This window comes from Pseudoalteromonas sp. P1-11 (assembly GCF_001399995.1).
GTDB lineage: Bacteria > Pseudomonadota > Gammaproteobacteria > Enterobacterales > Alteromonadaceae > Pseudoalteromonas > Pseudoalteromonas atlantica.
The window spans coordinates 57,672-115,342 of record NZ_LJSP01000005.1 but is presented as its reverse complement, the minus strand read 5'-3'; the positions used below and the strand labels follow the sequence as shown (position 1 = coordinate 115,342).

49 protein-coding genes and 1 tRNA gene (2 of these 50 cut by a window edge) are annotated in these 57,671 nt (G+C 38.5%); 48 read left to right on the top strand and 2 right to left on the bottom strand.

Annotation, left to right across the window (positions count from 1 at the left end):
* The 18 genes from AN390_RS11010 to AN390_RS10925 all read left to right on the top strand — a co-directional run.
* A protein-coding gene (locus AN390_RS11010; protein ID WP_055254544.1) for a class I SAM-dependent DNA methyltransferase crosses the window boundary here: on the top strand, positions 1 to 461 show its 3' portion. The gene continues 1,156 nt to the left of window position 1, outside the view; only the last 461 of its 1,617 coding nucleotides appear in the window; its start codon lies off the left edge, out of view; the stop codon is at positions 459 to 461.
* The gene (locus tag AN390_RS19645) at positions 451 to 1,923 is read left to right on the top strand and encodes a restriction endonuclease subunit S (protein ID WP_095206761.1); all 1,473 of its coding nucleotides are present in this window, start codon (positions 451 to 453) and stop codon (positions 1,921 to 1,923) included. Before AN390_RS11010 ends, AN390_RS19645 begins: the two co-directional genes overlap by 11 nt.
* Positions 1,924 to 1,974: 51 nt before the next feature.
* Positions 1,975 to 5,295, top strand: a complete 3,321-nt coding sequence (locus AN390_RS11000; RefSeq protein ID WP_055254542.1) for a type I restriction endonuclease subunit R — start codon at positions 1,975 to 1,977, stop codon at positions 5,293 to 5,295.
* Positions 5,296 to 5,360: 65 nt separating this feature from the next.
* On the top strand, positions 5,361 to 6,953 hold the full coding sequence (locus AN390_RS10995; RefSeq protein WP_095206766.1) for an AAA family ATPase: 1,593 nt from the start codon (positions 5,361 to 5,363) through the stop codon (positions 6,951 to 6,953).
* Positions 6,950 to 7,993 (top strand): HNH endonuclease, encoded by a 1,044-nt coding sequence (locus AN390_RS10990; protein WP_055254540.1) that lies wholly within the window; start codon positions 6,950 to 6,952, stop codon positions 7,991 to 7,993. Before AN390_RS10995 ends, AN390_RS10990 begins: the two co-directional genes overlap by 4 nt.
* A 95-nt stretch (positions 7,994 to 8,088) precedes the next feature.
* Positions 8,089 to 9,318 (top strand): TniQ family protein, encoded by a 1,230-nt coding sequence (locus AN390_RS10985; RefSeq protein WP_055254538.1) that lies wholly within the window; start codon positions 8,089 to 8,091, stop codon positions 9,316 to 9,318.
* Between the two features lie 4 nt (positions 9,319 to 9,322).
* The gene (locus tag AN390_RS10980) at positions 9,323 to 11,437 is read left to right on the top strand and encodes a type I-F CRISPR-associated protein Csy2 (RefSeq protein ID WP_055254537.1); all 2,115 of its coding nucleotides are present in this window, start codon (positions 9,323 to 9,325) and stop codon (positions 11,435 to 11,437) included.
* Positions 11,424 to 12,476, top strand: coding sequence for a type I-F CRISPR-associated protein Csy3 (csy3, locus tag AN390_RS10975; RefSeq protein ID WP_055254535.1), 1,053 nt, complete (start codon positions 11,424 to 11,426; stop codon positions 12,474 to 12,476). The genes AN390_RS10980 and csy3 overlap by 14 nt, the downstream gene beginning before the upstream one ends.
* 2 nt (positions 12,477 to 12,478) lie before the next feature.
* Complete coding sequence (gene cas6f, locus AN390_RS10970; RefSeq protein WP_055254534.1) at positions 12,479 to 13,090, top strand: type I-F CRISPR-associated endoribonuclease Cas6/Csy4; 612 nt, start codon at positions 12,479 to 12,481, stop codon at positions 13,088 to 13,090.
* A gap of 635 nt (positions 13,091 to 13,725) precedes the next feature.
* The gene (gene trmJ, locus AN390_RS10965; protein ID WP_054982876.1) at positions 13,726 to 14,454 is read left to right on the top strand and encodes a tRNA (cytosine(32)/uridine(32)-2'-O)-methyltransferase TrmJ; all 729 of its coding nucleotides are present in this window, start codon (positions 13,726 to 13,728) and stop codon (positions 14,452 to 14,454) included.
* A gap of 220 nt (positions 14,455 to 14,674) precedes the next feature.
* The gene (gene iscR, locus AN390_RS10960) at positions 14,675 to 15,166 is read left to right on the top strand and encodes a Fe-S cluster assembly transcriptional regulator IscR (RefSeq protein ID WP_004585770.1); all 492 of its coding nucleotides are present in this window, start codon (positions 14,675 to 14,677) and stop codon (positions 15,164 to 15,166) included.
* A 25-nt stretch (positions 15,167 to 15,191) separates the two neighbouring features.
* Positions 15,192 to 16,409, top strand: a complete 1,218-nt coding sequence (locus AN390_RS10955; protein WP_004585771.1) for an IscS subfamily cysteine desulfurase — start codon at positions 15,192 to 15,194, stop codon at positions 16,407 to 16,409.
* Positions 16,410 to 16,451: 42 nt separating this feature from the next.
* Entirely contained in the window at positions 16,452 to 16,835 is a 384-nt protein-coding gene (gene iscU, locus AN390_RS10950; protein ID WP_004585772.1) for a Fe-S cluster assembly scaffold IscU, read from the top strand.
* Positions 16,836 to 16,844: 9 nt separating this feature from the next.
* Positions 16,845 to 17,168, top strand: a complete 324-nt coding sequence (iscA, locus tag AN390_RS10945; protein ID WP_004585773.1) for an iron-sulfur cluster assembly protein IscA — start codon at positions 16,845 to 16,847, stop codon at positions 17,166 to 17,168.
* A 96-nt stretch (positions 17,169 to 17,264) separates the two neighbouring features.
* Positions 17,265 to 17,792, top strand: coding sequence for a co-chaperone HscB (hscB, locus tag AN390_RS10940; RefSeq protein WP_004585774.1), 528 nt, complete (start codon positions 17,265 to 17,267; stop codon positions 17,790 to 17,792).
* 41 nt (positions 17,793 to 17,833) lie between these two features.
* Entirely contained in the window at positions 17,834 to 19,696 is a 1,863-nt protein-coding gene (gene hscA / locus AN390_RS10935) for a Fe-S protein assembly chaperone HscA (RefSeq protein WP_055254532.1), read from the top strand.
* Between the two features lie 10 nt (positions 19,697 to 19,706).
* Positions 19,707 to 20,045, top strand: coding sequence for an ISC system 2Fe-2S type ferredoxin (fdx, locus tag AN390_RS10930; RefSeq protein ID WP_004585776.1), 339 nt, complete (start codon positions 19,707 to 19,709; stop codon positions 20,043 to 20,045).
* A 228-nt stretch (positions 20,046 to 20,273) separates the two neighbouring features.
* Positions 20,274 to 21,701, top strand: a complete 1,428-nt coding sequence (locus tag AN390_RS10925; RefSeq protein WP_055254530.1) for an NAD-dependent succinate-semialdehyde dehydrogenase — start codon at positions 20,274 to 20,276, stop codon at positions 21,699 to 21,701.
* A 500-nt stretch (positions 21,702 to 22,201) separates the two neighbouring features.
* Here the strand turns inward: AN390_RS10925 and AN390_RS10920 are convergent.
* Positions 22,202 to 22,277 (bottom strand) — tRNA-His (locus AN390_RS10920).
* Positions 22,278 to 22,540: 263 nt separating this feature from the next.
* Between AN390_RS10920 and AN390_RS10915 the strand changes: the two genes are divergently transcribed.
* The 20 genes from AN390_RS10915 (at position 22,541) to AN390_RS10820 (ending at position 45,532) form a co-directional block, all read left to right on the top strand.
* Entirely contained in the window at positions 22,541 to 23,359 is an 819-nt protein-coding gene (locus AN390_RS10915) for a mechanosensitive ion channel family protein (RefSeq protein ID WP_024032471.1), read from the top strand.
* A gap of 190 nt (positions 23,360 to 23,549) precedes the next feature.
* Complete coding sequence (locus tag AN390_RS10910) at positions 23,550 to 24,332, top strand: YdiY family protein (RefSeq protein ID WP_055254527.1); 783 nt, start codon at positions 23,550 to 23,552, stop codon at positions 24,330 to 24,332.
* Between the two features lie 121 nt (positions 24,333 to 24,453).
* The gene (locus AN390_RS10905) at positions 24,454 to 27,057 is read left to right on the top strand and encodes an SLBB domain-containing protein (RefSeq protein WP_055254525.1); all 2,604 of its coding nucleotides are present in this window, start codon (positions 24,454 to 24,456) and stop codon (positions 27,055 to 27,057) included.
* 78 nt (positions 27,058 to 27,135) lie between these two features.
* Positions 27,136 to 28,077 carry a Wzz/FepE/Etk N-terminal domain-containing protein gene (locus tag AN390_RS10900; protein ID WP_055254524.1) on the top strand — a complete coding sequence of 314 codons (942 nt, stop codon included), beginning with the start codon at positions 27,136 to 27,138 and terminating at the stop codon, positions 28,075 to 28,077.
* A gap of 9 nt (positions 28,078 to 28,086) precedes the next feature.
* Entirely contained in the window at positions 28,087 to 29,259 is a 1,173-nt protein-coding gene (locus tag AN390_RS10895; RefSeq protein WP_055254522.1) for an O-antigen ligase, read from the top strand.
* Positions 29,260 to 29,433: 174 nt separating this feature from the next.
* On the top strand, positions 29,434 to 30,267 hold the full coding sequence (locus AN390_RS10890) for a hypothetical protein (RefSeq protein WP_055254520.1): 834 nt from the start codon (positions 29,434 to 29,436) through the stop codon (positions 30,265 to 30,267).
* On the top strand, positions 30,267 to 31,538 hold the full coding sequence (locus AN390_RS10885; RefSeq protein ID WP_055254518.1) for a flippase: 1,272 nt from the start codon (positions 30,267 to 30,269) through the stop codon (positions 31,536 to 31,538). Before AN390_RS10890 ends, AN390_RS10885 begins: the two co-directional genes overlap by 1 nt.
* Before the next feature lie 3 nt (positions 31,539 to 31,541).
* The gene (locus tag AN390_RS10880; RefSeq protein ID WP_055254516.1) at positions 31,542 to 32,456 is read left to right on the top strand and encodes a hypothetical protein; all 915 of its coding nucleotides are present in this window, start codon (positions 31,542 to 31,544) and stop codon (positions 32,454 to 32,456) included.
* The gene (locus AN390_RS10875; RefSeq protein WP_055254514.1) at positions 32,453 to 33,706 is read left to right on the top strand and encodes a glycosyltransferase; all 1,254 of its coding nucleotides are present in this window, start codon (positions 32,453 to 32,455) and stop codon (positions 33,704 to 33,706) included. The genes AN390_RS10880 and AN390_RS10875 overlap by 4 nt, the downstream gene beginning before the upstream one ends.
* Positions 33,707 to 33,729: 23 nt before the next feature.
* The gene (locus tag AN390_RS10870; RefSeq protein ID WP_055254512.1) at positions 33,730 to 34,455 is read left to right on the top strand and encodes a glycosyltransferase family 2 protein; all 726 of its coding nucleotides are present in this window, start codon (positions 33,730 to 33,732) and stop codon (positions 34,453 to 34,455) included.
* A 29-nt stretch (positions 34,456 to 34,484) separates the two neighbouring features.
* On the top strand, positions 34,485 to 35,567 hold the full coding sequence (locus AN390_RS10865) for a glycosyltransferase family 4 protein (protein WP_157686044.1): 1,083 nt from the start codon (positions 34,485 to 34,487) through the stop codon (positions 35,565 to 35,567).
* Positions 35,564 to 36,679 (top strand): GDP-mannose 4,6-dehydratase, encoded by a 1,116-nt coding sequence (gmd, locus tag AN390_RS10860; protein ID WP_055254509.1) that lies wholly within the window; start codon positions 35,564 to 35,566, stop codon positions 36,677 to 36,679. Before AN390_RS10865 ends, gmd begins: the two co-directional genes overlap by 4 nt.
* 66 nt (positions 36,680 to 36,745) lie before the next feature.
* Positions 36,746 to 37,711, top strand: a complete 966-nt coding sequence (locus tag AN390_RS10855; RefSeq protein ID WP_055254507.1) for a GDP-L-fucose synthase — start codon at positions 36,746 to 36,748, stop codon at positions 37,709 to 37,711.
* A 1-nt stretch (position 37,712) separates the two neighbouring features.
* Positions 37,713 to 38,189: a GDP-mannose mannosyl hydrolase gene (locus tag AN390_RS10850; protein WP_055254505.1), complete on the top strand. Its 477-nt coding sequence runs from the start codon at positions 37,713 to 37,715 to the stop codon at positions 38,187 to 38,189.
* Between the two features lies 1 nt (position 38,190).
* The gene (locus AN390_RS10845; RefSeq protein ID WP_055254503.1) at positions 38,191 to 39,597 is read left to right on the top strand and encodes a mannose-1-phosphate guanylyltransferase/mannose-6-phosphate isomerase; all 1,407 of its coding nucleotides are present in this window, start codon (positions 38,191 to 38,193) and stop codon (positions 39,595 to 39,597) included.
* 181 nt (positions 39,598 to 39,778) lie between these two features.
* On the top strand, positions 39,779 to 41,197 hold the full coding sequence (locus AN390_RS10840) for a phosphomannomutase (protein ID WP_055254501.1): 1,419 nt from the start codon (positions 39,779 to 39,781) through the stop codon (positions 41,195 to 41,197).
* Positions 41,197 to 41,958, top strand: a complete 762-nt coding sequence (locus AN390_RS10835; RefSeq protein WP_055254499.1) for a glycosyltransferase family 2 protein — start codon at positions 41,197 to 41,199, stop codon at positions 41,956 to 41,958. The genes AN390_RS10840 and AN390_RS10835 overlap by 1 nt, the downstream gene beginning before the upstream one ends.
* Entirely contained in the window at positions 41,951 to 42,874 is a 924-nt protein-coding gene (locus tag AN390_RS10830; protein ID WP_055254497.1) for an SDR family oxidoreductase, read from the top strand. The genes AN390_RS10835 and AN390_RS10830 overlap by 8 nt, the downstream gene beginning before the upstream one ends.
* A 12-nt stretch (positions 42,875 to 42,886) precedes the next feature.
* Complete coding sequence (locus AN390_RS10825) at positions 42,887 to 43,435, top strand: sugar transferase (protein ID WP_095206760.1); 549 nt, start codon at positions 42,887 to 42,889, stop codon at positions 43,433 to 43,435.
* 162 nt (positions 43,436 to 43,597) lie between these two features.
* Entirely contained in the window at positions 43,598 to 45,532 is a 1,935-nt protein-coding gene (locus tag AN390_RS10820) for a nucleoside-diphosphate sugar epimerase/dehydratase (protein WP_095206765.1), read from the top strand.
* Between the two features lie 216 nt (positions 45,533 to 45,748).
* Here AN390_RS10820 and AN390_RS10815 read toward each other — a convergent pair whose 3' ends face one another.
* Positions 45,749 to 47,128: an MBL fold metallo-hydrolase RNA specificity domain-containing protein gene (locus tag AN390_RS10815; RefSeq protein WP_055254491.1), complete on the bottom strand. Its 1,380-nt coding sequence runs from the start codon at positions 47,126 to 47,128 to the stop codon at positions 45,749 to 45,751.
* A gap of 447 nt (positions 47,129 to 47,575) precedes the next feature.
* Between AN390_RS10815 and rfaH the strand changes: the two genes are divergently transcribed.
* From rfaH to AN390_RS10765, 10 genes are all read left to right on the top strand, one after another.
* Positions 47,576 to 48,058, top strand: a complete 483-nt coding sequence (rfaH, locus tag AN390_RS10810; protein ID WP_055254489.1) for a transcription/translation regulatory transformer protein RfaH — start codon at positions 47,576 to 47,578, stop codon at positions 48,056 to 48,058.
* 568 nt (positions 48,059 to 48,626) lie between these two features.
* Positions 48,627 to 49,742: a polysaccharide export protein gene (locus tag AN390_RS10805; RefSeq protein ID WP_055254487.1), complete on the top strand. Its 1,116-nt coding sequence runs from the start codon at positions 48,627 to 48,629 to the stop codon at positions 49,740 to 49,742.
* Positions 49,743 to 49,752: 10 nt separating this feature from the next.
* Positions 49,753 to 50,187 carry a low molecular weight protein-tyrosine-phosphatase gene (locus AN390_RS10800; RefSeq protein ID WP_055254485.1) on the top strand — a complete coding sequence of 145 codons (435 nt, stop codon included), beginning with the start codon at positions 49,753 to 49,755 and terminating at the stop codon, positions 50,185 to 50,187.
* A 15-nt stretch (positions 50,188 to 50,202) separates the two neighbouring features.
* Positions 50,203 to 52,434: a polysaccharide biosynthesis tyrosine autokinase gene (locus AN390_RS10795; protein WP_055254483.1), complete on the top strand. Its 2,232-nt coding sequence runs from the start codon at positions 50,203 to 50,205 to the stop codon at positions 52,432 to 52,434.
* A gap of 112 nt (positions 52,435 to 52,546) precedes the next feature.
* Positions 52,547 to 53,473, top strand: coding sequence for a sulfate adenylyltransferase subunit CysD (cysD, locus tag AN390_RS10790; protein WP_268796016.1), 927 nt, complete (start codon positions 52,547 to 52,549; stop codon positions 53,471 to 53,473).
* 97 nt (positions 53,474 to 53,570) lie between these two features.
* The gene (locus AN390_RS10785; protein WP_055254481.1) at positions 53,571 to 53,918 is read left to right on the top strand and encodes a four helix bundle protein; all 348 of its coding nucleotides are present in this window, start codon (positions 53,571 to 53,573) and stop codon (positions 53,916 to 53,918) included.
* Positions 53,919 to 54,005: 87 nt separating this feature from the next.
* Entirely contained in the window at positions 54,006 to 55,439 is a 1,434-nt protein-coding gene (cysN, locus tag AN390_RS10780) for a sulfate adenylyltransferase subunit CysN (RefSeq protein ID WP_055254479.1), read from the top strand.
* The gene (locus tag AN390_RS10775) at positions 55,429 to 56,343 is read left to right on the top strand and encodes a sulfotransferase domain-containing protein (protein ID WP_055254477.1); all 915 of its coding nucleotides are present in this window, start codon (positions 55,429 to 55,431) and stop codon (positions 56,341 to 56,343) included. Before cysN ends, AN390_RS10775 begins: the two co-directional genes overlap by 11 nt.
* A gap of 8 nt (positions 56,344 to 56,351) precedes the next feature.
* Positions 56,352 to 57,236, top strand: a complete 885-nt coding sequence (locus AN390_RS10770) for a sulfotransferase domain-containing protein (protein WP_157686043.1) — start codon at positions 56,352 to 56,354, stop codon at positions 57,234 to 57,236.
* Positions 57,229 to 57,671, top strand: the start of a protein-coding gene (locus AN390_RS10765) for an O-antigen polymerase (RefSeq protein WP_157686042.1). Its footprint extends 841 nt past the window's final position; the window shows 443 of its 1,284 coding nt (coding positions 1-443); it begins with the start codon at positions 57,229 to 57,231; the stop codon falls past the right edge of the window. The genes AN390_RS10770 and AN390_RS10765 overlap by 8 nt, the downstream gene beginning before the upstream one ends.

Sequence of the window (57,671 nt, the reverse complement as noted above, 5' to 3'; positions counted from 1 at the left end):
CGGTGTGTTTATGGTTTATAAGTAAAGACAAACGCGGTAATAACGAAAAAGGCCTACTAAAGCGCCGCGACCGCCAAGGCGAAACCCTATTTATAGACGCCCGCGAAATGGGCTCTATGGTTAACCGTACTCTAAAAGAGCTAACCAACGACGACATAGCTAAAATAACCGAAACCTACCACCTTTGGCGTGGCGAAGAGCTTGCCACAGCAAGCGTACAAAAAGAGTATGAGGATGTTGCCGGTTACTGTAAGTCAGCCACCCTTGCCGATATAAAAGCGAACGACTATGTACTTACTCCAGGGCGCTATGTAGGCGCTGCTGATATTGCAGACGACGGCATTCCGTTCGAAACTAAAATGAGCGAGCTTAGCCAAACCCTCTATAGCCAAATGAACCAAGCGGAAGAGCTTGATAAAGCGATTCGTAAAAACTTGGAGGCGTTGGGTTATGGGGAGTAATTGGGTTGATTGCGAGCTCGGTGATTTTATTGAGTTGAAGCGTGGTTATGACTTGCCTAAAACCAAGAGAGTTAATGGAGGTGTTCCAGTTGTGTCTTCATCTGGCACTTCAGGTGAACATAACGAAGTAAGAGTTAAAGCTCCGGGTGTAGTTACTGGACGGTATGGCACTATTGGCGAAGTCTTTTATATTGAAGATGATTTTTGGCCTTTAAATACAACGTTGTACGTTAGGGATTTTAAAGGGAATGATCCTTTGTATGTTTATTACTTTTTAAAGACAATAAGGTATTCAGACTATACAGATAAAGGTGCCGTACCTGGAATAAATAGAAACCATATACATAAAGCAAAAGTAAAAGTTCCTGTTAATCCTATACATCAAAGGAGTTTGGCACTTAGATTATTTGATTTAGACAGAAAAATTGAACTTAACCAGAAAACCAACCAAACCTTAGAACAAATGGCGCAAGCGTTATTTAAAAGCTGGTTTGTTGATTTTGATCCTGTGTTCGACAATCTACTTGCCAGCGTTGATTTTAAATTAGAAAATCTAGAAACTAGTCTGCCTGACGAGTTAAAACATAAAGTGCAGCGCCGCTTAGCAGCACTTAATAGTTTAGAAAATGCAGCCGAATGCAAAGCCTCACTCATTGCGCTCGCGCAAGAGTTACAAGCACAGCGACCAAAAAAAGAAGCAACACAATCAGCAGTGCAGGCTGCGGAAACAACCGTTAAAGCAAGCCTTAACACCAACCCTAATATATTGGCGCAACACGCCAACACCCACGCCCACTTCCCCAATGAGTTCGAACACAACGAACAACTAGGCTGGATACCAAAGGGCTGGGAAGATGTTAAAGTTAATGAAATGGTTCGAACCGTTTCGGAAACTTACCCTCTTAAATCAGTAGATAAAGTTATTTTTTTGAATACAGGTGACATTTTGGAAGGCAAATTTCTCCATAGTGAGTTTTCTAACACTGAAGGACTACCTGGACAAGCTAAAAAGTCAATTAAAAAGGGAGATATTTTATACAGTGAAATACGACCTAAAAATAAACGTTTTGCGCTGGTAAATTTCGACGGCTCTGAACATGTTGTTTCTACTAAGTTGATGGTGCTAAGACCTAATGAAGGTTTTGAAGAGTTATTTCCATATTTTGTATTGACCCAAGAACATAACATATCTCTTCTACAACAAGCGGCAGAGTCGCGTTCTGGAACATTCCCTCAAATTACTTTCACCGAATTGGCGATGATTAAAATAGCATTACCAAAAGATAAAAAGTTAATTAATATATTTATAAGTAGCTTCTTAAAAGATCATTTTGCTCAAAAAGATAAACGTGACTTCCAAAATAAAACTCTGACCAAGCTCCGTGACACTTTGCTACCCAAGCTCATCTCTGGCGAATTACAAATACTCGATGTAGCCACTGATGAAAAAATAGTAGATTAATAAACTTAGCTAAGCGTTTAAAGGCCACAAAAACAAGAATAAGGATGTTTGATGAAATTTACTGAAGCCAAATTAGAACAAGCGGTGGTTGAGTTATTAGGCGAGCAAGGCTACCCGCATTTATTAGGTGGTGAGCTCACTCATAGTAATAGCGACGTATTAATTAAAGACGACTTACGTGCTTTTTTAACCAAGCGTTACGCTAAAAATAATATTACAACCGGTGAAGTAGACTCAATTATTGCAAAGCTTGAAAAGCTGCCAGCCAGTGATTTATACGAGAGCAATAAAACCTTTTGTAAGTGGCTAAGTGATGGATTTTTGTTGAGTCGCGAGCGTGGCAGAGTGGCAGGCAGTGCAGCGCAAAAAGATTTGTATATTCAACTACTCGATTACGACAACGTTGAGCAAGGCATTAAAAGTAGCCTAATAGCAGGGAATGCTATGGCAGCTTTGGATAATATGGCTCTCGATAATGTGAATGAAGCAAGCGTTACTTACCTGCAAGACGATAACATTTATCGCTTTGTTACTCAGTTAGAAATAGAAAGCCCCACAAGTTACGATAATATTGAACTGCGTATTCCCGATGGCATTTTATATGTAAATGGCTTGCCATTGGTGGTGTTTGAATTTAAAAGCGCAATACGCGAACAAGCCCCTATTTTTGAAGCGTATGAGCAGTTAACGGTGCGCTACCGCCGCGCTATTCCGCAGTTATTTGTGTTTAATACCCTGTGCGTTATAAGCGATGGCGTAAACAACAAAATGGGTAACTTATTTGCGCCGTACCAGTTTTTTTACTCGTGGGGTAAAGTAACGGGGCAAGAACTCACCGCGCAAGAGGGGATTAACTCGTTACATACCTTATTGCAGGGCCTGTTTGATAAAGCACGCTTGCGCGATGTAATGCGCAATTTTGTGTTCTTCCCCGATTCTGATAATAATAACGCTGGCAAAAAAGAGATAAAAATTGTGCCGCGTTACCCGCAATATTATGCGGCTAATAAACTGTTTGAAAATATAAAACAGCATTTAAAGCCACAAGGCGATGGTAAAGGCGGTACGTACTTTGGCGCAACGGGTTGTGGCAAAAGTTACACCATGCAATTTTTAACACGCTTGTTGATGAAAAGCGTTGAACTTAAAAGCCCCACCATTATTTTAATTACCGACCGAACCGATTTAGACGACCAACTTTCGCAGCAGTTTGGTAATGCTAAAACCTACATTGGTGATGACACGGTAAAAACTGTTACCAGCCGTACTCACTTACGTGAGTTATTAGAGGGCCGTAACAGTGGCGGTGTATTTTTAACGACTATTCATAAATTTACCGAAGACACTCAGTTATTAACCGATCGCACTAACGTTATTTGTATCTCTGATGAGGCGCATCGTAGCCAAGTTAACCTTGACCAAAAAATTACCATTACCGAAAAAGGCGTAAAAAAGACCTTTGGCTTTGCTAAATACCTACACGACTCACTGCCCAATGCCACCTATGTTGGTTTTACGGGCACTCCTGTTGACGCGACTTTAGATGTGTTTGGTGAAGTGGTTGACTCGTACACTATGACCGAATCGGTAAAAGATGAAATAACCGTACGCATTGTGTACGAAGGCCGCGCCGCCAAAGTGTGTTTAAACAACAGCAAGCTGGCAGAAATTGAAACCTATTACAAAGAATGCGCCGATGCAGGCAGTAACGAGCTGCAAATAGAAGACAGTAAAAAAGCCACCGCTAACATGAATAGCATTCTAGGCGACCCTGACCGCATACGTGTATTAGCAAGAGACTTTGTTGAACATTACGAAAAACGCGTTGAGGAAGGCTCTACCATTGCAGGAAAGGCGATGTTTGTGTGTAGCTCGCGCGGCATTGCCTATCAGCTGTATCAAGAGCTAGAAGAACTGCGCCCACAGTGGTTTGATGTAGTCGACACAGACGACGCCCAAAAGCTATCAGAGACCGAGCGAAAGCGCGCCATTAGCGAAGGCCGTATTGCAGCCCCCTCTGAAAAAGTAAAAATGGTGATGACGCGTGGCAAAGACGACGTTGAGCGCTTATATAATTTACTTGGCAGTAAAAACGAACGTAAAGAGCTTGATAAACAATTTAAAAACAAAAACTCAAACTTTAAAATAGCCATAGTGGTAGATATGTGGCTAACCGGTTTTGATGTGCCATTTTTAGATACCATGTACATAGATAAGCCACTGCAAAAGCACAGCTTAATACAAACTATTTCGCGCGTTAATCGCCAGTTTGAAGGTAAAGATAAAGGCCTAGTGGTTGACTACATTGGTATTAAATCTGAAATGAATAAAGCGTTAGCGCAGTATTCAAAAACTGACAAAACCAACTTTGAAGATATTACCGCCTCGGTTATTGAAGTCAAAAACCATTTAGCGCTACTTGCAGAGCTATTTCATAAATTCGACAGCAGCCCGTATTTTACCAGTGAAGCCGTAGCCCAGCTAAACTGCTTAAACCACGCTGCCGAGTTTGCACTAATTACCGAAAAACGCCAAAAGCGTTTTATGGATTTAGTTAAGCGTTTAAAAGCCGCTTACGATGTATGTTGTGGTAGTGAAAAAATTAACGAAAACGAGCGTAACCACATTCACTTTTACCTTGCTATTCGCTCTATTATTTACAAACTAACCAAAGGTGAAGCGCCCGATACCGCGCAAATGAACGCCAAAGTACGTGAAATGATAAGCGAAGCCCTACAAAGCGACGGCGTAGAAGAAGTATTTAAACTCGGTAATGAAGATGGCGGCGAAATTGACATTTTTAATGACGACTACATCGCCAAAATAGAAAAAATAAAACTCCCCAATACCAAAATAAAAATACTGCAACAAATGCTAGCTAAAGCCATTGGTGAACTTAAAAAAGTAAACCAAACCCAAGGTATCGATTTTACTAAACGCTTTGAATCGCTGGTACAGCGCTACAACGAGCGAAAAGAAGATGACGTACTGGTAAGTAGCGTACTTGATGATTTTTCAGAAAGCATGGTTGATATGATTTACAGCGTACGCGACGAAATGAACGCCGGCGATGAGCTAGGCATTGATATTGAAGAAAAGGGCTTTTACGACGCTTTAAAAGCACTCGCAATCAAATACGATTTTGATTACCCCGAAGATAAGCTAATAGAGCTTGCCCAAGCAGTAAAGGTAATTGTAGACGACAAAGTTAAATTTGTAGATTGGAACCACCGCGACGATATTAAATCATCACTTAAAGTAGAGCTAATTTTAATACTCGCTAAATTTAAATACCCACCAATTAGCCGCGATGAAGTGTACAAAGAAATATTTGAGCAAGCGCAAAGTTTTAAAGTAAACCAAGGCTGCTAATATTTTAAATAATATACTGTTGATAATTGCTTTTTGAAAAAACGAAATTAAAAACTGGGAAAAAAATGCCAATTCAATTTAACGTTATACAACGTGGTACACCTAAGCAAGCAGTTACCAATCAAGCTGTTGGTTACTTAGAAAAAGATGACTGGGATGATTATAGCTTTCGGACTTCTTTCGATCTTACTATTTTTGATGCTGAAGGGAGGAGGTTTGATTTAGGGCATGTGAAAATAGGTTACAAGGGGCAAGCTATTCCGGAAGTAAGGTCTGCAATTTACACTGCTAGCTACTTACCGCCTTTTTTCGAAACGTTGGATGATATATTTTCTGTAGGCCAAGATGTTGAATACTATAAAAAACTACTAATTATTGCAGAAGAGCTTCGAATTGAAATTTTAAAAGGCTTGAAAGATGTCGCATTTGATTTAAATATTCTTAATGATGTTTGCGATGAGGAGGTTTTTAAATATTCTTTGAGAAGGGATGAGCCAAACCCAACACTAGAGATAAGAACAAAGTTTCGTGAAATATTAGGTGGTGCATCAGTTAGAACCCCTTTTAATTTTAAATATAAAATCAAAAACGTTGATTTACAGTTTGACACAGAGGTTAATGATTCCCCACCTTCAAATATCCATGTACTAATTGGCCGAAATGGTGCTGGGAAAACCACCTTATTAAATAATATGGCGTGTTGTTATCTAAACAGTAGCTATGAAGGCTATAGAACTATTGGTACTGATTATGGAGGTTTTTATACTAAAGGTATTTTTAATGACATACCTGTAAGTAAGGATTATTTTTTTAGTGTTGTTTTTGTATCGTTTAGTGCTTTTGATTCGTTCGAATACCCTGAAGAATATGTAAATGCATTACAAAACGGAGATGTAGAGGACGATACATTTTCATATATTGGCTTAAAAACAAAGAAGTCCCTTTTTAAAAATTCAGAGCAGACTTTGAAGAATAAAAGCGCTCTTAATGATGAGTTTATCAAGAGTTTGAAAGAATGCTTTAGGTTTGGGCATACCAAAGGTCTCTGGTTAGATGCTATTCTTTTATTACACTCAGATGATAACTTTTCTGAAATGAGTTTGAACCTCTTGCCTGAGTTAGATGACTCTAAACTATTTGAGGAAGCTAGTAAGAAATTTTTGTCTATGAGCTCTGGTCACTCAATCGTTCTACTAACACTTACTAAGCTCATTAATAAAGTTAAAGAAAAGTCACTTGTGTTGATAGATGAACCCGAAGGCCATTTACACCCTCCTTTATTATCTGCTTTTTTACATTCATTATCCGACTTGCTAATTTATCGAAACGGGTTGGCTATTATTGCAACTCACTCTCCTGTTGTTTTACAAGAAGTACCAAAAGATTGTGTTTGGAATATTATAAGGTACGGCGAAAGTATTTCACCCCAAAGGCTTGATATAGAAACATATGGAGAAAATGTAGGCTTATTAACTCGTGAGGTTTTTCAACTAGAAGTAAAAGAGTCTGGGTTTCATAGAAAGCTCAAAGATCTTGTTTCTAAAGGCCACAGCTATGACCAGATCTTAAACCTTCATCATGGTGCATTAGGGCTAGAGGGGCGCTCAACTTTGAAGTCGTTAATTTATAAGCGGGATAACGGAAGCAATAAATTATGAGGTTTTTGGGATTACCTAACGAAAGTACCTTAAAATTTTATAACGCTTGTTCTAGTGGAGTAGGTTCAGCAGATAAAAAAAACAGGTTACGTATTTATAGAGGTCAAGTTATTGGTGCTAGTGATGCTTATGAAGCAAGCTGTAAAACTCACCAAATACATCAAATTATAAGTAGTTATGTAGAAATAAATAAGTTAGCTACTGTTCCATATGTGAGTAAAGAAGAGCTAAACCGATTATATGAGTACCAAATAAAAGAAGGTCGCCCAGGACGTGATATTTATAATAGGCTTTTAGTTACGCCTAATCGGAGGTGCCCGTTTTGTTCTGTTGGCACTGTAAAAAATTTGGATCACTTTATACCTAAAGCCCACTTTCCAATATTTTCAGTTACTACTTCGAATCTTGTGCCATCTTGTCGCGACTGTAACATGGATAAAAATTCTGATTTCTCAACCGATATTAGAAAGCAAACATTGCACCCTTACTTTGATAATGTGTCTGATGTGCAGTGGTTGTATGCAGAGATTGTTGATAACTCTTTTCCTGTAGTAGTTAACTATTTTGTAGATACATCTCTGATAAAATCTTCTGCTTTAGCTTCTAAGGTAGTGGCGCACTTTGAAGAGTACGACCTTGCTAACATATTTATTGATTTAGCGAGCGTGAGAGTTAATGAGATTCATGATAACTGTAAAAAGCGTTTTCAAGAAGGTGGTGCCAACAGCTTAAAAAAATTCTTGGGTGAAGCGAAAAACTCTGAGGAGAAGGTGTTTAAAAACTCATGGTCAGTGGCAATGTATGGCGCACTTTTAAATTCAAGCTGGTTTTGTGAAAAAGCATTTATAAGTATCCACAGAGAAATTAGCTCTACGGACAGCGGAAAGTGTGAGGTGTGTGAAGGGAAAGCAGTATTAGATTGTAAATATTGTAAGCCTTACCATAACAAAGACTGTAGTGTTTGTCAGGGTACCTCTATTATGACATCAAGTAATTGCCCTGCTTGTAAAGGGACAGGGTTATCAGCATCTGGTAATTGAAGAAGCTTGTACTTCTCAGCTTTATAATTATAACTTGTAATTTAAGAGAGATAATTCTATTTTAAACTTAGGATTACTAAGTTTTAAGGTGTTGGATGGCTTTTCTATTTTCTCCCAAGGCTCGGGCATTTTCTGACGAATCGTTGGAAAGTTACTTGTTACGGGTCGTTTCTGAGAATTTTTTTGACTCGTATGAAGGGCTAAGCTTAGCTATTCGCGAAGAGCTGCATGAGCTTGACTTTGAGGCGCATGGCGCATTCCCGATAGATTTAAAAAGACTCAACGTTTACCACGCCAAGCACAATAGCCACTTTAGGATGCGGGCTTTAGGACTACTCGAAACACTACTAGATTTACCTCGATACGAGCTACAAAAACTGGCTTTGCTAAAGTCAGATATTAAATTTAACTCCTCCGCCGCTTTATATAACAATGGCGTAGACATTCCCCTGAGGTTTATTCGTCACCACGCCGAGGGAGCTGTTGATTCAATCCCTGTATGCCCACAATGTCTTGCAGAAGAAGCTTACATAAAACAAAGTTGGCATATAAAGTGGGTAAATGCATGCACTAAACATCAGTGTGCTTTGCTACATAACTGCCCAGAATGCTGCGCTCCAATTAACTATATCGAGAATGAGTCAATTACTCATTGTTCATGCGGTTTTGAGCTGTCTTGCGCTAGTACCTCGCCTGTAAATACGTTAAGTATTGAACATTTAAATAAATTACTGGATAAAGGTGAGCGCAACGATAGTAACCCGCTATTTAACAATATGACTCTTACAGAACGTTTTGCTGTGCTTCTTTGGTATCAGGAGCGGTATTCTCAAACAGATAACTTTTGTTTAAATGATGCTGTGAACTATTTTAGTAAATGGCCAGCAGTTTTTAATACAGAGCTTGATGAACTAAGTAAAAATGCAGAAATGAAGTTAATAGATCTGTTTAATAAAACTGAGTTTAAGTTTATTTTTGGGGATGCTATTTTAGCTTGCCCCAGTACTCAAAAGCAGAGTGAATCTCACTTTATTTATAAGGCTCTATTAGATTATTTAGTTACTTTAGTTGAGAGTAACCCTAAAACTAAAAAGCCCAACGCAGCCGACTTATTAGTAAGTGTATTGGAGGCTGCAACTTTATTAGGTACTTCAGTAGAGCAGGTTTATAGGTTGTACCAAGATGGTATTTTGCAAACGGCATTTCGTCATAAAATGAACCAGAGGATCAACCCTTATAAGGGCGCGTTTTTTTTAAGGCATGTTATAGAGTACAAAACCAGTTTTGGAAATGACAAAGCTAGAATGTATTTGTCGGCATGGTGAGTATATGCATTTAAAAGAACTGCTAGAGATTACAGACACCACTGAGCGGGATAGGTCATTACGTCGTGCTTTTAGCCCTTATACGGCAATGATTGATATAACAGGCAGCGAAGCCGTTGCTCTGATTATTTTGTTAAACCTGACTTATCGAAAAAACCAAGTTGATGACTTGCTGGATAAAAAGCTAGCAAAACAGGCTTTAAAAAGTGAAGACCATATTAATAAATGTATTAAGGAAATAGCGTGGTTTCATACTCATAATTTAAAGTACCCTGACATTAGAGTCAGTAAGCAAAATTTAGCCGTAGAGCCTCCAACACTGCACTCTTATGTTTTGAGTAGTGCTAACTATCCTAAAGCCTATGGCTGGTCACATGACTCAGCTAAAGTTAATTTTGCTAAATTATTTATTAGTTACTTTAAATGGCAAAATCAAGTCAGTTGGCTGGCACAAGTATTAGCTACGAACTCGGATAACTGGAAATCCGCATTTACCTCTTTGGGGCTATCCGTTAAGGCATTTAAAAGCTTATGTGTAACCGTTAAAAATTTATTGCCTGAAGAGGCCATTCCCGTCTCTGTTGACCGCTATTCTCGCCAAGTAAGAATACCTTATCATGATGGTTATGTGGCTGTTACGCCTGTTATCAGCCATGTAGTTCAATCAAAAATTCAGCAGGCGGCAATTGATAAACGAGCTCGATTTAGTAATGTAGAGTTTACGCGTCCTGCAGCTGTTAGTATGTTAGCTGCTTCCTTAGGTGGGGTTGTTAATGTGCTTAATTACCCTCCTAAGATACTAAATAAATATCATGGTTTAAGTAGTTCTCGACAATTTAAATTAAACAATGGGCAAACAGTATTTAACGTTGGAGCACTATTAAAACCAGAATTCATTAAAGCTTTAGAGGGTATTATATTTAGTAATAACGCTTTGGCTCTTAAACAACGCAGACAACAAAAAGTTAAAAATATTAGAAATGTAAGAAGTACGCTTTTAGAGTGGTTTTCACCTGTATTTGAATGGCGCTTGGACGTTATTGAGAATGGAAATGACTTAGAACAACTTGAGAGTATTTCAAACCAACTAGAGTATAAAATACTATCGCTACCCGACGATGAGCTCCCTTCGCTAACGATTCCTTTATTTAAGTTACTAAATGAAATGCTTGGCGATGTGAGCATGACACAAAGGTATGCTTTCCACCCCCAATTAATGAGCCCTCTAAAAGCAGCTTTACAATGGCTACTTATTAATCTTACAGATCAAAAAAATGAACTGATTGAAGAAGATGATGAACATTATCGCTATCTACATTTAAGCGGTATACGCGTGTTTGATGCGCAAGCATTATCGAACCCTTACTGCTCAGGTATTCCATCTTTAACCGCTGTTTGGGGTATGATTCACAGCTACCAAAGAAAACTTAATGAGGCGCTAGGAACAAATGTACGGTTCACATCCTTTTCTTGGTTTATTAGGAATTATTCTGCTGTAGTCGGAAAAAAGCTTCCTGAACTGAGCCTTCAAGGCGCTCAGCAAAGTAGGCTTAAGCGGCCAGGAATTATCGATGGCAAATACTGTGATTTGGTATTTGATTTAATAATACACATTGATGGTTATGAAGATGACTTACAGGCAGTAGATAGTAAGCCTGACATTTTGAAAGCGCATTTTCCATCTAACTTTGCAGGTGGTGTTATGCATCAGCCTGAGCTTAACTCAAATATAAATTGGTGCTGTTTATATAGTAATGAAAATCAGTTATTTGAAAAGTTAAGGCGACTCCCTTTATCTGGTTGTTGGGTTATGCCAACTGAGCACAAAATACAGGATTTAGATGTGCTACTCTTATTATTAAATAGTGACTCTAAACTAAGCCCATCTATGATGGGGTATATGTTACTCACTGAACCGAAAGCTAGAGTTGGATCACTTGAAAGACTGCATTGCTATGCTGAACCAGCAATAGGAGTGGTGAAATACGAAACGGCCATTAGTGTTAGGCTAAAAGGTATTGGTAACTATTTTAATAGCGCTTTTTGGATGCTAGATGCGCAAGAAAAGTTTATGCTAATGAAAAAGTTTAACCGGAAAATACTTAATGGAATTATGTAATATATTAAAATATGATCGCTCGCTTTACCCTGGTAAAGCTGTATTTTTTTATAAAACGGCTGTCTCTGATTTTGTTCCTTTAGAGGCCGACGTTAATAAGATTAGAGGCCCAAAAACTGGTTTTACTGAAGCATTCACTCCGCAGTTTTCACCAAAAAATATCTCACCTCAGGACTTGACACATAATAATATATTAACTTTAGAAGAGTGCTATGTACCTCCAAATGTGGAGCATATATTTTGTCGGTTTTCTCTGAGAGTTCAGGCTAACTCATTGGCCCCTTCAGGTTGTAGTGACCCAGATGTTTTCTCTTTATTAAAAGAGTTGGCCTCAACATTTAAAGAATGCGGTGGTTATAAAGAGTTAGCCACTCGTTATTGCAGAAATATTTTATTAGGTACATGGCTTTGGCGTAATCAAAACACCGGCAACACTCAAATTGAAATTAAAACCAGCAAAGGGAGTTGTTATTTAATCGATAACACTCGTAAGTTAGCTTGGGAAAGTAAGTGGGCTTCTGATGAGCTAACAGTATTGGAAGAGCTTAGTAATGAAATTGAGAGCGCATTAACTGATCCCAATGTGTTTTGGAGTGCCGATATAACCGCGAAAATAGAAGCTTCATTTTGCCAAGAGGTTTACCCAAGCCAAATCCTTAACGATAAAGTTAAGCAAGGAGAGGCCTCTAAACAGTTTGTAAAAGCAAAGTGTGCAGATGGCCGTTACGCTGTAAGTTTTAATTCAGTAAAAATAGGTGCAGCGCTTCAGTCAATTGATGATTGGTGGGATGAGGATACAAGTAAAAGGTTACGTGTGCATGAGTTTGGTGCAGATAAAGAAATAGGGATTGCCCGACGTCCTCCTGATTCTGAACAGAATTTTTATTCTATTTTCAAAAATACGGAATGGTATTTGTCAGCCCTTAAAAATTGCATTACTAATAAAAATGAAAAAATAGACCCAGCTATTTATTACTTATTCTCTGTATTGATTAAGGGTGGAATGTTCCAGAAAAAAGCAGAGGCTAAAAAGGCGTAGTTATGAAAAGGTATTACTTCACTGTCCACTTTTTACCTAAACAAGCTAATCTAGTGCTGCTAACTGGCCGTTGTATTTCTATTATGCATGGGTTTATTTTGAAGCATAATATTGAAGGAATGGGGGTTACGTTTCCTGCATGGTCGGACTCATCAATTGGTAATGAAATTGCTTTTGTTTACACGGACAAGGAGATTTTAAATACCCTTAAAGATCAGGCATATTTTGTGGACATGCAAGATTGTGGCTTTTTTAAAGTAAGCCAAGTTTTAGCTGTACCTGACAGCTGCGAAGAAGTACGTTTTATACGTAATCAGGCGGTAGCAAAAATTTTCACAGGTGAAAGTAGAAGAAGATTAAAGCGCCTGCAAAAAAGAGCGTTAGCAAGAGGTGAAGATTTTAATCCTAAAAAGATCGAAGCTCCCCGAGAGATTGATATTTTCCATAGAGTGGCTATGACTAGTAAGAGCTCACAAGAGGATTATATTCTGCATATTCAAAAGCAAGATGTCGACTGCCAAGCTGAGCCATACTTTAGTAATTATGGGCTTGCCTCAAATGAAAAGTTTAAAGGCACGGTTCCTGATTTATCACCCTCAATAGATAGAAATTAACCTTTATTTATAATGTTGCCATAAGTCATTGATATTAAATTCTCTGAGCAAGCATATAAAAATATGGGTAAAATTGAGTTTGCTTTTTAATTACATGAATTATATAAATAAGCTTAGCTATCTTTATAGTGACCTGCCGTATAGGCAGCTGAAAATTGTATGCGCTGCATGCGGACGAAACACAAGAAGTGACCTGCCGTATAGGCAGCTGAAAATGTGAAAGCCACCAGCTATTGGCGTAATAGTAAGTGACCTGCCGTATAGGCAGCTGAGAATTGCGAAAATGAGTACGCCTTTGCTACTGGACCGTGACCTGCCGTATAGGCAGCTGAAGATAAAAACAATCGATTCGATGTTTAAGTTAATGTAATTCTGCCGAAAAGGCAGTGAGTAGTAATTGAAAAAACCAGTCTTATATCCGGGCTGGTTTTTTTTGTTTTTAGCGTTATAACTTTTATTTCACTATGTCACTGTATGGTTGCATTTTATGTCAGTGAATGGTTGCAGGTTTTTTGTAAGTTATTGATATGCCTATCCAGTGTATGTCACGCTTTGCTTGCAGCGACATCTAGGATCTTAGCGCGCTTTTATGTTAGAATTCGCACAATTTTTTGGCATAGTAAAGTAGCACAGCAATGATCTTAGATGATATTCGCATCGTTTTAGTTAACACCTCACACTCTGGCAACATTGGTTCGGCGGCTCGCGCCATGAAAACCATGGGTTTATCAAAACTGTATTTAGTGGACCCTGCTTGTGAAGTAGACAGCCATGCAAGCGCCTTAGCAGCCGGTGCAACCGATGTTTTAGGCAATGCGGTTATTGTTGACACTGTGGCTGATGCCATTGCCGATTGTGCATTAACTATTGGTACGAGTGCTCGTTCACGCACGCTGTCTTGGCCTATGGTTGAGCCACGTGAGTGCGGTGAAAAGCTAGTTGCTGAGGCTGTAAACGGTCCTGTAGCGCTTGTATTTGGCCGTGAAAACAGCGGATTAACTAACGAAGAACTACAGCTGTGTAATTACCATGTATGTATTCCTGCAAATCCACAGTACAGCTCGCTTAATTTAGCTATGGCGGTACAAACGCTAAGCTACGAAACGCGTATGGCGTTTTTAAATCAGCAGCCAAAGGCTGAGCAAGCAGACGATGAAACTGCTTACCCAAGCTCAAAACAAACAGAGTTATTTTACGAGCATTTAGAAGAGACGCTCGATAACACCGGTTTTATTATTAAGCAGCATCCAGGTTTAGTAATGACCAAGCTACGCCGTTTGTTTAACCGTGCACGCCCAGAAGAGGCAGAGCTAAACATACTGCGCGGTATTCTTACCTCAATTAATAAATCTATTCCTAAGTAAGGTATAGCGATTGGTTATAAAAACCTGCGGGTAAATAACGAGCTAATACTTGACTAAAATACTCAAGTAATTACAATACACCTAATACTTGACCAAAAAGGTCAGGTATTAAAAATTTGTTAATAGAACAGTGTTCTTTAATCAAATTTTTATCAAGTGATAATACTTGACTATTTTACTCTGGTAATTAAAATTTGCACTCTTTTGTGCGGGGGGCGTTATGAAGTTAACATCAAAAGGCAGATATGCCGTAACAGCTATGCTGGATGTTGCACTACATGCGAGTGTAGGTCCTGTTGCCCTTGCTGATATTTCACAAAGACAAGAAATTTCTTTGTCTTACCTTGAGCAATTATTTGCCCGTTTACGTAAAAATGGCTTAGTGAGCTCGGTTCGTGGTCCTGGCGGCGGTTATTTGCTAGGACGAGAAGCCGCGGTTATCTCTGTTGGCGATGTAATTAGCGCCGTAGACGAATCGGTAGATGCAACACGTTGCCAAGGTGCCGATACCGGGTGTCAAAGCGGTATGCGTTGTTTAACTCATAACCTATGGTCTGATTTAAGCGCACGTATCGAAGAGTTTTTAAATAATATTACCTTAGCTGAATTGGTGGAAAAATCAGATGTGAAAGAAATCGCATCTCGCCAAGATAACAGCATCAATAATGCAATTAAGCAGTTGGAAAACATTCAAGTAAGCTGTCAACTATAAAAGTTGACCTGCAGCGGAGAGAGAAATGAAGTTACCGATTTATTTAGATTACGCAGCGACCACGCCTGTTGACGAGCGTGTTGCAAAAGAAATGATGCAATGCCTGACAATGGACGGTAATTTTGGTAATCCTGCGTCACGTTCGCACCGTTTTGGTTGGCAAGCTGAAGAAGTAGTTGACCAAGCGCGTACAGACATTGCCGATTTAATTAATGCTGACCCGCGTGAAATTGTTTTCACATCGGGCGCAACAGAATCAAATAACCTTGCTATTAAAGGTGCAGCGCAGTTTTACAAAAAGAAAGGTAAGCACGTTATTACCGCTAAAACTGAGCACAAAGCAGTAATCGACACGTGTCGTGAACTTGAGCGCCAAGGCTTTGAAGTAACCTACATGGACGTTGAAGAAAACGGCCTATTAGATCTTAAAAAGCTTGAAGAAACTATGCGTGACGACACTATTCTTGTCAGCATTATGCACGTTAATAACGAGCTAGGCGTAATTCAAGATATCAATACTATTGGCGAAATGTGTCGCGAACGTAAAATTATGTTCCACGTAGATGCAGCACAAAGCGCAGGTAAAGTATTAATCGACGTACAACAGCTTAAAGTTGATTTTATGTCGTTCTCAGGCCACAAAGTATATGGCCCTAAAGGTGTTGGCGCACTTTACGTTCGTCGTAAACCACGTGCACGCCTAGAAGCGCAAATGCACGGTGGCGGCCATGAACGTGGTATGCGTTCAGGTACACTTGCAACTCATCAGCTAGTAGGTATGGGTGCAGCATTTAGAATTGCTAAGCAAGATTTTGAAAAAGATCACGCACACATCAGCGCATTACGTAAACGCCTAATTGACGGCATTATGGCTGATATGGACGAAGTATACTTTAACGGCGCACAAGACCAATCAGTACCAGGTATTGTAAACATCAGCTTTAACTTTGTTGAAGGTGAGTCGTTACTTATGGCAGTAAAAGACATAGCGGTATCATCAGGGTCTGCGTGTACATCAGCAAGCTTAGAGCCTTCATATGTATTACGCGCACTTGGCCGTAACGACGAACTAGCACACAGCTCAATTCGTTTTAGTATTGGCCGTTTTACTACCGAAGAAGAAATTGATTACACCGTTGAATTAATGAAAAACTCTATCGGTCGCCTACGCGAGATGTCTCCTTTATGGGAAATGCATCAAGAAGGTGTTGATTTAGATTCAGTTGAATGGGCTCACCACTAATACGAGTGAGCACCTACCGTAGCAGGTAATGAGGATAGAATTATGGCTTATAGTGATAAAGTAATCGACCACGTAGAAAACCCACGTAACGTTGGTGTTTTAGACAAAAATGATCCGTCAGTGGCAACGGGTATGGTTGGCGCACCAGCATGTGGTGACGTAATGAAATTGCAAATTAAAGTATCGTCTGAAGGCGTTATTGAAGATGCAAAATTTAAAACATACGGTTGCGGCAGTGCAATTGCTTCATCATCACTTGTAACAGAGTGGGTGAAAGGCAAAACACTAGACGAAGCATCAACTATTAAAAACACTGATATCAGTGCAGAGCTTGAATTACCACCAGTGAAAATTCACTGTTCAATTTTAGCTGAAGATGCAATTCAAGCAGCAATTGCTGATTACAAAAGCAAACAAGCGAAGTAAGAGAAATTCATGGCAGTGACATTGACAGATGCGGCAGCAAACCGCGTACAATCATTTTTAGCAAACCGCGGTAAAGGTTTAGGCCTGCGCGTTGGCATTAAAACGACGGGCTGTTCAGGTCTTGCTTATGTACTCGAGTTTGTTGATGAGCTTAACGAAGACGATGAAACCTTTAAAGCTAAAGGCGTTACCTTAATTGTTGACGCTAAAAGCTTGGTTTACATTGACGGCACTGAGCTTGACTACACCAAAGAAGGCTTAAATGAAGGGTTTAAATTTAATAACCCTAACCAAGCCGACGAGTGTGGTTGTGGCGAAAGCTTTACTGTTTAAGCTCAGCTACCTTTGTAGTATTTTTAAGCCCTGCCAGTAATTGTAGGGCTTTGTTATTTGTGAAATTTGTATTTCTAAATTTTATTGGTTGAAGCTATGCGTTACTTTGAGTTATTTGCAATACCAGTTGATTACAACATTGACTTGGCAACAATAAATAAGCATTACCTAGAGCTGCAGCGCGCAGTGCATCCCGATCGCCACGCTAATGCGAGCAGCCGTGATAAGTTAATGGCCGTACAAAGTACCGCTGAAATTAACGATGCGCTACAAACGCTAAAACACCCAGTAAAACGAGCTGAATATATGCTCAGCGAACTAGGTGTTGATATTCGAGCTGAGCAACAAACACTGCAAGATCCAATGTTCTTAATGCAGCAAATGGAACTGCGTGAAGAGCTTGAAGAGCTCGCTTCAGCAAGTAATCCTGAAGCCGCTATCGCCAATTTTGAATCACAAATAAAGCAATTAAAAATCCAATACAGTAATGAACTTGCCGAGCAACTTGCAAGTAACGACGAGGCGCAATATCAACAAGCTGCTGACAACATTCGCAAATTAAAGTTTGTATATAAATTAGAAGACGAACTTGAGCGTATTGAAGACAGTTTATTTGACGATTAATTACTTGCTGTAAAGCGAGCAACACGAGTTTAAAGAGCATTATGGCATTATTGCAAATTGCTGAGCCGGGGCAGAGCGCGGCACCACATGAACACAAATTAGCAATAGGTATTGACCTAGGTACCACTAATTCATTGGTTGCAACGGTACAAAGTGGCGAAGCCCGCACATTAACAGATGACCTTGGTGCAGCCATGTTGCCATCGGTTGTGCGTTACCAAGCTGGCGGCATCACGGTAGGCACCGATGCTGCACAAGCTGCAACACAAGACCCAGCCAATACCCTTATTTCAGTTAAGCGTTTTTTAGGTAAAACCCAAGCCGAAATAGAGCAAAGCTACGGCCAATTACCTTACCAATTTTGTGAAGATAACGGCTCGCTTGCCATTCAAACCGATGCCGGAAAAATCAGCCCTGTTAAAGCCTCTAGCCATATTTTAGCGGCTCTAAAAGCGCGTGCAGAGCAAAGCTTTGGTAATCAAGACATTTTAGGAGCAGTAATTACTGTGCCTGCGTACTTTGATGACGCACAGCGCCAAAGCACTAAAGATGCAGCCGAACTTGCTGGCATTAACGTATTACGTTTATTAAACGAGCCAACCGCTGCGGCAGTCGCTTACGGGTTAGACTCGGGCCAAGAAGGTATCATTGCTGTTTACGATTTAGGCGGCGGCACCTTTGATATTTCTATACTTCGCTTACACCAAGGTGTGTTTGAAGTAATGGCAACTGGCGGTGATTCAAGCTTAGGTGGCGATGATTTCGATTCGCTATTAGTTGATTACTTTAAGCAGCAAACCGGTATTTCGGCATTATCGCCTTCTGTGCTTCGCTTATTTATTAATAAAGCAAAAGCCTGTAAAGAAGCGCTAAGCCAGTATGCAAAAGTAAATGTAGTGCTTGAATTTGACGAGCAAAAACACACCGTAGAAGTGACACGCGAAACTTTTGACGAGCTGGCTATGCCACTTGTTAAAAAAACACTTCGCTCGTGTCGTCGTGCAGTAAAAGATGCTGGCATCGAAAACGAAGAAGTGCTGCAAGTTGTAATGGTAGGCGGTTCAACTCGCATGCCACTGGTTCGCAGCCAAGTTGAAGGGTTTTTTGAAAAAGAGCCGCTAACATCAATCGACCCGGATCGTGTTGTTGCACTAGGTGCCGCATTACAAGCTGATGTATTAGTAGGTAATAAACCCGATTCTGACATGCTATTACTTGATGTATTGCCACTGTCACTTGGCCTTGAAACGATGGGTGGGTTAGTTGAAAAAATAATTCCGCGTAATACCACTATTCCTGTTGCTCGTGCGCAAGAATTTACTACCTTTAAAGACGGCCAAACGGCAATGTCTTTACATGTGCTACAAGGTGAGCGCGAACTGGTTGACGATTGCCGCTCGCTGGCTAAATTTAGCTTAAAAGGTATACCGGCTATGGCAGCAGGTGCTGCACATATTCGTGTTACCTTTAAAGTGGATGCCGATGGCTTATTAAGTGTATCAGCAATGGAAAAATCAACGGGTGTGCAAGCTGAAATCCAAGTTAAACCATCGTTTGGCTTATCTGATGACCAAGTAGCTAACATGCTTAAAGAGTCAATGAGTAACGCTAAAGACGACATGCAAGCACGTATGCTTAAAGAGCAACAAGTAGAAGCGCTACGTGTTATAGAAGCACTAGAGGCGTCACTTGCTAGCGACGGTGACTTGCTCGACGATATTCAACTTGCTAATTTAAAAGCTGAAATAAGCGAGCTTGCTAAAGTGCGCGAGACCGCACAGCAACCAGGTGAAATTAAAGCCGCAATTGAAAAAGTAGATAACGCTAGCAGCGATTTTGCCTCGCGCAGAATGGATGCATCAATTAAAAAGGCCCTTACAGGGCAGTCAGTAGACAACGTTTAAAGAGGTTAGAATGCCACAAATTATTTTTCTTCCCCATCCGGAATTATGTCCTGACGGTGCAGCACTTGAAGCGCCTGCGGGCGAAACAGTCCTTGATGTGGCCCTTAAAAACGGCATTAGCATTCCACACGCATGTGAAAAATCGTGTGCATGTACTACATGCCATTTAGTGATCCGCGAAGGCTTTGACTCACTAGATGAAAGCGATGAGCTAGAAGACGACATGCTAGATAAAGCATGGGGCTTAGAGTCAGAATCTCGCTTAGGATGCCAAGCAGTTATTAGAGATGAAGACTTAGTGGTTGAAATACCTAAGTACAATCTCAATATCGTTAATGAAGAGCACTAGTTTTTAATTAACGAGAATTTTTTAAAAGCCGCTGTTTTTTACAGCGGCTTTTTTGTTTAAGAGATTGTATAAGCACGTAGCAGCGACTTTATGTCGCGTTTTTAAAATAGGCCTAGATCTAAAGTGATCACGTTTTACTGGTCAATTACAGTCAAGGAATTATCGCTTTTGGCTAAACCCGCTGCTACGAGTTTTACCTAACCCATAAAACTATTTCGGAGGTCTATTTTGAGTAATCTAATTTTTTGTGACTCGTTTATTAATGGTGAATTTTATAAAACCAATAAACGTTTTAGCGTTGACGACCCCGCGACCGAAAAAAGTATTGTTGAAGTAAGTGATATAGACGAGCAAGGCGTTAATAGCGCAATAAAGGCAGCGCAAGGTGCGTTTGTTAAGTTAAAATCAACCAATGCCACTGAGCGAAGTAATACGCTAATGCGTTGGTATGAGCTGGTAATAAAACACAAGCAAACGCTTGCTGAGCTAATGACAAAAGAGCAAGGTAAACCGCTTAAAGAGTCGTTAGGTGAAATAGACTATGGCGCTGGGTTTATAAAATGGTTTGCAGAAGAAGCTAAACGCAGTTACGGCGATGTGATCCCCCCAACCGACGATAAACATAGATTAACGAGCTTTAAACAACCTGTAGGCGTTGTGGCTGGCATTACTCCTTGGAACTTTCCGGTTGCGATGGTGACACGTAAAGTGGCGCCAGCATACGCTGCAGGCTGTAGCTTTGTGCTAAAACCTTCTGAATATACACCTTTATGTGCTTTGGCGTTGGCATACCTTGCCGATCAAGCCGGGTTTGTAAAAGGAGCTTTTAACGTACTGATTTCGCAAGACGCAAAAACAGTCGGACAAATACTTACAGACTCAGAAGTGGTGCGCAAATTTACTTTTACAGGTTCAACAGGCGTAGGCAAGCAGTTACTTTCTCAGTGTGCGGGTACGATTAAACGTACCTCCATGGAACTTGGCGGAAACGCCCCCTTTATTATTTTTGATAACGCCGATATAGACGAAGCAATCGAAGGCCTCATGGCGGCTAAGTTTAGAAACAGTGGCCAAGCATGTGTAGCCGCAAACCGCATTTTTATTCAGCGCAGTATTTTAGATGAAGTGCTGAGTAAAATTACGCCTAAAGTAGCCGCATTAAAAGTAGCCAATGGGTTTGAAGAGGACGTAGACATTGGCCCCCTTATTTACCCAAAAGCGAAAGAAAAAGTGCAGCAGCTTGTGCAAGATGCACTTGATAAAGGCGCAGACCTAATAGGGGATAACGGCGACTTAGGCGGCAGCTTTCAAAACCCGCTTATTGTTACTAACGTAACGACCGAAATGGATATATACCACGAAGAAGTATTTGGCCCGGTATTAACGGTTATTCCTTTTGATGAAGAAAGCGAAGTACTAGCCCTTGCTAACGATGTTCCATATGGCTTAGCGGCTTATTTTTACAGTCAAAATATCAAGCAGATTTATCGTATTAGCGAAGGGCTTGAGTTTGGCATGGTTGGTGTTAACGAAGGGGTTATATCTAACCCTGTGGCACCGTTTGGTGGAGTTAAGCAATCAGGCTTAGGCCGAGAAGGCGGCCATCAAGGGCTTGATGAATACCTTGAAGAAAAGTACGTGTGTATCAAAGTTTAAAAACGATGACACCAGAAACCATGAAAAATTGGTTACCCAGCACGGTTTAGGTTACTAATACCAATTTGCTTAATTAAGTGATCTATAACTACAGGTTACCTTTTTATTGCTAGATATAGGCCTTAGTGCTACATTTACGGCATAATTTTTGTTTAAAAATAATCAAAAATAAAAAGAATTTCTACTTGTAGAAATAACCCGTGTGTAAATGCCACCGCAAGGTGGCATTTTTTATAGCTTGATCACTAAACTCCACGCCCTCGATAAGCATTTTTAATTATACCGCAGTTTCAAACTCGCCTATTGTTATAGTATTACTTCGATACATTTTTAATAAAAATCTAAACGCACTTTAGATTGGATGCTATTTTAAAACGTATTTAAAAACAAAAATTAATAAAAATGGGTGTGTGAAAAGTTATTTCTTTGAGGGTAATAAATTAATAATTTATTTTAAATATTGCTAGGAAGTTTATGTGAAAAAATAAGAAGAGAAAAAATGGGGCGATTGACGGGGCTTGAACCCGCGACAACCGGAATCACAATCCGGGGCTCTACCAACTGAGCTACAACCGCCACTACACACCTCGTTTGGTGTGGCGCGCATAATACATAATATTATAAATGTTGTGAAGCCTAAAATTAAAAAAAATCAAAAAAAATAAATATTTCATAAAATTGCCTACTATCAGTAAAGGTTCATAAAGAGTGTGTAGCGTAATAGCGCTGACAATAAAAACTATTTTGTAGTGATAATTTACTATTTGATGAGAATAAAATGTAAATTAATGTATACTCACTTGCGGGAAATTGCTTAATAAAAACTATTTGGAGTTACTATGGATTCAATACTTACCTGGCTAAACGAAAACTCAGGCCTAATTTTACACTACGGTATTCAAGCAGTTATTGCGCTTGTTATCTTTTTACTTGGTAGCCGTATTGCCAAGTTTTGTGCAGGTTTAACAGAAAAAACATTCGATAAAAAGAAAGTTGATAAAGCTGTAGGCTCATTTGTATCGAGTATAGTTTATGCCATCGTATTTGCTGCCACTATTTTAATGGCACTTTCGCAAATCGGTATAGAAACAACCTCGTTTATTGCTATTTTAGGTGCGGCTGGCCTAGCTGTTGGTTTAGCGCTGCAAGGTTCGCTGTCTAACTTTGCATCTGGCGTACTTATTATATTACTTCGTCCATTTAAATCAGGTGAGTTTGTAGAAGCTGGAGGTAAAATGGGCACAGTTAAAAAAATTGAAATATTCTCTACAGAGCTTCGCACTCCAGATAATAAAGTAATTATCGTACCAAATTCACAAATTATGTCTGGTGCTATTACTAACTTCTCGCGTGAGTCTACTCGCCGTATCGATTTAGTAATTGGTGTAGGTTACGATGCTGACTTGCGTAAAACAAAAGAAGTATTACAGTCAGTACTTGACGCAGAGACTCGTTTACTTAAAGATCCAGCATACACTGTTGCAGTTTCTGAACTTGCAGACTCAAGCGTAAACTTTATTGTGCGTCCTTGGGTAAACTCTGGTGATTACTGGCCAACGTACTGGGCATTATTAGAGAACATTAAAATTGCATTAGATGATGCAGACATTACAATCCCATTTCCACAAATGGATGTACATTTACACAAGCAAGACTAATACAAATCCGCAATAATACTTAATCATTTTGCGGGGTTAAACGTGTCGCTATCTGCGTTAAAAAATTTTCATTTAGAACAACTAAATAGCGAATTTTTTGCCTGGCTATCAACACGTTTTTCCAGCCTCAAAATAGATTACTTAATTAAGCGAGTTAGTATAATTTTTAGGATTAAATAGGTTATTTTTAATGAAATTAAAGCTTTTAACACTTTTAGTTGCAGCAGCTGCTGCAACTAACGCCTTCGCTGAAGACGCAGAGAAAAAAACGTGGGAAGTAACAAGCGAGCTAGGTGCTATTGTCACTAGTGGTAACACTGAAACTACAACGTTAAAAGGCGGTTTAAAGGTATTACATCACCTAGAAAACTGGAATAACGAGTACAAAATCGACGGCATCTATAAAGAAGATGAAGTAGAGGATGACAACGGCGACAAAGACAAACAGCGTACGAACGAAAAGTACTCTGCATCTGCGCAAGGTAATTACAAATTAAATGAAAAGAATTCTCATTTGTTCATTTATGGTTCACACGTTTCAGACTACTTTGGGGCGTATAGAACTGAATCTGTAATTTCTGCGGGTTACGGCTTACGTTTAATTGACCAACCAGATATGTGGTTAAATGCAGAGTTTGGTCCGGGTTACAAATTTTTTGAATACTCTGACGATAGCACGCAAGTTGATGACGACGGTAACCTACTTGCAGGCGAAAGCGACAGTGAAGTAATTGCTTTAGGTAAACTTGATTACAACTGGCAGATTTCAGACAGTGCACGTTTTACTCAACTTGTATCAGTTGAGTACGGTGATTCAAACACCAAAACGCGTTCAGAAACTGCATTGCTAGCAAAAATAAATGGCTCGCTGCAAATGAAAGTCGCTTTTAATGTTACCAACAACTCAGATGTTGCTGATGACGAAGAAAGCACAGATACAGAGACGTCATTAACGTTAGTTTACAGTTTTTAACCAAAAACCGTATTTAATGACATTTAAGTGACAAAAGGGACGAAAGTCCCTTTTTTATTTGTTTAGATTTAATGTATTATAGCCACCAATTTTGGTTGTAGACCTAGGGATATACCTACTCGTGAAAGTTTTTACACAATTTTTTAGTGCTTTTATTCTACTTTGTAGTTTTAGTACCATGGCATTTACGCCAACAGCCTCACAAATTGAGCAATTTAAAAAATTGCCAAGAGCCCAGCAAGAAGCCCTAGCGAAACAATACGGTGTAGATATTTCTACGATCACCGGCGCTAATCAATCAAATGACGAAAACTCAAATGAGCAGCAGTCAACTATCGGCGAACGCGCAGAAAAAGAACAAGAAGACTTAACTGACGAAGAGCGTTTTAAGCCAAAAACAGAAGAATTAAAGCCTTACGGCTACGAGCTTTTTGCCGGTGAACCTACCACATTTATGCCAAGTGAAAATGCAGCAGTACCTGACACTTATATAGTAGGTCCAGGGGATCAACTAAAAATTAACTTTTACGGGAAAGAAAGTGAGAGTTTTGATGTAACTGTCGACCGTGAAGGGCGTATTAGCATTCCCGATTTAAGTCCTGTTGAAGTAGCTGGTTTAACTTTTGCCGAAATTAAAGAACTAATAAAAGTAAAAGTTGAGCAAGAAGTGATAGGTGTAAAAACCTTTGTATCTCTAGGTCAGCTACGTAGTATGCGCATACTTGTATTAGGTGAAGCCTACAAACCAGGCAGCTACAGCGTATCGTCTTTAACAACCGTATCGCATGCTTTGTTTGTAAGTGGTGGTGTGTCTGAAATTGCTTCACTGCGTAACATACAAGTAAAACGCGCTGGTAAAACAGTTGCAAATTTCGACCTTTACGATTTACTAATCAATGGCGACAGCAGCAACGACATAGTATTAAAGCCTGGTGATGTTGTTTTTGTGCCACCAGTCGGTGCCCAAGTTGCTGTAGATGGCTTAGTTAAACGCCCTGCAATATTTGAACTTAAAAAAGGCGAAACAGCTAAGCAGTTACTCACTATGGCAGGGGGCCTTAAAGCCGGTGCTTATGCTAAAAATGCCGTGGTAGAGCGTTTCAATTTTGATCGCAAAGAAGTGCTATCAGTAGATTTTACTAAGCCACAAATTAACTACATCCCGCAAGATGGCGACCGTGTACGCTTTAATTCTGTAAGCTCACAATACCAAAACTCTATTAGCTTAATTGGTGCTGTAGCGCGCCCAGGGAATTATCAATGGTATCAAGGTAAGCGTATTTCTGATGTTTTAAAATCAGTACGTGGAGACTTACTGCCACAAGCAGATTTAAGCTACGGCCTTGTTATTCGCGAAATTAATATAAATGGTGATATAGAAGCGCACCAGTTTGATGTAGCACAAGCCATTATTAAAAACCCTGAAAACAACTTAGCATTAAAAGCTAATGACAAAATAATAGTATTTAGCCGCTTTGAAGAAAAAGAAGCTGAAAAATCAGCACTTGCTAACATGGCACTTAGCCAAGAACAGCAAGAACAACAGCTTAAGGCTGAGCAATGGCATAAATACCAGCAAAAAGAGTTTGAAAAATATATTGGTTTAACGCAAAACAATACCAAACTTGAAGCTGAATCTGATACATACGCCTTATTTAGTCGGCATAACCTTTTAGCGTCCTTTTTAGCTAAGCTCAAACTACAAGCTACAATTGATCAAGCTGTTCAGGTTGTTGAAATTAGTGGTAATGTTACTTTTCCTGGTGTATATCCGTTAGTTGTAGGCGGTGAAGTTCGTGATTTAGTAACCGCTGCAGGTGGCTTGCTAGAATCTGCCTACGTAAAGCAGGCTGAAATTACGCGTATTGTTGCAAGCGATTCGTCAAAAATAGAGCACTTACGTTTAGACCTTGAAAATGCGATGCGTGGAGATTTGCAAAGCAATATTAAACTCCAAAGCAAAGACAGCATTAACGTATTCGCCATCCCAAATTGGCAAGAAAACGTAAAAGTAGAACTTAAAGGTGAATTAAGGTTCCCAGGTACATACACAATTCGCCGCGGCGAAACACTCACAGAGCTTTTAGAGCGCGCAGGCGGCTTTTCTGAGTTTGCCGAACAAAAAGCAGCTATATTCACCCGTGCCTCAATTAAAGAACAAGAGCAACAACAGCTAGCTCGCTTATCAACTGAGTTACGTCGTGACATTGCATCAAAGAGCTTTCAAAATTCAGTAAGTAGTAATTCACTTTCTTATGATGAAATGAATAAGCTATTAAATGATTTAGCGAGTGTAGAAGCGGTAGGGCGTTTAGTTATCGATTTACCACTTATTGTTGAAAACAAACAAAACTTAGTCCTTCAAGACGGCGATGTTTTATATGTACCAAGCAAGCGTGATTCAGTCAGCGTAATTGGGGAAGTTAATTATTCTACTTCTCATTTATTTAGAGCGGGGGTTAGTCTAGAAGATTACCTCGACCTTAGTGGTGGGTTAAAAGATCGCGCCGATGAAGATAGTATCTACATAATCAAGGCCAACGGTTCAGTTGTAATTCCAGATAAGGGTAGTTGGTTTGCGTCAAGTAATAACCAGCTTGATGCCGGTGACACAATTGTAGTGCCTTTAAATGCTGACCATATGGATAAGCTCACGCTTTGGAGCACCGCCACACAAATACTTTACCAACTAGGTGTAGCAGTGGCTGCAATAGCAACACTTTAGGCATATAGACAGTCATACATTATGTAAAGCTGTCTTAGCTTTAGGCAGCTTTAACAGCTAACAAAAAAGAGAAAGTTTATGGAAAATGCTGATAACTTAATATCAAATGATGAGGTGATTAGTCTAAAAGAGCTAGCAGCTGCTTTGTGGTTGGATAAATGGAAAGTTATTTTGATCACAGTAACTTTTGTAATTGGGTCTGTAATTTACTCATTGAGTCTCCCAAATAAATACACAGCTCAGTTAGTATTGACTCCAGCGAAGAGTGAGTCAAAGAGTGGTTTATCAGGGTTAGCCTCTCAATATAGTGGTTTAGCAGCTATGGCAGGAATAAATTTGGGTGGCGGGGATAGCAGTAGAGTTTATCAAGCAATGGAACTTATCAAAAGTTGGCCCTTTTTAGAGAGCTTCTATAATAAGTACAACTTAAAGCCGTTAATTATGGGAGTAAAAAGCTGGGATAGTTTATCCAACGAGCTAGTTTATGACCAAGAGGTTTATAATCCCAAGGATAATAGCTGGATTAATATTGATGAGACTGATACAGACCCTGAGCCTACTAGTTGGGAAACTTATAAAGTAATAAAAGAGATGTTGTCTATTTCTTTAGATGATGAAACAGGAATGTTAACAATTTCTTTTACCCACTACTCTCCTAATATAGCTAAAGAATGGGTTGACCTTTTAAAGCAAGAGATTAATAGTTTCTATCAAAAAAAGGACATGAGTGAGTCTAAAAAGAATATTGATTATTTAAAGTCAAAAATTTCTCAAACGCCAGTTACTGATATGCAAGTTGTATTTTACAATATGATTGAAAGTCAGACCCAAACATTAATGCTGGCTGAGGTAAGTGATGCATACTTATTCAAGACAGTAGTTCCAGCTACAGTACCACAAGTTAAGTCCTCTCCTAAACGTTTAATTATTGTAGTCGTTGGGGCATTTTGTGGGGGGAGCTTATCGCTTATGTGGGTGTTTATTCGTTTTTTTACTCGACGTTCAAAAAGTACTCTTTAGGGGTATAGCTTGTTAACTGCTAACAAAGTGGATTTGCGTAAATCGGAAAAGGTTATATTATTTGCTATTGTAACGCATTTAATTGGTTATCAAATCTTTGGGCTTATAGGCTCCGTTCTTCCAGTGCCATTTATAACACAATTATTTCGTTTAGTTACTGTAGTTACAATAATTTTAGTAATATGTTTTTCTAGGCTTAAAGTTACTTACACTCGAGCTCATGTTTTCTTATTCTTTTGTCTTATTGCGTATATTTTACGTGTGTTAATTTATTTTGCTAACGGATTTGAAAACAGCTTTTTTACATTTTTTTATTACTTTCAAAATCTGTTTATTTTATTACTAATACCTATAGTTTTAATTGCATTCGACCTTAATAAAGCTCATTTAGAGTATTTGAAGCAAGTGTTTTTTAAGTACTCTTTGTTTTTTATTTTATTATTGTTTACTCTCCTTCCATTTTCAGAACCAGGAAGACTTGGGTTTGAAAGGTTAAACCCAATATCTATAGCACTCTACTTAGGTGCTGGGATTATTATAGCCGCAAATTCTAATATTAAGATTTTCATTAAATTAATACACATTTTTTTATCACTTTATTTAATGATATTGTCCGGTTCTAGAGGGCCTTTACTAGCTTTGTTATTATGTTTATTTATGTTTTTCTTATTTAGATCCTCTACGAAGGTTAAGATAGCTCTAGGCGGGGTATTTCTTTTCTTTATAGCTGTTTTTATAAGGTTTGTTCAAGATATAATTGCCATAGCTCCAGCCTTAGCAAGGTTTAATCCAACCTCTGATGCAGGTTACATGTCAGTAGGAATTCGACTAGAACAATATATGTCAGCAATTGATATATTTACTGATAATATTTTTTTTGGCGGTAGCTTATTAGAGCAAGCACATAATTATTATCCACATAATTTATTTTTGGAACTGGCAATGTCGACCGGCTTAGTTGGGATAATTATAGTTTTATTATTAGCCTCTTTTACAGTTATTAAAGCTTGGAAACTACCGGATAGTCAAAAATGGATTAATTTTTTAACTCTATATTTCTTTCTATCAATGATGTTTTCAGCAAGTATTGCTACCTCTTACCAGCTGATTATCTTATTGTTATTAGTTCTTAGAGCAAAGGTAGATGCCACATCATGTCCAAAAGTATTAAAACCAAGTTGAATTGAGTCACTTATAAAGTGTTTTTAGTTATATTTACTTGTATTAGATGGTAAAATATTGCGTCATTGCCTTGCAAGCAGTCATATGAAAGTTTTTTTGGTTATCTACTTTACGCATTGACTATTCATTATAATTTTATATTTAAATTAACCACTAAGTTAAAAAGGACTTCGTATGCCTGGGTATTTATCTGAGCAGTTTGGGTTAGAAAAACTGCCAGAGTATAGAAAGTATAATAACTATAAGGTTATTGATAACCCTTATGTTAATAATAAAAAGTGTTTAGTATGCTTTTCAAGTAATGGGTTATACTTTCCAAATACTGATTTAGAACTATCTAAAACAATAGATAATGATCGCTATGAATGGGAAAATATAATCCCTAAGTCTTCTTATTCTAGGGTTATATTGTTAAGGGATTTGTATAAGCAGTGGTATATTGCAGGTATTAGCGAGCAGTACAACTCTGTGGATAAAGTAAAAAGCTTGTTAAAAGAGTTGTGTGATGGATATGATGCTGTATTTATAGGCTCTAGTGCAGGAGGGTATGCAGCTGCTCTATTTGGAGCTTTAGTTGGGGCAAAGCACAGCTTATGTTTTGCTGGACAGTTTGATCTTACTAAAGTACAAAAAGATGAAGTGAAAAATAAGCTGCTGTATGATGAGCGGGATTATAAATATATTAACATAAATAAATTTATTAATAATGTTTTTTATTTTTGTCCGATAGAGTCTCAGCAGGATAAAGAGCAATATCAGTTTGTCAAAAATAATGAGGGCGTAAATTCGATAATATTTAAATCAAATATTCACGGTATCCCTTTCAAGCCTTATGCAATAAAAAAAACTATTTCATTGTCGAGCCATGAGCTGGTTAAGCTATCGAGAACAGCCCATAAGCCAAATGCATTTTCTTTAAAGTATATTCATGTAAATGATTTTACTATCTATATAAAAAGAAGAATTAGCCGTATTTTAAATAAAATCTTTAATAAAAGTGCCCGCTAATGCAGCTTAGTGCAAATATAAAATCTTTCATTTCTAATTCAGCCTGGTTGCTCTTTGATAAATTTTATCGAATTGGGTTAGGTATGCTTGTAAGTGTCTGGATTGCTCGATATTTAGGGCCAGCTAGCTTTGGAGAGTTGGCATACGTCATTTCAGCCTTAATTTTTTTCCAAACACTTTCACGCGCAGGGCTAGACGGAATTGTCGTCAGAGAGCTTTCATTAAACCCTAAAGAAAGCGAAGAAATAATAGGAACTGCTTTCTTTATTAAGTTGATTTCGGGAGGGTTATCGTATTTATTGGCCGTTAGTTTATTCTATTGCTTTGAGGGGCCTAATCTAACTTTGTTAATAGCTCTTGCTGGTATTACGCTATTTTTCCAGAGTATGGATATTTTAGAGCTATGGTTTCAAAGTCAATCTCTTAATAAAAAATCTGTGGTAGCCAAATTGATAGCCTACAGTATTGTAAATATTGGTAGAATATTTTTAATTATTACTGAGCAGGATATTATTTACTTCGCTCTTTTTGTTGGCTTAGAGATGGTTTTTGCTGCACTAGCTTTAATTATTATGTATTACCAAAATAATACTTTCCTCAGTTGGACAGTATCAAAAAAATTGACTGTTAAATTGCTTAGAGAGTCTTGGCCTTACCTACTATCAGGCCTATCAGTCGTACTTTATATGCGCGTTGACCAATTACTTATAAAAAACTTAACGTCTCCGGAATCACTAGGTTTTTATGCGGCTGGTGTAGCTATATCATCCCAGCTTTCATTTATCCCAGTTATTATCCAAAAAACTATAACTCCTTTCATTACGCGAAAAAAAGCTGAATCAGAGCCGCAGTACCAGCAATGGATTAAAAAGTTGTTTTTTGGTTATGCTGTATTTGGTTGGTTAATCTGTATTCCATTTTATTTTTTTGCAGAATATCTGATTGTTTTCCTATATGGGGAGGTTTATAGATCATCTAGTGAAGTATTAGCAATTCATGTTTTTACTAACCTCTTTATTAATATGGGGATAGCACAAACTATTTGGATGGTTCTTGAAGGTAAAGGAAAGTTAGCACTTGCAAAAACTCTAGTTGGTTTATGTATATGTATTATATGTAACCTCATCTTAATACCCCGTTATGGTATTGTAGGGGCTGCAATATCAGCAGTATTAGCGCAGGCGAGCCAAGCTGTTTTGTCGAATATAATTTTGGCGCCTAATATATTTTTATTACAAGTTAAAAGCTTAATTTTCATTAAGGCTAAATAGGTTATGAATATAGAGAGAAGTTACGCACCAGTAGTGTTATTTGCTTACGCTAGGCCAGATCATACATTACGAACATTAAATGCTTTAAGAGATAATTTTTTAGCTGAGAAGACAGAGTTATATGTTTTTTTAGACTTTCCTAAAAAAGCAGAGCACAGAGCTGATTATGAGTCTGTTGTAGATATTGTTAATAAAGTGAATTGTGGCTTTAAAGAAATTCATATTGAAGCTAGGACCGAGAACTTCGGTCTTGCGAAAAATATCATGTCTGGTGTAAGTGAAGTCATTAATAAGCACGGGAAGGTTATTGTTCTTGAAGATGATTTGGTGACTTCTAAGTACTTTTTAACATTTATGAATGATGCTTTAACTGAATATAAAAGTAATGAGTCTATTTGGCACATCTCTGGATGGACCCATCCGATCGACTTTGGAATAAGTGAAGATACATTTGCTTGGCGTACAATGAATTGCTGGGGCTGGGCTACTTGGGCTGAAAACTGGCAATTTTTTGAGAAAAACCCACAATCTTTGGTAAGTAATTTTACAAAAGAAGATATAAGCAAGTTCAACTTAGATAATACCCACAATTTTTGGAAACAAGTCGAAGCTAACTTAGATGGTAGGTTAAATACGTGGGCTATTTTTTGGTATGCCACTATATATAAGAACAACGGGTTATGTGTTAACCCTACTAAGACATATATACAAAACATAGGAAATGATGGCAGTGGTGAAAACTGTGGTAATTGGGATATTTTTACTTCTCCATTAGCTCAAAGTAGCCCTAACGAATGGCCTAAAAAACTAACACAAGAAAACGTAACTGCAGTTAAGGCTATAAAAAGATTCTATAAAAAGAACTACCCCAGTTTAATTATTAGAGCCTTTAGGAAGGCGTGGAGGCTTATCTCATGAAAAAAGTCGTTTTAGTCTCTAGCTCAGATTCGGCAGGTGGAGCTGCAAAGGCAACATTTCGCTTTTTTAGTGCATTAAAAAATCACTCTTTGAGTTTAGACATTAGAATGGTAGTTTCAAAAAAAAATCAGCCAGATAGCGATATTATTACTAATAATAGTTTTGCTTTTCGTTTAGTGAGTTTTTTAAAATATAAAATTTCGCGTAAAATTGTCTCTTTGCAAAAAACATCAAATCAGAATTATCATTCAATTAATTGGTTTTCTGGCGGTTTGAAGAGCTTAGTTGAAAGCCAATCCCCGGATATAGTTAATATTCATTGGGTAAATGATGAAAGTATATCAATAGAACAAATTGGTAAAATAAAACAAAGTTTAGTGTTGACATTGCATGATATGTGGGCTTTTTGTGGTGCAGAGCATTATGTTGATGACACTCAAAGTGTTCGGTATTTAAAAGGTTATAACAATACTTCACCTAAAGCTAATGAAGGCATTGATATAAATAAATTAGTTTGGCAGAGAAAGGTGAGGGCGTGGGGTAATAAAAAAATTACAATAGTAACTCCAAGTAATTGGCTAACTGAATGTGCTAAAAACAGTGAGTTATTTAAAAATACCCCTGCTTCATTTTCAACTATAGCAAACCCTTTAGATTTAGATATTTATAAGCCTTTAGATAAAAAAGCTATGAGGGAACTTATCGGTATTCCTCAAAATAAGATTGTAATAGGTTTTGGAGCTCTATCTGCTAAAACAGATAGTAGAAAAGGTTTCGATTTATTGGAGTCAGCCTTAACAAAGTTAAATGAAATAGCTGTTGATATTGGACCGAAAAATACTGTTTTTTTAATATTCGGTGCTGATGATAAGCAAAACTCTATAGCGGGCTTTGATTGCTATTCTACAGGTCATTTAAGTAATGAGATTGCTATTGCGGCAGCTTACAATGCTATGGATGTCATGCTAGTTCCGTCGAGGCTAGAAGCATTTGGCCAAACAGGCAGTGAAGCTCAAGCATGTGGAGTACCTGTTGTTTGTTTTGATACTTCAGGGTTGAAAGATGTAGTTGTACAAAAGAAGACAGGCTACTTGGCTAAGCCATATGACCCTTTAGACTTTGCTGAAGGGATAATTTGGGTTTATCAAAATAGAGAAAATTTATCCATTGCAGCTAGAAAACATGCTTTAGAAAGTTGGTCGTATGAAAATATATCCAAAAGATACGAAGAACTTTACAGTCTTTTATAAAGTTTAAGCCTAGGAGCTTTTAATTGAAAGTATCAGTTATAACTATCACATTTAATGATCTAGATGGTTTAAAAAGAACATGCAAAACAATACAATCGCAAACATTTACTGATTTTGAGCATATTATAGTTGATGGTTTGTCAAGTGATGGTACCAGGGACTTTTTAGCCGAGTGGCAAAAGCAGAGTGTCACAAATAAATTTATCTCAGAGCCTGATACGGGTATTTATAATGCGATGAATAAAGGTATAAAGTTAAGTCAAGGGCAATGGATAATCTTTATAAATGCTGGTGATGAGTTTGCCTTTAACGATACGTTAAAGCTTGCGATAAGCAAAAAGGAATTTTCGAACTCAGAATATAAAGTTATTTATGGGCATAAATTTAACAAAGAAAGAAAGTTAGAAAAATCCAAAAAAGAACCTGTTATTTTAAGTTCTGGAGAATTATTTAGCTGTCATCAATCAATGTTTTTCAGTGATAAATCTTTTTACGATGAAAGTTACAAAATATTTGGTGATTTTGAATTGCTAGCTCGCTTCTATAAAGATTTTGGCAAGGGGGCATTTAAACAAATTGACCTACCGATTGCGGTTTTTGAAGGCGGCGGGGTTAGTTCTAAGATATCTTCGACGAAGCGTAAAGAAAAGTTTAGAGCTATCTTTCTACATTTTGGACTTAGTGGTTTATTAAAAAATTACTTTTTGAACCCAGTTGTATGGAAAAAGCTGTTACGAATTAAAGCTTAACGGCAGTGATTATTTAGAGCGGAGTTTTTTTGAAAAGTAGCATTTTATTAGTTGGCCCAGATCCCGAATTCATTACAGGACAATCTGTCGCATTTAAGTATTTATTAGACTCTGAATATTGTGAACAAAATAATGTACATTATTGTTTTAACAGTACTGGCGCTTCTACTTTTGCCAAATTGCTAGGGTTTGTAATTTATTTTTTTAAATTAATATATTTATTTATTAGGTTTAGGCCCGAAACTATATATTTAACAAACAGTCGAACAAGGTTTGGTCTCCTAAGAGATACCTACGTTTTCTTGTTAGCAAATTTATTTGGATCAAAAGTTGTAGTGCATTTGCATGGCTCTGACTTCAAAAGCTTTATTGAAGCATTACCTAGAAGTTGGAGAGCCCTTGCTGATTTAGGGTATGGAAAGGTCACTACAGCTATTGTATTATCTCAGCCAATGAATACTCAGTTTTCGATGTATAAGCATATAAACGTTGAAGTTGTTGGGAACTGTTTTTCTGAAGAAATATCTAATTTCAGTAATAACATAGTGCACAGCCCACTGAAAATTCTTTTTTTGTCTAATTTAATGCAAACAAAAGGTATTATTGAGCTAACTGAAGCGGTGAAAAAATTAAATATGAAACAGCATCTTATAGATTTAAAAATTGCTGGGGCATATTTGACTGATGGTGAGCTCACTAAGTATCAAATGCAAGAAAAAATAGAAGCGTCACTCAGTCACAATATTGAGTATTGCGGTATTGTAAAAGGTGAAGAAAAGAATAAGTTATTCGAATGGTGCAATGTGGTAGCATTACCCAGCTATTACCCAACAGAAGCACAGCCAATAGTTCTAATTGAAGGCTTGGCTGCTGGTCGATACTTACTGACAAGTAAAGCCGGATATATTTCTGAGTTTGTTAAACATTTAGAAAATGGCTTTGTCTTAAATACCATTTCGGTAGAAGAAATTATTAAAGCTTTAAATTATATGCTTGTAAATCAGCGTGAAATAGAAAAAGTATCTCAAGAGAATATTGGGTATGCTCATACACATTTTTCTCAAGAGCAGTATGTAAATAGAATTTTTGAAATTATTGGAGTTAGTTTATGAAAAAGGCCTTAATTACTGGTGTTACAGGTCAAGATGGATCTTATTTAGCAGAGTTTTTACTTGAAAAAGGTTATGAAGTGCATGGTATTAAACGCCGTGCTTCTAGCTTTAATACTGAGCGTGTTGACCATATCTATCAGGATATCCACGAAGTAAATCCTAAATTCTTTTTACATTATGGCGACTTAACCGATACTTCAAATTTAACGCGTATTTTAAAAGAAGTGCAACCAGATGAAGTGTATAACTTAGGAGCACAGAGCCATGTGGCCGTATCCTTTGAAGCACCAGAGTATACTGCTGATGTAGATGCAATGGGTACTTTACGACTGCTTGAGGCTATCCGTTTCTTAGGTTTAGAAAAGAAAACTAAGTTCTATCAAGCATCTACCTCTGAGCTCTATGGTGAAGTACAGGAGATACCTCAAAAAGAAACAACTCCTTTCCACCCTCGCTCTCCTTACGCTGTAGCTAAAATGTACGCGTACTGGATTGCTGTTAACTATCGTGAGTCATACGGGATGTATGCTTGTAACGGTATTTTGTTTAACCATGAATCGCCTCGCCGTGGTGAAACATTCGTAACACGAAAAATTACTCGCGCTTTAGCTAATATATCTCAAGGTTTAGAAAAGTGCTTATACCTTGGCAACATGGATGCACTTCGCGATTGGGGACATGCAAAAGACTACGTTCGTATGCAGTGGATGATGTTGCAACAAGATAAACCAGAGGATTTTGTCATTGCGACAGGTAAACAAATTTCAGTGCGTGAGTTTGTCACTTTATCCGCAAAAGAGTTAGGAATTACCTTAGCGTTTAAAGGTGAAGGAGTTGATGAGATTGCCACTGTGACTGCGATTGACGGTGATAATGCACATGCATTAAGCGTGGGTGATGTCATCGTACGCGTAGATCCTCGCTACTTCCGACCAGCAGAAGTTGAGACGCTATTAGGTGATCCATCAAAAGCGAAAGAAAAGCTAGGTTGGGTTCCGGAAATTACTGTCGAAGAAATGTGTGCCGAGATGGTGCAAAATGATCTCGCTAAAGCAAAGCAGCACGCCATATTAAAGTCGCATGGCTATGATGTAAATGTCTCTGTAGAGTGATCTCTGTTTTTAATTATTAACTTATTAACCCAGCAAGCTTAGCTGGGTTTTATTATGGATTGAATAATGAACAAACAACGTATATTTGTTGCAGGGCATAATGGCATGGTTGGCAGTGCTATTGTTAGGCAGCTAAAATCTTTAAGCAATGCAGAAGTTATTACGCGCTCAAGAGCAGAGCTGAATTTATTAAGCCAAGCGGACGTATTTGATTTCTTTGATAAAAATAATATCGATCAGGTTTATTTAGCCGCAGCAAAAGTAGGTGGCATTGTTGCAAACAATACGTATCCTGCTGAATTCATATATGAAAACCTTACGATTCAAAATAATATTATTCACAGCGCACACTTAGCAGGTGTTAATGATCTACTCTTTTTAGGTTCCTCGTGTATATATCCAAAACTTGCAGAGCAACCTATGAAAGAGGATGCACTACTAACTGCAACTTTAGAGCCGACCAACGAACCGTACGCCATTGCAAAAATTGCCGGCATTAAAATGTGTGAGTCATATAACCGACAGTATGGGCGTAATTACCGCTCTGTAATGCCAACAAACTTATATGGAGAAAATGATAATTTTCATCCAGAAAACTCACACGTTATACCTGCATTACTGCGTCGTTTTCATGAAGCTAAATTAGCGGGGAACAACAAAGTGGTTGCTTGGGGGTCGGGGAAGCCAATGCGCGAGTTTTTGCACGTAGATGATATGGCTGCGGCGTCAATTCATGTAATGAATCTAAGCGACGGACTTTATAAAGCAAATACACAAAATATGCTTAGTCATATAAATGTGGGTACGGGAGTGGATTGCACAATTCGAGAACTAGTTGAAACTGTTGCTCAAGTTGTTGAATTTGAAGGTGAGATTGAGTTTGATAGCACTAAACCTGACGGTGCACCTCGAAAATTAATGGATGTATCTCGTTTAAAATCCTTAGGCTGGGAGTATTCAATTAGCTTAGAAGAAGGTTTACGCCAAACATATGCATGGTTTTTACTAAATCAAGATAACTTTAGAAAGTAATATGTTTTTAGAAAAGCAAATATTTACAACCGTTATTGATAGTACCCCCTTGGTATCAATTGACTTAGTAGTTATAAACGAAAAAAATGAAGTGTTACTTGGTCAGCGTCTGAATCGTCCAGCAAAGGGCTTTTGGTTTGTGCCTGGTGGGCGAATATTAAAAAATGAAGCATTAGCTGATGCGTTTAAACGTTTAACACTTGAAGAATTAGGTACCGAGTACTTAATTGAAAATGCGAGTCTATTAGGTCCCTATGACCATTTTTATACAGACTGTGTATTCAATGAAAGTATAAATACTCACTATGTAGCAATAGCATATATTTTAAAAACAAACAAAAATGAGTTGAACAGTTTACCGATTGCTCAGCAACATAGTAATTACAGCTGGCTGGCTATAGAGGCACTGTTAGAAAGTAATGAAGTACACAAACACACAAAATGGTACCTTCAAGCAATAGACTCAAAAGGAATTTAAGATGATTTTACCAGTAATAATGGCGGGTGGCTCAGGCACGCGTTTATGGCCGCTCTCGCGCGGTAATTACCCTAAGCAATTTTTAACCTTAAGCGGTGATTATACGATGCTGCAAAGTACGTTAAATCGCTTAGATGGATTAGACTATTCACAGGCTATGCTAATTTGCAATGAAGAGCATCGTTTTATAGCGGCAGAGCAAGTACGTCAATTAGGTGTTGGGCACAGTGGTATATTTTTAGAGCCCGTAGGGCGTAATACAGCCCCAGCCATTGCGCTGTCTGCTTTCAAAGCATTAGAAAACGGCGAAGACCCGTTGTTACTTGTCCTTGCTGCAGACCATGTTATTAATGATACGAGTACTTTTCAGCAAAGCGTTAACCAAGCGGCAACGCTTGCTGAGCAGGGTAAGTTAGTGACCTTTGGCATTGTGGGTAATAAACCGGAAACAGGTTATGGCTATATTAAGCGCGGTGAGCAGTACCAGACTGGATTTGTGGTAGAGCGTTTTGTAGAAAAGCCGAATGAAGCTACAGCACAAGACTATATTAAAAGCGGTGATTACTACTGGAATAGCGGCATGTTTTTGTTTAAAGCAAGCCGTTACCTAGACGAGCTAAAAGCATTCCGCCCAGATATATATGCTGCGTGTAAAAAAGCGATGCAAGTACAAAATGATGATATGGATTTTGTGCGTGTAGATAAAGCGGCGTTTGAAGCATGCCCAGACGAGTCGATAGATTATGCAGTAATGGAGCATACTAAAGATGCTGTTGTTGTGCCTATGGATGCAGGCTGGAGTGATGTGGGTGGTTTTGCTGCCTTGTGGGAAGTATCAGCACAAGATGAAAAGGGTAATGCGTTTAAAGGTGACGTAAAAGCAGTTGATACAAAAAACACCTTGGTGTTTGGCGAAGATAAATTAGTTGCTACCGTTGGCGTTGATAATTTGGTCATAGTAAACACCAAAGATGCGGTACTCGTTGCCCACAAAGATAAGTCACAGCATGTAAAAGCAATAGTACAACAATTAAAAGATGAACAACGTTCAGAAGCTACGCTACACAGAGAGGTCTACCGTCCTTGGGGTAAGTATGACTCTGTTGATAATGGTGAGCGTTTTCAAGTTAAGCGTATCACAGTAAAGCCAGGAGCAAAATTGTCTGTGCAAATGCATCACCACCGTGCAGAGCACTGGATTGTTGTATCGGGCACGGCCAAAGTACAAATTGACGATACAGAGCAGTATGTAACAGAGAACGAGTCGGTTTATATTCCTATCACCGCGGTTCATGCTTTAGAAAACCCAGGTAAAGTTGATTTAGAATTGATTGAAGTGCAATCAGGCTCCTATCTTGGTGAAGACGATATAGTGCGTTTAGAAGACCGCTATGGACGCGTAAAATAATTAACAATATAAAAAGATAAAACTATAGCTTGCTTAGAGGTGTAGCAACACCGATTAGTTCACCACAGATACACAGAGAAGAAAAGGTGCTGTTAGTAATACAAGTTTCTCCTCTGTGTATCGCGCAGTATCTAAGTGCTCTTGGTGGTAAATAATAAGCATGACTTTATTTGGAAATACAATGAATAAAAAATTAGTTAGCTCAGAGGTGATTTCAAAGAGTGGCATTGCTTTTGGTACCAGTGGGGCACGAGGTTTAGTTAATGACTTTACGCCAGATGTATGTGCTGCATTTGCCATCGCGTTTGTAAAATCAATTGATAATGAATTTAGTTTTAACACCGTTGCACTGGCGATAGACAACCGGCCAAGTAGTTACGCTATGGCGCAAGCCTGCGCGCAAGGGTTAAAGCAACTTAATATTAATACCGTTTATTATGGTGTGATACCGACCCCGGCGTTGGCTTATAAAGCGATGCAAGATGCGATGCCGTGTATAATGATTACAGGCAGCCACATTCCTTTTGACCGCAATGGCCTAAAATTTTACCGTCCGGATGGTGAAATAACCAAAGAAGATGAGCAGGCTATTTTACATAATGATGCGCCTTTTATGCCGCTGAGTGAGTTATCAGCGTTAACTGTGAGTAATGCCGCAGAACAGGCGTATATAAGCCGTTATGCAGCGCTATTTAGTGGCGATGCTCTCGCGGGTAAAAAGATAGGTATATATGAACACTCAAGTGCGGGGCGTGATATATATAGATCATTATTTGAAAGCCTAGGGGCAGAAGTAACGACCTTAGAAAGAAGTGATACCTTTGTACCTATAGACACCGAAGCCGTATCAGATGAAGACAAGCAAAAAGCCCGTGACTGGTCAAAAGCGCATGGTTTTGATGCGATATTTTCAACAGATGGTGATGGTGACCGACCGTTAGTGGCAGATGAGAGCGGTGAGTGGCTGCGAGGGGATATTCTGGGTTTACTTTGCAGCAAATTATTAAATATTGACGCATTAGCTGTACCTGTTAGTTGTAATACAGCTATAGAGAAGTCGGGGTATTTTAAACATGTTACGCGCACCAAAATTGGCTCCCCTTACGTTATAGCGGAATTTGCTGATTTGCATAAAGTGTATGAAAGCTTAGCAGGATTTGAGGCTAACGGCGGGTACTTGCTCGGAAGTAATATTACTTTAAATGGCAAGCCGCTCAGCGCCTTACCAACACGTGATGCATTATTACCTGCATTTATGCTATTAATACAGCCACAAAGTATTTCAAGCTTATTAAAAGATTTACCCCAGCGTTTTACAGCGAGTGACCGTTTAAAAGCGTTTCCAATAGCAAGAAGTAAAGCATTGTTGGAAGAGATAACGAGTGATGTAGCGCGATTTATAAGCAACCTTAATTTGCCGGCACACACAGCGGTAGACACTACGGATGGACTGCGTATTACGTTAGAGAGTAATGATATAGTGCATTTAAGGCCTTCGGGCAATGCACCTGAACTTCGTTGTTATAGCGAAAGTGTTACTGATAAAATGGCAATGACTTTAGTTGAGAGTACTTTTAAATATATAAAGAGCATAAAATAATGAAAGTTTCTATAGTAACCGTTTGTTACAATAGTGCCGCTACAATTGAACACACAATCCAGTCCGTTTTATCTCAATCGCATGACAATATAGAGTATATAGTCGTAGATGGCGGCTCAACTGATGATACCCTTAATATTATCGATAAGTATAAAAATAAATTAAGTAAGGTTATTAGTGAGCCAGATCATGGTATATACGATGCGATGAATAAAGGTATAAAAAATGCCTCAGGTGAAATAGTAGGTATTTTAAACTCGGATGACTTTTATGAGACCAACGAGTCAATATCTCAAGTCGTAGCAGCTTTTGAAGCAAGTATAGATGTTGTATTTGGAAACTTAGTATTTGTAAAACCGGAAAATTTAAACCATATTACACGATTTTACTCCCTTCCTAACTTCAAAGCATGGAAGTTAAAATTTGGTTGGATGCCTCCTCATCCTGCATCATTTATAAAAAAAGACTTATATGATAAATATGGGCTTTATAAAATAGATTATAAAATATCAGCTGACTACGAAATATTTATCCGTTTTCTACTTGTACACGATGCTCGCTTCAAGCATATCAACAGTACATTGGTTAGAATGCGCGATGGTGGGGTTAGTACATCAGGTATTAAAAGTTCAATTACATTAAATAAAGAAATCGTCAAAGCGTGTAAAGAAAACGGAATTTATACAAATATATTAATTTTGCTCTTTAAGCTCCCATTTAAAGTGTTAGAACTCATCAAAAGACCTAAAAGTAATGTCTAATTTAATAATTACAGGTTCAACAGGCTTTGTTGGACGAGCCTTGGTTAAATCTTTAGGTGCAAAATATACAGTTAAAACGATAGGGCGCAAAGGTAAGACTTCGGATAATCATTTGCGTGCTACTATTGATATGAAGACTGACTACTCTTCGATACTCCGCTCTAACGATGTGCTAATCCATTTAGCAGCTCGGGTTCATGTTATGAATGAAAAAACAAAAAATCCTATTGATTCGTTTAGGGCTGTAAATACACAAGGGACGTTAAATTTAGCTACTCAGGCAGCAGAGGCTGGTGTTAAGCGGTTCATATTTATAAGTACGATAAAAGTCAATGGGGAGAGCACAACAGGACGTGAGCCCTTCACCGAACAAGAAAATTCTCCAGAAGAACCATATGGAATATCTAAAGCAGAGGCAGAGCAAAAGCTACTAGCTTTAGGAAAAAGAACAGGTATGGAAATAGTCATAATAAGGCCTCCGTTAGTTTACGGTAAAGGAGTAAAGGCTAACTTTGCTTCTTTAATGAGTTTAGTCAATAAAGGGTTTCCTTTACCTTTTAGAGCGATAAATAAAAATAAGCGAAGCTTAGTTTCTGTTTATAACTTAGTTGATCTCATAGAAGTGTGTATTGAGCATCCAAATGCTACAAATCAAGTGTTTTTGGTTAGTGATGACCATGACCTTTCCACTGCAGAAATGGTACAATTAATGGCTAAGGTACAGGGCAAGTCAAATCTAGCGCTCCCAGTACCGCCAACGTTATTTTCAATTGCCGGCTCAATATTAGGTAAAAAAAGCGTAGTTGATCGTTTAGTAGGATCTCTACAAGTAGATATTACGCATACAAAAGATACGTTAAAATGGACACCTCCATATTCAGTTGAAGATGGCTTTAAATTATCTGCAAAAAATTAAATAGGTTAATTGATGATCCGAATACTCGACATTTTGTTTTCTTTAGTAGGTTTAATACTTACGATGCCATTTTTATTCATTTTATATGTCATTGGCCTATTTGATACCGGCTCGCCGCTTTTTATTCAAGAGCGCGTTGGTCGTAATAAAAAACCGTTTACTTTAGTTAAATTTAGAACAATGACGGTAGATACAGCCTCGGTCGCAAGTCACTTAGCAAGTACAGCATCTATTACTCCATTTGGGGGCTTTTTACGTAAAACTAAATTAGATGAACTACCACAGCTTTGGAACGTACTTAAAGGTGAAATGAGCTTAGTTGGGCCACGCCCTGGGTTATTTAACCAAGAAGAACTTACTCAAGCTCGTGATGCTAAAGGTATCTACGATGTACGCCCTGGAATTACTGGTTTAGCGCAAGTAAACGAAATAGATATGTCTACTCCACAGCTGCTAGCTGAAACTGATGCAAGAATGATTGCCACACTTAGTTTAAAACACTACTTTACTTATATACTTCAAACCGTCACAGGAAGCGGCAGTGGTGATAGAGTAAAATAGCTAAATTACACGCACAAATTTACAAAAAGTAACTAAATACATAAAGACTATTTAATATTTTGCATATAGTCTTTAATTATTAAGTACAACAGTCGTTCATCGTGTAGTAAAATTGCAACTAATAGAATGGCAGTATCGCTGCTAGCTTCAGGGAAATATATTGTGTTTTTAAAATTTTTAGTTAACTTGCCTCGCCCTCAAAAAAGAGTCGTATCGCTTTTTGTAGATAGCATTTTTATTATTGTAGCTTTTTGGCTTGCCTTTTTGCTTAGGCTTGACAGCACCGCTGTTTTAAAAAATACACACACATGGATACTGCTGGCAACAGTACTACCGTTAAGCTTACTTAGCTTTGTAAAGCTTGGCTTATATAGGGCAGTACTTCGTTATATGAACACCCAAGCTATGTGGGCCATTATTGCAGGTGTTGTACTTTCTACAGTTTACTTAACTGTTCTATCTTTCTTTTTAAGTGCGCCTGTACCACGTACAGTGCCATTTATATACGCAAGTTTTTGTATTTTATTTGTAGGCGGAGCTAGGCTTACCGTTCGTGCAGTTGTTGGGCAAATAACAATGCGCCGTAAAGAAGGGGTTATTATATATGGCGCGGGTTCGGCGGGGCGTCAACTTGCAACTGCCTTAGCTAATGGTCCAGAGTACTCACCAGTTGCCTTTATTGATGACGATCCTAAAAAGCATTTATCGTTAATTCAGGGGGTGTGCGTTCATCCGCCTTCTCAAATAGCTGAAATAGCAAAGCAAAAATGTGCGAATAAAATTTTACTTGCCCTGCCAAGTACTTCTAGAAGCCGTCGAAAGGAAGTACTAAACTCAATAGAAAAGTTCAAATTACAGGTTATGACCATTCCTGGAATGGCAGATATTGTATCGGGTACTACTAACCTCGACGAAGTTAAAGATGTTGAGATAGACGACCTGTTAGGTAGAGACTCTGTACAGCCTCGTCAAGATCTAATGTCGGCAAATATAGAACACAAAGTAGTCATGGTAACAGGGGCGGGTGGCTCAATCGGCTCTGAGTTATGCAGACAAATAGTTAAAAATAATCCTACAAAAATAGTACTTTTTGAACTTTCTGAGTTTGCTTTATACGCGATAGAAAAAGAACTATCAGAGTACTGCACTGTAAATAACTTAAGCATAGAAGTACTGCCTATTTTAGGCTCAATACAAAATAAAAAACTGGTTGAATCAACATTCTCTACCTTTAATGTACAAACTGTTTATCATGCAGCTGCATATAAGCATGTTCCATTAGTAGAGCACAACGTAGTTGAAGGTGTTCGCAATAATATTTACGGTACTTACAATGTAGCCACGGCGGCAATAAACGCAAAGGTAGACACATTTGTTTTAATATCAACCGATAAAGCCGTACGACCTACAAATATTATGGGGACGACAAAGCGCATGGCAGAACTTGTGCTTCAAGGGTTGTCTGAGGTTCAAAATACCACACGTTTTACAATGGTACGTTTTGGTAATGTATTAGGGTCGTCTGGTTCTGTTGTACCACTGTTCAGAAAGCAAATTAAAGCGGGTGGCCCAATAACGCTGACGCACCAAGATATTACACGCTACTTTATGACCATACCTGAAGCTGCTCAGCTTGTTATTCAAGCTGGTGCTATGGGGGTAGGTAGCGATGTATTTGTGCTTGATATGGGTGAGCCAGTTAAAATTAAAGACCTAGCAACTAAAATGGTTCACTTATCGGGGCTTGAAGTTAAGCACGAAAAACGCCCAAACGGCGACATAGAAATAAAATGTACAGGTTTGCGCCCAGGCGAAAAACTTTTTGAAGAGCTGCTTATTGGCGACAATGTTATTGGCACAGATCATCCAAGAATTTTAAGTGCACAAGAAATAAAAATGCCATGGGATGAGCTTGAGCCATTCTTAGGAAATCTCAAAAACGCATGTGATGAATCTGATCATATTTTAATACGTAAGCTATTACTTCAAGCGCCTACCGCATTTTCGCCAACGGATGGTATATGTGACCTTAACTGGCAAGAAAAGCAAAATAGCCAAACCAATGTTACCGCTTTACCTAACGTAAGCGGCTCTTAAAATGGCTAGGCTGCAATAGTTTAATAATTTGCAGCCTATTTGTTTGAGCTAACCTAACGCATAAATGTACCTTTACGTTCGGTATATCTTTATTGTGTTATAGACACCTTACTTACTGGCGCATTAAAAGCGTAGCTTTTACATATTTACCAAATTGCGTGAGCAAGCTTCACGCCTACGCAGGTATTTATACATATTTTTGAATAAGCTCTGTATTTATCCCTTACCTATCTCAATTTTTACGTCACTACCTAATACCTCTTTATACTTACTTGCTAATGCCCGCTTTGCATCTTCATCGCCGTGTATAATTTTTATATGGCTTGGCTTTTTACGCATGCCGGTTACAAATTTAACTAATCCATTTTGATCGGCATGTGCGCTGTAACCGCTAATGGTATGCACCTGTGCGTTAATTGTAATGCGTGTATCGTTTATAAAAATATACCCATTGCGGGGGCCATATTTTTGTATATCGCGCCCCAGCGTGCCGCGGCCTTGGTAGCCAACAAACAATACATCGGTTGTTTTGTCTGGTAAAAAGCGCTCAAGGTAATTAACTATCCGCCCGCCAGTGCACATACCGCTGGCAGCTAAAATAATTGCGGGAGTTTGGCGCGAGGCTAAATAATTAATAATAGCGTTATGCTCGCTATGGGTATCAACGGTGGTTAGGTTTTCAAAGTCTAGCGGGTGGCGGCCTTTGGCTACTTTGCGCTTAGCCTCTGCATCCCATAAGTGTTTAAACTTAATATATTGCTCGGTAAAATTGGCAGCCATGGGGGAGTCTAAAATTACATGAATACTCCGCCAAGGCGATCCTTTAGCTGATTGATGTATTAGCTGCTCTAGCTCGTAAAGTAGCTCTTGTGTGCGGCCAATACTAAATGCCGGCACTAACACTACGCCGTTATCTGCTACTGCGCGTTCAATTACATTTTTTAGTGTTTGGGTGCGCTCTTTACGGCCTTGATGATTTTTATTACCGTAGGTTGACTCTATAACTAATGTGTCGGCCTTATAAGGAGGTTTTGGAGCCGGTAATAGCGGCGTGTAGGGCACCCCTAAATCGCCCGAAAACACAACTCTATGGCTTTTATTATTCTTTGTATTAATGCCAATATCTATTTCTACATAGGCTGAACCTAATATATGTCCAGCACGCTGAAACCGCGCTTTAGCTATTTGCTGGTTGGCGCAAGGCAGCTCAAACCAAGTATTAAAATTAACCGCTACTATCTGCTTATTTAGTAAACTTAAGCACGCATTTATAATTTTCGTATTGCGGGTAACACCTACTTTTAATGCATCTTCAATCACTAATGGCAGCAAACTAGCCGAGGCAGGCGTAGTATAAATAGGCCCCTTAAAACCGGCTGCTAATAAATAAGGAATGCGCCCAACGTGGTCAATGTGGCAATGGGTAACAATAAGCGCGGAAATGTGCGCAATATCAAATTCTATTGATAAATCATCCTTTGAGTCTTCCCCCTGAAAAAGCCCACAATCTACTAGTACGCTGTTTATACTATTAATAACTAATTCGTGGCACGATCCAGTCACGCCATTTACCGCTCCGTGGTGAAGTATTTGCATAGGGTATCTATATTTAGTTTTTTAAAGATAAAGTTAAAAGTAGAGTCAAACAGTTATTTAAGCAAAGTTTAGGTATGTTGTAGCAGCGGCTTTATGCCGCGTAAAAATTTGTAGAGCTATCGCGAGGTCAACTCGTAGCTACTAGATATATTTTACTCTTATTAGTTTATGGCTTGTAGACACGCAACATGCTGGCGTAATGGGCGAAGCCCACAATAGCTGTAGCAGCGGCTTTATGCTGGCACTAATATTCAAAGAGCGATTTAAGTTTTAATTTTAGCGACAAAACGCGTAATTGTTACAACAAACTTCACTATTACAATTAACAAGGTTAGTAAATATTTACAATAAACACCTATTTACTTAATGCGCTTAAATTGTTTATAATTACGCGTTATTGAATTTAACGTTGTGTTTTTTGCAATTGTATTTGTAGTAAGGATTGCTATGGAAAGTTGGTATTTAGTTACGTGTAAGCCTCGGCAAGAAGAGCGAGCAGCCACCAACTTACTTAATCAAGGGATTGAAGTGTTTTACCCCAAGCTAACCACCGAGAAACTGGTTAAAGGTCGACGTACCGTTAAACAGTCAGCTCTATTCCCTAACTACCTATTTGTTTGTCTTGAGTCACAAAACGGTCACTTTTCTGCGGTAAAAAATACGCGCGGAATTAGCGGCTTTGTATCTTATGGGGCAAATTATCAAATTGTACCTACAGCCCTAATAGAACAGCTTAAAAGTGAGCGTTTACAAACTGACGATTCTACTATTCCAAAAGCGGGTGATGTAGTTAGCGTAAATAACTGTTCATTTAATAATATTAAAGCAATTTACAAAGAGCTAGACGGTGATATGCGCAGTATTTTGCTAATTAATCTACTTAATAAACAAGTAGAAATGAGCGTAGATAACAATGATATTAGGCAGTAAAGGTTAAAAGTTAAAGGCAAAAGGTTAAAGCGTAGTTGCGCCTTTATATCGCAAAAATTAAGTAAATATCAGTACGTAGGAACTGCAACCTAGGGGCGGAAGCGTGCCCGAAGGGCTAGACAAGCTTGTAGACGCGCAGCTTGCTGGCGTAATAAAAGCAACGCTTTTACATTTTTATACCGCGACAAAATTAATAAGGCCAAACGCGAGGTAAACTCACAGCTACTAGCTTAGCGAATGTTTTTCCGTGTTTAGCTCGTATACGCGCAGCTTGCTGGCGTAATGGGCGAAGCCCACAGTAGTTGTAGCAGCGACTTTATGTCGTGTAAACTTAACAAGAGTAAACACGGGGTAAACTCGTTGTTACTCAGCTGGTGTATTTAAATTGCTTTTTTTGCACTTTTACCAACGCGTTGGCTTTTTAATTTGGCCTTTAAATTAATAAGCATAAAATGATTCGCGCTTGCGCGTTATCACCCCTCATGCTTTAATTACACCGCTAAAAAAATAAGTACTCACCAAGGTTGGTGAGCAAGTGCAATATTTAAAATAATTTTGGGATTCTACAATGGCGTCAAGCTGTAAATCACTCGTAACTTCTCTCGTAATGCTAGCAGCAACAGGCTGTACAATAGTTCCAGGTAGTCACTTTAAGGGGATCTCGCCAGGTGAGGAAACTCAAAATCTTGAGCAAGATCTCGAAAAAGTAAATATTCAAATTATTGATTCCTCTTTAGTCCAACAGCAAAAGCAATCTCGCAGTGCGGCTAAACCAATATCAAGTTATGCTGGTGTTGATACTAGTAATTACCAATACAAACTAGGTGTAGGTGATGTATTAACAATTGGCGTGTGGGATCATCCTGAGCTTACAATCCCAGCAGCAGTTCAACGAACTGCTGAGTTTGACGGTTTTAGAGTACAAGAAGATGGCACTATAACTTATGCCTATGCACCAAATATACCAGCAGCGGGCAGAACAGTTAGTGAAGTACGAGACGATTTAGTAAGCCGCTTAAGCCGAGTAATAGAAGACCCTCAAGTAGATATAAAAATAGTCGGCTTTAGAAGCCAAAAAGCCTATGTAACAGGAGAGGTCAAACAGCCGGGCGTGTACCCAGTAACAGAGGTGCCGCTTACGCTTATTGATGCTCTTAACCAAGCCGGCGGCTTAACAAGTGCAGCCGACTGGCGCAGTGTCACTTTTACTCGTGGCGATAAAACAGAAGTCATTGAGCTTGATGACTTTTATGCGCATGGAGATATATCACAAAACCGTTTATTACAACACGGCGACATAGTGCATGTGAATCGCAATGATGCACAAAAGGTCTACGTTTTAGGTGATGTAAAGCGCGCAGGCTCAGTCACACTAAATCGCTATGGTTTAAACTTAGCACAAGCATTAAGTGACACAGGCGGTTTAAACGAAAATACAGCTGATGCAAATGGTGTATTTGTACTGCGTAAAAGTGACATAGAAAAAACAGGTGTAATAGCAAACGTATACCAACTACATGCAAAAAATATAGCTGCAATGGTTTTAGCCGAGCAATTTGAGCTGCAACCTCACGACATTGTTTACGTAACCTCCGCACCACTGGCTCGTTGGAATCGTGTTATAAGCTTATTGCTACCATCGGTATCATCTATCGATAGTATAGACGACATTTCGTCAAACTAAAGGTGAAGTAATGTTTGATTCAGTTTTAGTTGTTTGCGCGGGTAACATATGCCGCAGTCCAACCGGTGAATACGTTTTAAAGCATAAGCTTGAAGGGAAAAATATTAACGTATCATCTGCTGGTTTAACCGCATTAGAGGGCAAGCCAGCCGACCCCCTAGCAAAACAAATAGCGTTAGCAAATGGTATAAATATGGATGCCCATCAAGGGCGTCAATTAACGTCGGCTTTAGTTGCGCAAAATAGCGTTATTTTAGTAATGGAAGAGCGCCACTTAAAAGATTTACACGCTCGTTACCCCGAAGCACGTGGTAAAACTTTTTTATTAGGAAAATGGATTAATAACACCGAAATCCCAGATCCCTATCGTCAAAGTGCTGAAGCATTTGAGCATGTATACGCATTAATTGAGAGCGCATGTAGCGCTTGGCAAAAGTATTTATAAGGATTGGCACAGTAAATGACCCCTAAGACTACAGCACCAACCAATAACCAAAATAAATCTACCGAACAAGAAATAGATCTTCTTGCCCTATTTGGCACGCTACTCGACCGTAAATACTTTATAATTTTATTTACCGCAGTGTTTGCAATTATTGGTGTTGCAGTGGCTATATTAAGCACACCAATATATAAAGCAACAGCGTTAATTCAAGTAGAAGAAAGCAGCCCCTCAGTACCGGGTCTAGACGACATGGCCGGAATGTTTGAAAGCTCAAGCGAAGCCGTAACCGAAATAGAGCTACTTAAATCGCGCAGCGTAATTGGTGAAGCGGTAGATACACTAAAGCTAAATATAATTGCAGAGCCTAAATTATTTCCTGTTATTGGCGGTAAAATTTACCGTGGTTTTGTAGCAGAGCAACCTAACGAGTTAGCTAACCCGTTATTAGGGGCTAGTAGCTATGCATGGGGCGGCGAAAGCATAAATGTATTTAGATTCGATGTGCCAAAAGCGCTTGAAGGCGAAGAGTTTGAACTAGTTACTGAAAAAAATAACCACTATAAGCTTGTTAACCCCGACGGTGAAACAGTGCTAACCGGCACTGTTGGACAAGATGAGCAAAGTGGCTTTTATAATTTAACAATACGCAGTTTAAATGCTCGCCCAGGCACTACCTTTACACTTGTAAAAAATAACCGTTACCGCACCGTAGTTGAGCTTCAGCAGGAAATATCGGCAAGCGAAAAAGGCAAAGACTCAGGTATAATTACCCTAGCGTACGAGCACAAAAATTCAACTCATGCAGAAAAAGTGCTTAACAAAGTATCGCAAATTTATGTTCGCCGTAATGTAGAGCGCAACAGCGCAGAAGCTAAAAAGTCGCTCGATTTTTTAGAGGTGCAATTGCCTGAGGTTAAAAAACAGCTAGAGCAATCAGAGCAGCGCTTTAATGACTACCAAAAACAACGTAAATCTATAAACATAACCCTTGAAACCCAAGGCGTTTTAGAGCAAATAGTAGAGCTTGATACCACCTTACAAGAGCTAGAACTAAAACGTTTAGAATTAAGCCGTAAATTTAAACGCGAACATCCTGCATACCAAGGTATTGTTAAACAAATACAAGCAGTACAAGAAGAAAAACAGCAGCTCACATCAAAAGTAAGCAACCTACCAGAAACCCAGCAAGAGTTGCTACGCTTAACCCGCGACGTAGAGGTAGGCAACGAAATTTACATGCTATTGCTTGGTAAAACGCAAGAGCTAGATATAGTTCGTGCGGGTACAGTAGGTAATGTACGCGTGGTAGATGTAGCAGCGGTAGACACCACCGAACCAGTTAAACCTAAAAAAGCTCTAATAGCTGTAGTTGCAACATTATTAGGCGGGTTTTTAGCAGTCGCCATTGTGTTAATACAAAAAGCCATGCACCGTGGAGTAGAAGACCCAAATGAAATTGAAGCGCTAGGCCTACCTGTTTATGCTAGTGTGCCTTATTCAGACTATCAAAATAAATTAAGTGGTTTTGCTGAGCGTGCCCGTAAAAACAAAGTGAACAAACCTAAGAGTATATTGGCGTTAGATAACCCCGCCGATTTATCTATAGAGGCGCTACGCAGCTTACGTACCAGCTTGCATTTTGCGATGATGGAAGCCAAAAACAACATTATTGCTATATCGGGCCCAAGCCCAAGTGTGGGTAAATCGTTTATATCGGTAAACTTGGCTACTGTACTTGCACAAAGTGGTAAAAAAGTACTTATAGTTGATGCCGACATGCGCAAAGGGTATTTGCAAACACAGTTTGGTCTTAAGTGGGATAATGGCTTAAGTGATTACCTATCGGGCCGCTTAAACTTAGCGCAAGTAACTAAACCAACAAAGGTTGAGGGGTTAAATGTAATTACCCGCGGGCAAATACCACCAAACCCATCAGAGCTGTTAATGCACAGTAACTTTAGCCAGTTTATAGAAGAAGTAAGCGCCGAATACGACCTAATAATTATAGATACACCACCTATATTAGCGGTAACCGACCCCGCAATAGTAAGTGCGCACAGTGGCACTACATTATTGGTTACACGCTTTGGGCAAAACCACCTTCGTGAAATAGAGCTAACACGTAACCGATTTGAGCAAAACGGAATAGACGTAAAAGGCGTTGTATTTAACGGTGTAGTAAAAAAAGCCAGTAATGCCTACGGCTATTATGGCTACTACAACTACGAATACAAATCAGATAAATAGATAATTATTGGCTACGGGCTACGAGCTACGGGCTACGAGGCTAGCAGCCCGAGGCCTGCACCTCGATGCGTGTGTACCGTAGCTCACAACTTACAGCTTAAAACTTAATACCCTGGAGAAAAAAATGGAAATCTCACAAGCTAGGATGACCCATCTTAAGCAATTAGAGGCGGAGTCTATTCACATAATTCGTGAAGTAGCAGCTGAGTTCGACAACCCAGTCATGCTTTACTCAGTAGGTAAAGATTCAGCGGTAATGTTGCACTTAACAATGAAGGCGTTTTTTCCGGCAAAACCTCCATTTCCTTTAATGCATGTAGATACCACATGGAAGTTTAAAGAAATGATTGAGTTTAGAGACCAAATGGCTAAAAAGCTGGGTTTTGACTTAATTGTACATAAAAACCAAGAAGGGATTGACGCAGGCGTAGGGCCATTTACCCATGGTAGTGCAAAGCACACCGATATAATGAAAACCCAAGGCCTAAAGCAAGCGCTTAACAAATACAAGTTTGACGCAGCCTTTGGCGGCGCGCGTCGCGATGAAGAAAAATCACGCGCAAAAGAGCGTGTTTATTCATTCCGCGATAAAAACCACCGCTGGGACCCAAAAAACCAGCGCCCAGAGCTGTGGAACACATTTAACGGCAAAGTAGAAAAAGGCGAAAGCATTCGTGTATTCCCGTTAAGTAACTGGACCGAACTTGATATTTGGCAGTACATTTATCTAGAAAATATCGACATTGTACCATTATACCTAGCAGCAGAACGCCCAGTAGTAGAGCGCGACGGCACATTAATAATGGTTGATGACGAGCGTATGCCACTAGCCGATGGCGAAGTACCGATGCAAAAAATGGTACGTTTTAGAACCTTAGGCTGTTACCCATTAACCGGTGCGGTTGAATCAACGGCCACAACACTACCCGAAATTATTCAAGAAATGCTGCTAACCAAAACCTCTGAGCGCCAAGGCCGTGTAATTGATCACGATTCATCTGGCTCAATGGAGAAAAAGAAAATGGAAGGGTACTTCTAAGCGCCCAGCGCTTCGAGCCTCTAGCTAAGTGCTGCGAGCTTAAATATTCAACTATTAGCTCTCAGTAAGTAGCCAAAAGTAATAAACAAGGATGCTTATGAGATACGAAAATTTAGAGGTTTGGCAGCGCAGTTTTCGCCTAAGTATAAAAATTTATAAAACATTTGAGCAGCTAAAAGACTTTGGCCTAAAAGATCAGATGTGTAGAGCCAGCGTTTCTGTTCCTAGTAATATAGCAGAAGGCTTTGAAAGGGAGTCTGATAAAGAAAAGGCTCGTTTTTTAATTATAGCAAAGGGCTCTTTAGGCGAATTAAAAACACAGTTAATGATTGCAACTGAAATAGCTTATATTTCAAAAGAAGATAGCTTATCAATTATTAATGAATGTGAATTAATTGGAAAAATGCTAGGTAGTCTAATTAGAACAATTAAAAGTTGCTCGTAGCTCTTAGCTCGCAACATAAATAAATTTAAGCACGTAGCTCGTAGCCAGTAGCTCGTCGCTTACAGCTTAAAGCTAAATAGGATTATCATGACCGAACAAACACAAACTAACCTTCTTGAAACCGATATTGAAGGTTACTTAAAACAGCACGAAAATAAAGACTTACTGCGTTTTTTAACCTGCGGTAACGTAGATGATGGTAAGTCAACACTGATTGGGCGCTTATTGCACGACTCAAAATTAATTTTTGAAGATCACATGGCGGCTATAAAAAGCGACTCTAAAAAGTTTAATACTACCGATGAAGAGTTCGACTTAGCACTATTAGTTGATGGCCTTCAATCAGAGCGTGAACAGGGTATTACCATTGATGTAGCGTACCGCTACTTTGCAACCGAAAAACGCAAATTTATAATAGCTGACTGCCCAGGGCACGAGCAATACACGCGCAACATGGCAACCGGTGCATCTAACTGCGACCTAGCCATTGTAATGATTGATGCACGTAAAGGCGTACAAACACAAACTAAACGCCACAGCTATATTGCATCACTACTATGCCTTAAGCATGTAATTGTAGCCATTAATAAAATGGACTTAGTTGATTACAGCCAAGATGTTTATCGCCAAATTAAAGCGGATTACAAAGCCTTTGCTGAGCAATTAGATATTCCTGATGTGCGTTTTGTGCCAATTTCAGCGCTTAAAGGCGATAACGTAGTTGATAAAGGCGAAAACCTAGACTGGTACCCAGGTGCCACATTAATGCAGTTGCTTGATACGGTAACCATTAGTGATGATAAAAACTTAGATACTTTCCGCTTACCGGTACAGTATGTTAATCGCCCTAATTTAGATTTCCGTGGTTTTTGCGGCACCATTGCCAGCGGCATTATTAACGTTGGCGACCAAATTACAGCATTCCCATCGGGTAAAACATCATCGGTAGAGCGCATTGTAACTGCTGATGGTGATTTACAAAGTGCCTTTGCAGGGCAAGCAATTACACTTACTTTAAAAGACGAAATTGACATTTCGCGTGGCGATGTCATTGTAAGATCAACTACTGATCAAAAACAGCTGCCAACAACAAGCACAAACTTTGCAGCAACAATTGTGTGGATGGCCGATGCTGCAATGCAGCCAGGTAAAGAGTACGAGCTAAAAATTGGTACTAAAAACACCTTCGGTAAAATTAGCAATATTAACCACCGTATTGATGTAAATACCCTAGAGCAAATTGATGCCAGCGAATTACAATTAAACGAAATTGCAAATTGTACTATCGAAACATCAGCACCAGTGGTAATTGATCAATATAAACAGGTGGTTGGTACGGGCTCATTTATCATCATTGACCGATTAACCAATGTGACGGTTGGTGCGGGTATGATTACAAATACAACCGTGAAATCACGAACCTCAACACTCGAAACTCGTATTTATACAGAAGCTGAAATTGCTTTGAATAAATATATACGTGAACACTTTCCTGAGTGGGAAGCAAAAAGTGCTAAATAAAAAAGAATTAGTTTTATTAACAGGAGTACCTAGGGCAGGAACATCTGTTGTGGGGGATGTCCTAGCTAAGCATTCTAGTATTGACTCCGTTTTTGAGCCATTTAATTTTCATCTTGGCTGGAAATCAGTTGAAAATTATTTTCCAATATCTGATCTAGATTTTACAAATGAATTTTGTAAAAAGTTTCTTGATAATGAAATTAAGTTTAAGTCAGGTATTTTGCCTGAAGATGGCTTTTTTAAAAAATTAAGGAAGAGACTTGGTTTTTCAGGTACGAAATTATCTTATAATCGAGCAATTAATTCGAAGACCGTTGAGACTATAATTATAAAAGATCCAACGGCTTGTTTTTTATCACCAGATTTTATTAGTAAAGACTATAAAGTAATCTATTTATATCGTAATCCATTCTCTGTAGCTGCCTCTTTCAAAAGAATGAAATGGGGATTTGATATGGAAGATATTATAAAAAGAATGAAATGCTCGGCGTTAGAAAATATAGTTGATGATGTGTCAACAGAAATAGAGCTCTTAAAAGATGAAAGTTTATATCTAAAATCTGCATTATTACTCTGGTTGTTATCTTATTCACTTGCGTACTCCAAGAAAAATGAAGTTCTTATAGTTGATCATGGAGATATTCTTAGAGATCCAATCAGTACATATCAAAAAATGTTAAATTATATGGGTTATGATTTGACTAATGATCATTTAAACATAATTAAAGAGTTTAAATCAGCAAAAAATAGTGGACCACCAAAGGAAGGTGTTGCACATCAATGGAACAGAAGTATGGATACAATAAATGAGTATTGGAAAGAGATTCTTAGTGAAAAGGAAATTAAGGTTGTTGAATCAATTTGCAATCCACTAATCAGCAAATTGGAGGGTTTAAAGTGCTAATAAATGGTATGAATTTACCAGACGTATTTTTAATAGGCGCTCAAAAAGCTGCAACAAGCTCTCTTGCTTTTTATTTAGAGTCAACAGCGGAATTGAGAATAAGTAACATTAAAGAGCCTAATTTTTTTGTTAGTGGAGCTTTACCTTATATCGATGGTAGTTTCAGAGGGTATTGTAAAATAAATTTACTAGAGGAATACGAGGAATTATACAAAAACTTCCAGCTGACAGATAAAATATGTGATGCATCCACTGATTACTTATATAAGTATAAAGAGTTTTATGACTCGGTTTTTTCTTTATATCAAGAAAATATAAAGAATATTAAGATTTTTTGTGTTGTACGATGCCCTGCGGAGCGAGCTTTCTCTTCTTGGAAGATGTTTCGAAGAGATGGAAAAGAGCCTTTGAATTTTAAAGAGGCTGTTATGGAAAGTTCATCAAGAATAAAAAAATATAATTACAATTATGATTATGTTGGGTATGGGCAATATTATGATGCGATTAAATATCTAAAAGAAAAAGGTTTAAATGTCTATGTTATAAACATGGATAATCTTATAAATGACAAAGATAATACATTAACTAGAGTGTCGAATTTTTTAGGGTTAGAATATGTAAATATTCAAAGTGTAACGGAAACGCAAGTTAATAAGTCAGGTAATATTAAGTACCCAAGAATAAGAAATATATTAACTTCAGATACTGTTTTAAAGAAATTGTTTAAAGCTATTGTAAAAAAAGAACATAGAATGATTATCAAAAATAAATTGTTAAATGCAACAATATCAAGTCAAGATATCACTGAAGAGGATAAATCTTGGTATTATAACTTTGTAAAAGGTTCGGAATTTGAAGTTGAAAAAACAATTAAGCTGAATGAATATGAGTAACTTATTAAGGCTTCCTATTTATAGCTGTCTTATAATATGCTTTGTGGCTTTTTTATCAATTATAACACCTGAAGAAACATATGAAATGAGTCTCGGTGAGCCTAGCTTTATTAGTTATAACTTTCTATTTCTTTTACTAGTATTGACATCTACGTTTTTCTTTGTTGTATCTTATACTTTATCATTACGAATAAAGTGGTTTTACGATATAAAAGCTATTAAAGATATAGATGAAGCCTCTGGATCTTCAGGGGCTGTTGCTTTTTCACTTTTATTAGCAATCGCACTTTCATTAGTAAGTATATTTTCTGTAACTCAACTGATTTCATTGCCTAAAATTTTCGCGATCCTTGCTGGGGGTGATGAAGTTGTTATGTTGAGAAAGGAAATAGCCGAACAAATATCTATGAGTAGCGTGGGATGGGTTTTACCATT

Bases quoted from the DNA above. Each gene is read 5' to 3' on its own strand.
- AN390_RS19645 (WP_095206761.1), top strand. From the start codon at position 451: ATGGGGAGTAATTGGGTTGATTGCGAGCTCGGTGATTTTATTGAGTTG.
- AN390_RS11000 (WP_055254542.1), top strand. From the start codon at position 1,975: ATGAAATTTACTGAAGCCAAATTAGAACAAGCGGTGGTTGAGTTATTA.
- AN390_RS10995 (WP_095206766.1), top strand. From the start codon at position 5,361: ATGCCAATTCAATTTAACGTTATACAACGTGGTACACCTAAGCAAGCA.
- AN390_RS10990 (WP_055254540.1), top strand. From the start codon at position 6,950: ATGAGGTTTTTGGGATTACCTAACGAAAGTACCTTAAAATTTTATAAC.
- AN390_RS10985 (WP_055254538.1), top strand. From the start codon at position 8,089: ATGGCTTTTCTATTTTCTCCCAAGGCTCGGGCATTTTCTGACGAATCG.
- AN390_RS10980 (WP_055254537.1), top strand. From the start codon at position 9,323: ATGCATTTAAAAGAACTGCTAGAGATTACAGACACCACTGAGCGGGAT.
- csy3 (WP_055254535.1), top strand. From the start codon at position 11,424: ATGGAATTATGTAATATATTAAAATATGATCGCTCGCTTTACCCTGGT.
- cas6f (WP_055254534.1), top strand. From the start codon at position 12,479: ATGAAAAGGTATTACTTCACTGTCCACTTTTTACCTAAACAAGCTAAT.
- trmJ (WP_054982876.1), top strand. From the start codon at position 13,726: ATGATCTTAGATGATATTCGCATCGTTTTAGTTAACACCTCACACTCT.
- iscR (WP_004585770.1), top strand. From the start codon at position 14,675: ATGAAGTTAACATCAAAAGGCAGATATGCCGTAACAGCTATGCTGGAT.
- AN390_RS10955 (WP_004585771.1), top strand. From the start codon at position 15,192: ATGAAGTTACCGATTTATTTAGATTACGCAGCGACCACGCCTGTTGAC.
- iscU (WP_004585772.1), top strand. From the start codon at position 16,452: ATGGCTTATAGTGATAAAGTAATCGACCACGTAGAAAACCCACGTAAC.
- iscA (WP_004585773.1), top strand. From the start codon at position 16,845: ATGGCAGTGACATTGACAGATGCGGCAGCAAACCGCGTACAATCATTT.
- hscB (WP_004585774.1), top strand. From the start codon at position 17,265: ATGCGTTACTTTGAGTTATTTGCAATACCAGTTGATTACAACATTGAC.
- hscA (WP_055254532.1), top strand. From the start codon at position 17,834: ATGGCATTATTGCAAATTGCTGAGCCGGGGCAGAGCGCGGCACCACAT.
- fdx (WP_004585776.1), top strand. From the start codon at position 19,707: ATGCCACAAATTATTTTTCTTCCCCATCCGGAATTATGTCCTGACGGT.
- AN390_RS10915 (WP_024032471.1), top strand. From the start codon at position 22,541: ATGGATTCAATACTTACCTGGCTAAACGAAAACTCAGGCCTAATTTTA.
- AN390_RS10910 (WP_055254527.1), top strand. From the start codon at position 23,550: ATGAAATTAAAGCTTTTAACACTTTTAGTTGCAGCAGCTGCTGCAACT.
- AN390_RS10900 (WP_055254524.1), top strand. From the start codon at position 27,136: ATGGAAAATGCTGATAACTTAATATCAAATGATGAGGTGATTAGTCTA.
- AN390_RS10890 (WP_055254520.1), top strand. From the start codon at position 29,434: ATGCCTGGGTATTTATCTGAGCAGTTTGGGTTAGAAAAACTGCCAGAG.
- AN390_RS10885 (WP_055254518.1), top strand. From the start codon at position 30,267: ATGCAGCTTAGTGCAAATATAAAATCTTTCATTTCTAATTCAGCCTGG.
- AN390_RS10880 (WP_055254516.1), top strand. From the start codon at position 31,542: ATGAATATAGAGAGAAGTTACGCACCAGTAGTGTTATTTGCTTACGCT.
- AN390_RS10875 (WP_055254514.1), top strand. From the start codon at position 32,453: ATGAAAAAAGTCGTTTTAGTCTCTAGCTCAGATTCGGCAGGTGGAGCT.
- gmd (WP_055254509.1), top strand. From the start codon at position 35,564: ATGAAAAAGGCCTTAATTACTGGTGTTACAGGTCAAGATGGATCTTAT.
- AN390_RS10855 (WP_055254507.1), top strand. From the start codon at position 36,746: ATGAACAAACAACGTATATTTGTTGCAGGGCATAATGGCATGGTTGGC.
- AN390_RS10850 (WP_055254505.1), top strand. From the start codon at position 37,713: ATGTTTTTAGAAAAGCAAATATTTACAACCGTTATTGATAGTACCCCC.
- AN390_RS10845 (WP_055254503.1), top strand. From the start codon at position 38,191: ATGATTTTACCAGTAATAATGGCGGGTGGCTCAGGCACGCGTTTATGG.
- AN390_RS10840 (WP_055254501.1), top strand. From the start codon at position 39,779: ATGAATAAAAAATTAGTTAGCTCAGAGGTGATTTCAAAGAGTGGCATT.
- AN390_RS10835 (WP_055254499.1), top strand. From the start codon at position 41,197: ATGAAAGTTTCTATAGTAACCGTTTGTTACAATAGTGCCGCTACAATT.
- AN390_RS10830 (WP_055254497.1), top strand. From the start codon at position 41,951: ATGTCTAATTTAATAATTACAGGTTCAACAGGCTTTGTTGGACGAGCC.
- AN390_RS10825 (WP_095206760.1), top strand. From the start codon at position 42,887: ATGATCCGAATACTCGACATTTTGTTTTCTTTAGTAGGTTTAATACTT.
- AN390_RS10815 (WP_055254491.1), bottom strand. From the start codon at position 47,128: ATGCAAATACTTCACCACGGAGCGGTAAATGGCGTGACTGGATCGTGC.
- rfaH (WP_055254489.1), top strand. From the start codon at position 47,576: ATGGAAAGTTGGTATTTAGTTACGTGTAAGCCTCGGCAAGAAGAGCGA.
- AN390_RS10805 (WP_055254487.1), top strand. From the start codon at position 48,627: ATGGCGTCAAGCTGTAAATCACTCGTAACTTCTCTCGTAATGCTAGCA.
- AN390_RS10800 (WP_055254485.1), top strand. From the start codon at position 49,753: ATGTTTGATTCAGTTTTAGTTGTTTGCGCGGGTAACATATGCCGCAGT.
- AN390_RS10795 (WP_055254483.1), top strand. From the start codon at position 50,203: ATGACCCCTAAGACTACAGCACCAACCAATAACCAAAATAAATCTACC.
- AN390_RS10785 (WP_055254481.1), top strand. From the start codon at position 53,571: ATGAGATACGAAAATTTAGAGGTTTGGCAGCGCAGTTTTCGCCTAAGT.
- cysN (WP_055254479.1), top strand. From the start codon at position 54,006: ATGACCGAACAAACACAAACTAACCTTCTTGAAACCGATATTGAAGGT.
- AN390_RS10770 (WP_157686043.1), top strand. From the start codon at position 56,352: ATGAATTTACCAGACGTATTTTTAATAGGCGCTCAAAAAGCTGCAACA.